This window comes from Corynebacterium antarcticum (assembly GCF_016595285.2).
Taxonomy (GTDB): Bacteria; Actinomycetota; Actinomycetes; order Mycobacteriales; family Mycobacteriaceae; genus Corynebacterium; species Corynebacterium antarcticum.
In genome coordinates this window covers 230,687-287,850 of the sequence record NZ_JAENIP020000002.1, presented here as the reverse complement: position 1 = coordinate 287,850, position 57,164 = coordinate 230,687, and the positions used below count along the sequence as shown (strand labels likewise).

Below are 57,164 nucleotides of genomic sequence, written 5' to 3'. Positions count from 1 at the left end.
GACGCGATCGACTTCTACATCTCCAAGAACGTCAACGTGGTTGTCCCGATGCAGGGCAAGTTCTCCTACTACACCGACTGGGTCGAAGACGTCGACAGCCTGGGTGGAAAGCAGATGTGGGAGACCTTCCTGACCAAGGAGCTTCCCGGACCTCTGGAGGCGGCACTGGGTGCCTCGAACAAGCGCGCGGTCGCCGGAATGTCCATGAGCGCGACCACCTCGCTCCTGTACGCCGAGCACAACCCGGGCTTCTACGATGCGGTCGGTTCCTTCTCCGGTTGCGCCCAGACCTCCGGCGGGTTGGGTCTGACGTCGATCGACATGACCCTCCAGCGCGGTGGATTGACCAAGGAGCAGATGTGGGGCCCGCTCGGCGGCGATCTGTGGAACTACAACGACGCGCTGACCAACGCCGGTGATCTCAGGGGCACCGAGGTCTACGTCTCCAACGCCTCCGGTCTCGTCGGAGCCAGTGACCTCTGGGGCGCGGGCCGCACGTCCGCCGATGTCGCTCTCCTGACTGTCGAGGGCGGTGTGATCGAGGCGGCCACCAACATGTGCACCCACGATCTGAAGACCAAGCTCGACGCCGAAGGCGTCCCGGCGACGTTCAACTTCCGCCCGACCGGCACCCACTCCTGGCCGTACTGGCAGCAGGACCTGCGCGGCTCCTGGGATGTCTTCGCGAAGGCGTTCGGCATCGAGGCGTAGGTAGGGAACAACCGGCTGCCTCCGGGAGACCGGAGCAGCTACCCCGGATCCCATGTCACGGACCCTCTGAGATCCCGCCCTCGGCACGTCGGGGACCCGATCAGGGTAAACCCGCCGTCCGGAGCTGCCCCTTCCGCGATCGTCCCGAGAACTCGGACCGGTCACGGAGAAGCGGGCCAGCCGCCCGGACGGCGGGTTTTCCGTCATTCACCCCCGGTACGATGACGGACATGCCACCGACCCCTCCCACCACGACCGCCGAGAGCTTCGGCGACCCCGTCTCCGCACATCCCGAGCTCGAGCCCGCCTCCGCACCTGACGCCCTCGCCTGGGCGGATGCACGCACGGAGGAGACCCTCGGGCGACTCGACGCCCCCGGTCCCGGAAGGGACCGCGCGGCATTGGAGGCACAGATCCGGGAGTACCTGGACACGGATGACCGCATCACGTTCCCCAGCCGGAGACGATCCGAGGTCTACAACTTCTGGCGTGACACCGACCATCCGCGCGGTCTGTGGCGTCGGGCGCACCTCGACGGTTACCGAAACGGAACACCGGAGTGGGAGGTCCTCCTGGATCTCGACGTGCTCGCCGCGGACGAGAACGAGAACTGGGTGTGGCGGGGCGCCCATGTCCGCTCCCCCGACACCGACAGAGCACTGGTCCGCCTGTCCCGGGGCGGGGCCGACGCCGTGGTGGTCCGTGAATTCGACCTGATGACGGGGGGATTCGTCACCGAGCAACCCTTCACGGTCCCGGAAGCGAAGACGACGGTGAGCTGGATCGACCGGGACACCGTATTCATCGGAACCGACACCGGGGAGGGGTCGCTCACCGACTCCGGATACCCGGCCCGCGTGCTCCGCTGGACCCGGGGCACGCCCCTGTCGGAGGCGGAGGTGTACTTCGCGGGGCACGATTCGGACATCACCACCACGGGATGGGCGGACACCACTCCGGGACACGAGCGCCTGTTCGTCCGCCGGACCCTCGACTTCTACCGGCACCGCACCTTCGTCGAGACCCCGTCCGGGCTGCAGATCATCGAGGTCCCCGAGGACTGTGGGGTCCAGGTACACCGCGGCACACTGTTCGTCCTCCCCCGGACCGGTTTCGGCGGCATTCCCGGCGGCGGCCTGGGGGTAGCGGATCTCGACGCCTTCCTCGGCGGCGATCACGAGCTGGAGTGCGTGTTCGCACCGCGGCCGACGAACGCCCTGGAGAACATCTCCTTCACCCGTGGGTACCTGATCCTCACCATCACGGACACCGTCTCCACCACGCTGTCCGCGGTGCCGCTGGACGATCCGACCACGGCCACGGTCCGGCTCACGGTCCCGGAACCGGCCACCGTCAGCGTGATCGACACCGCGCCACTGGACGACGACCAGATCTGGCTGGCAGCGCGATCCTTCACGGAGCCGGTCGAACTTCTGTGGGGTGACCTCGGCCGCGGTCCGGCGGAGCTGAGCCTGCACACGGTACGCCGCGCCCCGGAGGCGTTCGACGCCGCCGGGCTCGGCACCCGGCAGCACCACGCACTCTCCGCGGACGGAACGCGGATCCCCTACTTCATCACCGGCCGGTTCGGGGGTACGGGCGAACGGCCCACCGGCCACCCACGGCCCTGTCTCGTCTACGCCTACGGCGGTTTCGAGGTGTCACTGCTCCCGGGCTATCTCGGGACCACCGGGATGGGCTGGCTCGACCACGATCGACTGTTCGTGCAGGCGAACCTGCGGGGTGGCGGGGAGTTCGGGCCCGACTGGCACAGCACCGTCACGGGGACGGACCGACTGCGGGTCCACGAGGACCACGAGGCGGTCCTGATCGACCTCGTGGAACGCGGCTACACCACACCGGAGCAGCTGGCGGTGTGGGGCGGATCCAACGGCGGCCTGGTGACCGCGGTGGCCCTGACCCGGTACCCGGAACGGTTCGGTGCGGCGGTGGTCCAGGTGCCGTTGACCGACATGCTGCGCTACCACCGCATGTCCGCCGGCGCGAGCTGGACCGCCGAGTACGGGAATCCCGATGATCCGCGGTTCCGGGGGGTGCTCGAGGAGTACTCCCCGCTGCACAATGTCGTTTCCCGTGAACAACGACCGTATCCGCCCGCGCTGGTCACGACATCAACGCGTGACGACCGCGTGCATCCGGCCCACGCGCGACTGTTCGCGGCGGCCCTCGCGGACGCAGGTCAGCCGGTCGACTACCACGAGAACTCGGAGGGCGGGCACGGCGGCGCGGCGGACAGCGCCCAGCGCGCTCGACTGACGTCGGTGATCCTCGCCTGGTTGGACCGTCAGGTCGGCCACGGACCCACCGGCGCGGTATCATCCGCTCACGATGACTAGCCAACGCCTGCGCAATTCCCCGATCCCGGGGACCCGCGACTCCTACACGGGGGTCGACTTCAATCTGGGGTTCCACATCCGGCATTACCGTCTTGAGCTGGACTACCGGGTCGAACCGAACCGTCTCTCGGGCACCGCGACACTGGACATGGAGAACTACCTGCCACTGAAGCAGCTGACCCTCGATCTGGGCCCGTCGCTGAAGGTGGGGAAGATCACGGCGACGGGATCGGGTGGGGTGCACGTCGGGGTGTCCCGGTGGCGGCACGCACGCGGCAAGCTGCTGCTGACCTTCGACGCGGAGATCCCGGTGGACAGCGAATTCACGCTGTCGGTCACGTACTCGGGCTCACCCAGCCCGGTGCGCAGCCCCTGGGGGACCCTCGGATGGGAGGAGCTCGAGAACGGTTCGCTCGTGGCGTCACAACCCTGTGGTGCGCCGAGCTGGTTCCCGTGCGACGACACCCCGGACGAGAAGGCCCGCTACGACTTTCTCGTGTCCGCCGACAATCCGTACGCGGTGATCTGCAACGGGGAACTCGTGGAGCGCCGCCGATCGGGATCGCGGACATCGTGGCACTACCGCACGGAACACGCGATGGCGACGTACCTGGCCACCGTCCAGGTCGGCCAGTACACAGAGTTCGACGCCGCCGGCTTCGATCCACGGTTGTCGGAACCCACACCGACAGCCTCACCCGCACCCGTACCGGTGTCGGTGTTCCTCCCCGCGGGGACGGCCTCCGCGGCCCGGGTGGAGTTCGCGGATCAGGTGGAGATGCTCCGCCTGTACAGTCGCCTGTTCGGCCCCTATCCGTTCGCCCGCTACAAGGTCGTCGTGACGGAGGATTCCCTGGAGATACCGCTGGAGGCACAGGGGCTGAGCATCTTCGGTTCGAACCACGTCGACGGCCGGAAGACACAGGAGCGGTTGATCGCCCATGAGCTGTCACACCAGTGGTTCGGGAATTCACTGGGGCTGGCCCAGTGGAACGACATCTGGCTGAATGAGGGTTTCGCGTGTTACGCGGAGTGGCTGTGGTTCGAGCACTCGGCCGGGGTGCCCGCCGCGGACTCCGCGCGCAGGCACCACCGGGTTCTGTCCCGGCTGCCGAAGGATGTGCTGCTGGCGGACCCGGGTCCGAAGCTCATGTTCGACGACCGGGTGTACAAACGCGGGGCACTGGTGGTCCACGCCCTGCGGTGCCTGATCGACGATGATGACGTGTTCTTCGCCGCGATCCGCCGCTACACGGCCGCGAACCGGCATTCCGTCGTGGAACCGATCGATCTCCGGACCGTGATGACCGCGGCCTGCGCCGAGGTCGGTGTTCCCGTCGGTGAACTGACCGCACTGTGGAACTCCTGGCTGCACGAGCTGCCGCTCCCGCCGTTCCCGGAGCCGCGGTCCGGGGCCCGGAGCGCCGACTGATGCGCGCGCTGAGCCTGGCAACGGTGTTCGCCGCGGCCAGTGGCTTCATCATCCTGACCATCGCATCCTGGGCGCTGGGGGTACAGAGATTCGGCCAATTCATGGCGTTCTGGAGCCTGTTCTTCGCGCTCGCCGGGGTCGTGGACGGGCTGATGCAGGAGACGACCCGCGCGGTCGCCGGTGCCCGCGCCGCGGACCGGGCGGGCTCAACGGTGACCCCGCGGGGTGCCCGGCCGTTCCGGATCGCCGGAACGGTCGGGGTGGTGGTCGCGGGCGTCCTCGTGCTCGCGGGCCCGTTGTGGTCCCCGAGGCTCCTGGAACAGGATCACGGACTCGCCGTGGCACTGCTGGCGGTCGGCCTGGTGAGCTACACCTACCAGGCGGTGCTCTCCGGGGTGCTCTCGGGATGCGGTCTGTGGGCGCAGTATGCGTGGCTCATGGCGGTGGACTCCGGGACCCGTCTGGTGGTCGTACTGGTGGCCTGGCCACTGGGCTGGGGCCTGCCGGTGTTCCTCCTGGTCACCGTGCTCGGGGCGACGACGTGGCTGCTCATCCTCGGCACCTCCGCCGACGCGCGGGAGGCGCTGCACTCACCGGCCGATGTGGGGGCGGGACGGTTCGTGCGGAACTCGATCTCGGCGATGGTCGCCACGGGTGCCACGGCACTCCTCATCGTGGGATTCCCGACCTTCGTCAAGGCCGTCGCGGGCGGTGAGGTGGAAGCCGGACTGGACACCACCGTCGACGGCATCATGCTCGCGGTCATGCTCACCCGCGCCCCCATCCTCGTGCCCCTGCAACGGTTCCAGTCCGCGCTCATCGTCCACTTCGTCGACCACGCCACCGACCTGCTCGGCGCATTGCGCAGGCCCCTGGCCGCGGTGCTGGGCGTGGGGGTGCTCGGTGCGGCGGCGGCCTGGATGATCGGACCGTGGATCATGGGCGTCTTCTTCAGCGAGGGATTTGTCGTCCCCGGCCCGGTGCTCGCCGCACTCACCTTCGGTGCCGCGTGCACCGGAGTCCTGATGATCACCGGAACCGCGGTGCTCGCGGTCAACCGGCACAACCGCTACGTCGTGGGCTGGGTCACCGGGAGCATGGTCGCCTTCGGGATGTTCCTCGCCCCGTTCCCCCTGGCCATGGACGTGTGTCTGGCACTGGTCATCGGTCCCGCGGCCGGCGCCCTGGTCCACGTCACGGGTCTGCGTCGGGGCCCCGTCCCACTGGTACGCTGACCTCATGCCGACGCTCACCGCACTCGTCACCGTCTACCACGGGAACAACCCCGATCACCTGCGTCAGGCCCTCGAATCGGTGGCCGCCCAGACTCACCCCGCGGACGAGATCCTCATCGTCCGGGACGGCCCCGTTCCCGAGGAGATCGCCGGTGTCGTCTCCGGTTTCCTGGATCGCAATCCGACGGCCCGGCAGCTCGAGCTGCCGGTGAACCGCGGACTCGGTCCGGCGTCCCAGTCCGCCCTGGACGAGATCGGCACCGACTACTTCGCACGACTCGACGCCGATGATCTCGCGGACCCGGAACGCTTCGCCGTACAGCTGTCCTACCTCGTGGAACACCCCGAGATCGATGTCCTGGGTACCGCGATGTCCGAATTCACCGACGACGACCCGGACACGGTCACCGGCGTGCGTACGCTGCCGGAGCACCACGACGCGATCGCGCGCTACGCCCGGATCAACACCCCCGTGAACCATCCGAGCGTGATGCTGCGGACCAGTGCCGTGCGCCGTGCGGGCGGCTACCGCGACGTCCACTTCATGGAGGACTACGACCTGTGGGCCCGGATGCTCACCGGCGGCGCCAGGTTCCACAACCTCCCCGAACCGTTGACCCGGTTCCGGACGGGCGACGACATGTTCGCCCGCCGCACCGGACGCGGCATGTTCGCGTCCGAACGCCGACTGCAGCGCAATCTCGTCGAATACGGGCTCGTGGGGCGGGGCCGCGCCACTTTCAATCTCGCTGTCCGCACGCTCTACCGCGCACTGCCACCGCGGCTGCTGAAGGCCGTCTACCGGCTGATCTTCCACCGCGACGGCTGATCCTCCCCGGCATGACGGGGGCACCCCCGTCCCCGTTCCCTCCCCCGGACACCGCCACCATCCGACCCCCCGCCTGCCGTCGGCTAGCATAATCACCATCATGGAATCTCCCGACACAGCTTCACCGGATCCCGATCGCACCGGTGACGTCCCGGCCCCGGACCACGGGGACACCTGGCTCGTCGTGCCCTGCTACAACGAGGGAACCGTCATCGGGGACGTCATCCGCGCCGCGCGCGAGACATTCCCCAACATCGTCGCCGTCAACGACGGCTCCGCCGACGACTCGGCCGCGGCCATCCACGCCGCGGGGGCGCACCTGGTCAACCATCCCGTGAACCTCGGACAGGGGGCGGCGATCCAGACCGGCGTCGAATACGCCCGGGCGCAGCCCGGAGCCCGCTACTTCGTCACGTTCGACGCCGACGGCCAGCACCAGGTCAAGGACGTTCTCGCCATGCTCGAGCGACTGCGTACCGAGCCACTGGACATCGTCGTGGGCACCCGCTTCGGACGCCCACGCGCCGAGGGGGACCAGGTTCCGCTGCTCAAGCGTCTCGTGCTGCGCACCGTGGTGATGCTGTCACCGCGGGCGAAGCGGATGGGGCTCACCGACGCACACAACGGGCTGCGCGCATTCAACCGCCGCGTCGCGGATGAACTGAACATCCGGATGAACGGCATGAGTCACGCCAGCGAGTTCGTCACCCAGATCGACGAACGCGGCTGGCGGGTAGCCGAACAGCCCGTGGACATCCTCTACACCGAATACTCGATGAGCAAGGGCCAGTCACTGATCAACGGTGTGAATATCCTGGCCGACGGACTACTCGCCAGGAGGCTCCCGTGATCACCGGCCAACTGCTCATCCAGGTTCTCCTTCTGGTCTGCACCACCTTGCTGGTCATGTACTTCCTGTCCAACCGCAGGAAGGCCCGCGCGAAGGCCGGGGTGAAGATCGGGTTCATCCTGTTCATCCTCGCGGCGATCTGGGCGGTCCTGCGCCCAGACGACCTGACGGTCGTGGCCAACTGGGTCGGTGTCGACCGCGGCACGGATCTGCTGCTCTACGCGCTGACCGTGGCCTTCATGTTCACCACCATGAGCGCCTGGGTCCGGTTCCGTGAACAGGATCTGCGGTACGCACGTCTCGCCCGCGCCATCGCCCTGCGCAACGCCGTACGACCCGAGGACGACTACCCGTCCGCGTAGCAGATCTGACGGTTGGTTTTCCCGTCCCTTCGTGGACAATGGGGTACTGACCGATTCACCCACCATGCCCCTCAGAAGGAGCGTTCCCGTGTCCGACGAGACCGCGGATAACACCGCGTCAACCGATCCCTCCGTATCCGGGGCGGGAGAGACCCCGACCACCCGGATCCCGCCGACGATGTGGGTGTTCACCGTTCTCCTCGTCATCATCGCCGGACTCGTCGGATACCTGATCGGCGACCGGACCGCGGACCGCCCCGCGGAATCATCCACCACCGCAGCCGGCGGGGCCACAACCTCCGCCACCGGCGCACCGTCCTACGAGGAGGTGGCCGATTCCGTGACCCCCGGCGCCGACGGCAGCCGTGGCGACGGTCCGAAGGAGACCGAGGGCGGCGGCTACGACGCCATGTACTGGGGCCCGCGGGGACCGCTGCAGAGCCAGGCGGACATGCCCAACATCCACCGCCGCAACGTCTACGATCCGTTCGCCGTCGGTGCGATCGACGCACCGGTCGTCATCTCCGAGTTCTCCGATTTCGAGTGCCCGTTCTGCTCCCTGTTCGCGAACGACACGGAACCCACGATCCTGAGCAGGTACGTCGACACCGGGCTGGTCCGCATGGAGTGGAACGATCTGCCCATCAACGGCCCCAACGCCGAAGCCGCGGCACGGGCCGGTCGGGCCGCCGCGGAGCAGGGCAGGTTCGTCGAGTTCAAGCACGCCCTCTACAGCTCATCGAAGAACATCTCGGGCCACCCGAACTACGGGATCGAGGACTTCGTCCGCTTCGCGGAGGAGGCCGGCGTCCCGGACATGGAGAAGTTCCGCGCCGACGCGACGAGCGACAAGTACGACGAGACGATCGCCAACGCCCGCGCCTACGCCAGCAGCATCGGTGTCAGCGGAACCCCCGGATTCGTCATCGGCGAGACCTTCGTCGGTGGCGCCCAGCCCCTCGAGGTGTTCGAGGAGGTCATCAACACCGAACTGAAGCGGGTCGCCGACGGCGAGGCCGAGGTCACCGAACCGGACACCCGATCCGCCGCCGAACTCACCGAAGCCGGGGCACGGTAGGACGTTGCTCTCCATCGGTGTCGTCGGTGCCTTCCTCGGCGGAGTCCTCTCCATCCTGAGTCCCTGCTCCGCGCTGCTCCTCCCCGCATTCTTCGCCTACGCGTTCACCTCGAAACGCCAGCTCATGGCCCGCACCGCCGTGTTCTTCGCGGGTCTCGCCAGCGTGCTCGTCCCGGTCGGTGCGGGAATCGGCGGGTTCAGTTCACTGTTCACCCAGCACCGGGACACGGTGATTTCCGTGGCCGGCTGGGTCATGGTCGCCTTCGGTGTCTGGTCGCTGCTCGGACTGGGGTTCCGCATCCCCGGGTTGTCCACCATGAACAACCGCATCCGGGGCACCGGGTGGCTGCCCGTGTTCGCGCTCGGCGCGGTCTACGGCTTCGCCGGCTTCTGCGCCGGCCCCCTCCTCGGAGCGGTGCTCGCGACCTCCGCGCTCGGCGGTTCCGCGACCTACGGCGCGCTCGTCATGGCCTGCTACGCCCTCGGGATGACCGTCCCGCTGTTCCTCCTCGCCCTGCTGTGGGACCGGTTCGACCTCGGCCACGCGGGCTGGCTCCGGGGGCGGGAGATCCACGTCGGTCCGGTCCACACCAACACACTCAGCATCGCCGCCGGCGTGCTGTTCATCCTCATCGGATTCACGTTCCTCATGAGCAACGGCACATCGGCACTGCCGACCCTGCTCGACACGGAAACCCAGTTCCGGCTGCAGGGCAGGGTCGCCGAGCTGGCTGCGGGCATCGACAACACCGTCGCCCTGCTCATCGTCCTCTGCATCATCGCCGCAGGTGTCGGTGCACGGCTCCTGCGACGCCGGTAGTCGACCGTCGTCGTAGGTGCCCGAATCAGAACCGGCGCCCCGTCACACTCACGACTCCCAGTACGATCGTCGCGACGACCGCCCCGAATCCGAGCATCAGTGGATAGCTGAACCAGTCGCTGAGTCTGGTCAGCAGAGCCGGGAACGCCATCCCGGTGTACGTGAAGCAGTAGAAGATGCCGGTAAGGGCGCCGAGCTCGTGCGGGGCGGCCATCCGCTGCACCTCCGACAGGCCCGTGTAGACGCACAGTCCGTAGGAGAGCCCCAGGAACACGCACGCCACGAGCATCACCGGCACAGACGGATTGAGCACCACCGCGACGGCACCGACGAAGCCCGCGATGGTCGCCACCATCGCGACGACCGGGCCGCGGGGCCCTCCGGATCCGGCGATTGCGGGCGCCGCCTGCTGGATGGCGAAACCGACACCCAGGGTCAGCAGTGTGATCGCGCCGGAGAACGCCAACGGGTGTGCGACGTGGTCCTGCATGCGGGCCGACAGTGTCGCGTAGGCGGTGAACCCGGAACCGAACACCCAGGGGGCGATGGGCAGGACCACCGCGTAGAACCGGGGATTCTTCAACGAGGGGACCCGCAGGCTGTCCAGCACCGACCGACGCTTCGCGTGGATCGCCGGCTGCCGGGTCTCCGGGATCGTCAGGAGCAGGGGAATCAGGACGAGGGACAGCACGACGTGCACGCCGAACGAGAGCTGACCGGGCCAGGGCAGCCACTGCGCGAGAATCCCGGCGACCGCCGGACCGACGGCGAACCCGGCGGTCAACGCCATCGAGGCCCGTTTCGCCCCCGACGAGGGCCGGGCCTTCGGGTCGAACAACGGCGCGGAAAGTTCCTTCACCCACGAGCCGCCACCGGTCATCGCCATACCGACCGCGAGTCCGGAGAGGAAGCGCCCGATGGTCATCCACCCCGCGGTGTGCTCCGCGAGGGCGATGATCACCGACGCGATCACCGCGAGGACCGGGGCGGGGAGCATCACCGGGCGTCGCCCGTAACGGTCGGTCAGCGGGCCGGTGACCAGCAGCCCCACCCCGACACCGATGGCGTAGGCAACGAGCATGAGATCGACGAACACCGGGGAGAACTCCCCCGCCCGCCGGTACAGCACGAGCAACGGCGTGAATTCGTTCCCGCCCCAGGCGACGGTGAACATGCTGAGCGCCACCGGGAGCCAGGCCCGGCGTTCCCCGGCCGCGTGTCTGAGCGCGTGCCCGGGACGGACGTAGCCGGGCACGTGTGATTCAGAGCTCTCCTCAACCATGGACACATGCTAGACCGTGCCCCGGTTCACCCCACGGAGGGGGGAGCATCGGAGCGCCCCCTTCCCCGCCCGTCAACACGACAGAGCCCCCTCCCGGGCGACCCGGGGAGGGGGCTCTGCAACGTGGAGCCGCCTGCGAGAATCGAACTCGCGACCTTTTCATTACGAGTGAAATGCTCTACCGACTGAGCTAAGGCGGCACGGTAGCGGTACCGGTTGTCCACTCTAGCGCATGAATGTCGCTGACACGAAAGCCCAGCACAAGGGCGTTCTTCAGGACACTCCGCAGGCCCTGCGCAGCCGTCCGACGAGCGCATCCATGGCCACGATTGGCCGTACGCTCTGGCCGAGGGACTCGCGGCAGAGCGTCACGGCGTCGAGACACGCCACCAGAGCTTCGGCGGTGTTGCGCTCCGCGAGGGCGTCGACGATCTCCGCCATGTCCGGATGGATGCGCTGCACCTCCTGCGCTCCGGAGGAGGTGAGCAGGGCGTCCCGGTAGAGTCCCGCCAGGTCCACCAGGGAGAGGTCGAGGGCGTCCCGCAGGTACCGGGTCCGACGCCGTTTCTGCCTTTCCTCCAGTTCCCTGATCTCGGTGCGGGTGCCGCGCAGTGCCTTCACCGTCCCCTTGCCTTTCGCCCCGAGGCCCAAGGCGACGGCGAGCTTCTCGGTCTCCCGCTCGTCGAGGGCGTCGAGGGTTTCCCCGGCCTCCGTCTCGATGGTGCGGATCAGGTTGGTCACCTCCCGGAACGCGAGGTCCCCCTCGTAGACGAGTCGGGCGAGCCCCAGCACCTGCGCGCGCCGTTGCTGGGCCGCGGTACTGCGCACCAGGTTCCGGGCCCGCCCGATGTGCCCCGCGGAGGCCGCTGCGGCGAGTTTCGCGTCCCCCTCGGTGACCCCCAGCTCGTGGACCAGGATCCGCGCGACGTCGGGGATCGCCGGTGTCGGGATGTAGACGTGCCGGCACCGCGAACGCAGTGTGATCGCGATGTCCCGCGGGTCCGTGGACGGGGCGCAGAGGATGATCACCGTCCGTTCCGGCGGTTCCTCGACCGTCTTCAGCAGGGCGTTGGCCGCCGCGTCGCTCAACCTGTCGGCGTCCTCGATGACCACCACCCGCCACGGGGCTGTGGTGGGGCGCTTCGACGCGTCCCGGATCACGTCGCGCATCAGCTTGACGCTGATGCTCAGCTCGTGCGGCACGACGTGGATGACGTCGGCGTGTGTCCCGGCGAGGGCGGTCCGGCATGCGGTGCAGCGCCCGCAGCCGGTGATCCCGGGGTCGTTGCACACGAGCGCCGCGGCGAACGCGAGCGCCGCGACCGAGCGTCCCGAACCGGGCGGTCCGGTGAACAACCACGAGTGGGTCATCCCCGCGCCCGCGGCTCCGGTGGGCGCGGTACCACCGCCCCCTCTCCCCGCGGTCATGGCACGCGCCGCGTCCGCCGCCCCCGTCAGGGTACGACGGACGGCCCCGGACCCGGCGATCCGGTCGAAGACATCCGTTCCGTCGTGCTCCGGCCCGGATGCCGGGTCGTCGGTGGGGGTACGGGGGGCGTTCGGTGTACTCACTCCCCCAGCCTATAAGCAACGTCACGCGCATGTCCGACCGTCCGGGTTAAGGTGATGGGCATGAGTCGTGTCGCACAGATCGTCCGGTGGCTGTGGGGGACCTCGTGGCCACTGTATGCCGCGACGGTGCTCGGCTCGAACGTTCTCGGGGCCGTGGGCGTCATGCTGTTCCTCAAGTTCCTCGTTCCACTGCCCGACGCCCCCGGCGGGCCCCAGGAGGCCGGCTATCTACCGGTCCTCGCCATCGGCTACCTGGTCTTCGCCATCATCGTCGGTGTCGTCGCCACAGCCGTCCTGTTTCTTCCCGTGCTCCGCTGGCAACGGCACCCGGAGACCCATGACCCCAACATGGTGCGCAACCTGGTCATGCGGATCCCGGTCTACCAGTCGGCGCTGGCCGGTACCGTGTGGCTCATCGGGATCGGGATCATCACGACCGTCGCCGGTATCGAGGAGACCCCCCGGCACGCTCTCGTCGTCGGGCTGACGAGTCTCCTGGGCGGTTCCGTCGTCGTGCTGATGACCTACCTCGAGGCCGAACGACTGGTCCGCCCTGTAGCGGTCGTCGCGCTCGCCCGCCGCTTCGAGGACTCCACCCTGGAACCACCGGTGCAGCGGAGACTCCAGCTCACCTGGTTGTCGACGACAGGGGTCCCGGTCGTGGGGATCCTGCTGCTCATCGCGGGCCAGAAGACCGGCTATCTCACCGCCGACCCGGCGGACATCCTGCCCGCGGTCCTCGCCCTCGCCGTGGCGGCCCTGGTCACCGGATTCGCCGCCACCGCCCTGGTCATCATGAGCGTGGTGGACCCCATCAGGGAGCTTCAGGACGCGATCAACCGGGTCCGCCGCGGGGAGACATCCACCCAGGTCGACATCTACGACGGTTCGGAGATCGGCGTCCTCCAGGCCGGGTTCAACGAGATGATGCGTGGACTCCGGGAGCGCCAACGCGTGCGTGAGCTCTTCGGCAGATACGTCGGCACGGAGGTCGCCCACCGGGCGATGGAGGAACGCCCCACCCTGGGTGGTGAGGACCGCAAGGTCGCCGTCCTGTTCGTCGATGTCATCGGGTCAACCGGGTTCGCCGTGGACCACACTCCCGAGGAGGTTGTCGCGGCGCTCAACCAGTTCTTCGAGCATGTGGTCGAGGTGGTGCACCGCCACAAGGGGATCATCAACAAGTTCCAGGGTGATGCCGCACTCGCCGTGTTCGGGGCGCCGCTGCAGCTCGCCGACGCCACCGGCCACGCACTCGCCGCCGCCCGCGAGCTACGCCAGGAGCTCAAGGGGATGGAGCTGTCCTGTGGTATCGGAGTCTCGGCGGGCCATGTCGTCGCCGGGCACATCGGCGGACACGATCGCTTCGAGTACACGGTGATCGGGGATGCGGTGAACCAGGCGGCCCGGCTCACCGAACTCGCGAAGGACACCCCCGGTCAGGTGCTGACCTCGGCCGCGACACTGCGCGACGCGAATGAGGCGGAACGCGCGCGGTGGACGCTCCTCAAGTCGGTGGAACTGCGCGGCCGCCACGAGCTGACCCAGCTGGCCCGCCCCATCCGTCCGACGCTCGCGGAGCGGGCGTAACCCCCCGTCCCGCGGCGATCCGGGCCACGGACATGGCCGGTCACCGCGACGGGGTGATACGCTCACCCGCCCGACCGGAACCCCGGGTCCTCCGGGGCCGTCTCCGGTGTCGGTCGGTCGTCTGTGTCGGCCAGGGGCACGGACGAGGCCCGGGGCACTCGGCGATGGCCTCAGCCTCTCCTGAATACGCCGAACGCGCCGGCCTCCGAGGGGAGGAGCCGGCGCGCGATCAGCTGGGAGGGAGCGGGTGGGACGCGACTACTTCTTCCGCGAACCAGCCTTCACCACGCGTTTCGTGGTCTTCTTCACTGTCTTCTTCGTGGTCTTCTTGGTCGCCTTCTTCCGGGTCTTCTTCGCCGGGGAGGGGTTCGCGGCCTCCTTGGCGCGACGTTCCGAGAGCAGCTCACAGGCCCGGATGTCGGTCATCGTCTCGGGGGTGTCGCCCTTACGGAGGGAGGCGTTGGTCTCGCCGTCGGTGACGTAGGGGCCGAAACGGCCGTCCTTGACCACCATCGGCTTGCCGGACACGTCGTTGTCGCCGAGAACCTTGAGCGGCGGGGCCGCCTGCGCCCGGCCGCGGCGCTTCGGCTCCGCGTAGATCCGGCGTGCCTCGTCGAGGGTGACGGTGAAGATCTGTTCCTCGTTCGCGAGCGAACGGGAGTCGTTCCCCTTCTTGAGGTAGGGGCCGTAGCGGCCGTTCTGCGCCGTGATCAGCTCGCCGTCGGACGGATCCGTGCCGACCTCACGCGGCAGGGACAGCAGCCGCAGGGCATCCTCCAGCGTCACAGTCGCCGGTTCCATGGACGAGAACAGGGATGCGGTACCGGGCTTGAGGGTCTCCTCGATGATCTGGTTGAGCCGCTTCTCCTTCTGGTTCGCCGCGGTCTTGGTCTCCCAGTTCTTCGCCCGCTTACCCTCGGCCGCCCGCTGGGCGTCCTCGGCGGCGCGTTCCTCGGCGATGATCTTCTCCGCGACCTCGAGAGCTCCCTCGCGCTCCGCGTCGGTGACCAGTTCGGTCACGTAGGGGCCGTAGCGCCCCTCCTTGGCGACCACGGTGCGTCCGTTCGCCGGATTGACGCCCAGTTCCCGGCCGCCCTGCGGCGTGGCGAAGAGCTTCTCCGCGGCCTCGAGGTTGAGTTCGTCCGGGGTCATCGCGTCCGGTAGGTTCGCGCGCTGGTGCTCCGGCGTGCCGTCCTCAGCGGTACCCACCTGACGCTCCAGGTAGGGGCCGTAGCGACCGACCCGGACGAAGATCGCGCGCCCCTGATCGTCGTCGAACAGGTGCAGCGAGTTCACGCGCCGGGCGTCGATCTGCTCCAGATTGTCACCGACCAGGGTTTTCAGGCCCCCGAGCCGGGCGACGGTCTCGGCCATCGCGTCGGACGCCGCTGAGTTGCCGAAGTAGAAGCCGTTGAGCCAGTGCGTCCGGTCCTCGGTGCCGGCCGCGATCTCGTCGAGCTCGTCCTCCATGGACGAGGTGAAGTCGTAGTCCACGAGCGAGGAGAACGACGCCTCGAGCAGACCGACGACGGCGAAGGCCACCCAGCTGGGGACCAGGGCACTGCCGCGCGGGTAGACGTATCCGCGGTCCTGGATGGTCTTGATGATCGACGCGTACGTCGACGGACGCCCGATACCGAGGTCCTCCATCTTCTTCACCAGCGACGCCTCGGTGTAGCGGGCGGGCGGATTCGTGGAGTGGCCCTCGGCGGTAACGTCCGCGATGGTCAGGTCGTCGCCCTCGTTCAGCCTCGGGAGCTGCTTCTCGGCGTTGTCCGCCATGTCGCGGCCATCCGCCTGGCGGGACACCTCGACATAGGCCTTGAGGAAGCCGGGGAACGTGATGGTGCGGCCGGTGGCGGCGAACTCGCAGGCCGAGCCGTCGTCGGCGGTTCCGGCGATGGTCACCTTCATCGACGTTCCCCGCGCGTCCGCCATCTGGGAGGCGACGGTGCGCTGCCAGATCAGCTCGTAGAGCTTGAACTCCTCGGCGTCCAGCTGACCGTGCAGCTGACCCGGGGTGGCGAACGTCTCGCCGGCCGGGCGGATGGCCTCGTGCGCCTCCTGCGAGTTCTTGGCCTTCCGGGTGTACTGGCGCGGCGAGTCCGAGACGTAGTCCCGGCCGTAGAGCTCCACGGCCTGCGTGCGGGCGGCCTCGATGCCCGAGGCGGACAGCGTGGTCGAGTCGGTACGCATGTAGGTGATGTGGCCGTTCTCGTACAGACGCTGCGCGATGCGCATCGTACGGTCCGAGGTGTAGTGCAGCTTGCGCCCGGCCTCCTGCTGGAGCGTCGACGTCATGAACGGCGGGTACGGTCGGCGGGTGTAGGGCTTCTCCTCCACCCCGGCCACGGCCATGGTGGACTCGGCGAGTCCGTCGGCGAGCTGTCGGGCACGGGCCTCGTCGATGACCACGACGGAGTCGCTCTTCAGGACACCGCGATCGTTGAAATCGCGCCCGGAGGCGACACGGGAACCGTCTACGCTGGTCAATCTGGCGGAGAACACCCGGGGATTGGTTCGGTCCGCGTTCGGATTGCCGGTGTCGAACTCGGCGGCGATGTCCCAGTAGTTCGCGGAGATGAACGCCATGCGCTCCCGTTCGCGCTCGACGATGACGCGGGTGGCTACGGACTGCACGCGACCCGCGGACAGCCGGGGCATGACCTTCTTCCACAGCACGGGTGAGATCTCGTAGCCGTAGAGGCGGTCGAGGATGCGGCGGGTCTCCTGGGCGTCGACCAGATTGTCGTCCAGCTCTCGGGTGTTCTCCGCGGCGGCGAGGATCGCCGGTTTCGTGATCTCGTTGAATACCATGCGTCGGACCGGAACCTTGGGCTTGAGTACCTCGAGCAGGTGCCAGGCGATCGCCTCACCCTCGCGGTCGGGGTCGGTCGCGAGATAGAGCTCGTCGACCTCCTTCAGCTTGGCCCTGAGGTCCGCGACCTTCTTCTTCTTGTCGGCGCTGACCACGTAGAGCGGGGCGAATCCGTGCTCGACGTCGACGCCGAGCCGCGCCCACGGCTCCTTCTTGTACTTGGCGGGCACATCGGCGGCACCGCGCGGAAGGTCACGGATGTGACCGACGGACGCCTCGACGATGTAGTCGTCGCCGAGATAAGGCGCGATCTTCTTCGCCTTCGTCTGCGACTCGACAATGACCAGTCGTTTCGTACCTGACCGCTTAGCTGGTGCCACTTGGGTTACGTCCCTCTCGCACAGTGGGTGTTCTTCATCTCCGACTACCGTACACAGTTGTATATGTCTCCATTGCACAGCATCACCGGTGCGCTTCCCCGTGCGGGTGTGCCCGACGGTGAGCATTCGTGCCGTACACGCCCGGTTTCCCGGTTCAACCCGGCAACACGGGGGGCACCCCCACCCGGGTTAGCTCAGTCGACGGGCCCGTGATCGGAGGGCCCGGCCCCGACCCGAGCCAACGATCCCCGACCCCTGGCTCGACACCGCCCCCGGCATGGATGCGGACACGGAAACAGCGAAAACCCGGCTCCACCGCATTTCTGCGGGAAAGCCGGGCGATCGTATCAGGTGGTGAGACCTAGATGGCGCGGACCTGCTGGGCCTGCGGGCCCTTGGCGCCTTCGCCGATCTCGAACTCGACCTGCTGGTTCTCCTCGAGGGTACGGAAGCCGTTGCCCTGGATCTCGGAGTAGTGAACGAAGACATCATCGGATCCATCGGCCGGGGCAATGAAACCAAAGCCCTTTTCAGCGTTGAACCACTTCACAGTTCCCTGTGCCATACTTTTAACCTTTTTCTTAACTTTAGGATGCGGTAGAACTTCACCTGACGAAGAGCACCGGGCCGTCACGAAGACCTCCTGACAGGCTGACTTACAGCTCCGAAGAAACTGATGGAACAGCCTGGGTTCCGTGACACTATCCTCTGCGTGTACCGAAGTACCACGCATGAAAATCTGCGACCGAGTACCAGTGTGTCACGTTTGAACGCTGAGCGATAGTCTGGACCCGAAAAAACTTCATCCCTGCTGGTCAGGAACAGAATAGAAGGAGAGAGATGTCGACTGCCGCGTCCTTCGGCGACGAAATCGCGACAATTCTGTCCAGCCGGCTACCCGAATCCACGTGCACATCCTCCACCACTTCCGCGCCACGCGCGGCCAGGTACGGCGTCTGGCCCGACTGGGTGCATCCACCGCTGCTCAGACACCTGTCGGATGTCGACGACATTCGACGCCCGTTCATCCACCAGGAACTGTGTGCCCGGGCCGCCCGGGAGGGCCGCCATGTCGTCATCTCCACCGGAACATCCTCGGGAAAGTCGCTCGGCTACCTCCTCCCGGTGTTGTCCGGTCTGGCAGAGGACGATCAGGCATGCGCCCTCTACATCACCCCGACCAAGGCACTCGGAAGTGACCAGCTCGCGGCCGTCACCCGGATGACGCGGAACGTCGGGGGACTGGGATCCATCCATCCGGCACCCTACGACGGCGACACCCCGGATGAAGTCCGCCGCCACATCAGGGACACCAGCCGGATGGTGTTCACGAATCCGGACATGTGCCACGCCTCCATCCTGGCCAACCACGCCAGGTGGTCACGCGTCCTGCGGAACCTGGCGTACGTCGTCATCGACGAATGCCACTCCTACCGGGGCATCTTCGGGGCGAACGTCGCGCTGGTCCTGCGACGACTCCGCAGGATCTGCGCCCGGTACGGCAGTTCGCCGGTGTTCATCCTCGCATCGGCCACCATCGCGGATCCGGCGGGACACGCGAGCCGGCTGACCGGCCTCCCCGTCGACGCCGTGACCGACGACGGGGCACCGACCGGGGCACGGACGGTCGTGCTCTGGGAACCGGGCTTCATCGATCCCCCGGACGACACCTCAACGACCCCGGTCCGCCGCGCCGCATCCACCGAGGCCGCGCTGATCATGGCCCGCATCGTCGCAGAGGGCGCCAGGACGCTCACGTTCGTCCGCTCCCGCCGGGGCGCGGAAACCGTGGCACTGCGGTGCGCCGAGGAACTGTCCCGAATGGGGCGCCGCGATCTGGCGCAGCGGATCGCGGCGTACCGTGCCGGATACCTCGCCGCCGATCGCCGACGCCTGGAGCAGCAGCTGGACGACGGCACCCTGGTGGGGGTCGCCTCCACCAACGCGCTGGAACTGGGCATCGATGTCGGGGGGCTCGATGCGGTGGTCACCGCCGGATTCCCGGGAACGGTCGCGTCGTTCTGGCAGCAGGCGGGCCGCGCCGGTCGGCGCGGCCAGGGGTCGATCGTGGTTCTCATCGCCCGGGACGATCCCATGGACACCTACCTGGTGCACCATCCGGAGGCGCTCCTCGGCTCCCCCATCGAACGCAGCGTGTTCGACCCCGCGAACCCCTACGTCCTCCGGGGGCACCTGTACTGCGCGGCGGTGGAGTTCCCCCTCACCGACGGGGATCTCGCGCTCTTCGGCCCACGGGAGAACATCCACGGCATCGTCACTGAACTGGCGGACACGGGTCTGCTGCGGAGACGCCCACTGGGCTGGTTCGCAGTGGACCGGCACACCGATGACCGGCCGGATCTGCCGCGACCGCACACCGCTCACGGATCGGTGTCCCTCCGGGGCGGCGCGGGCGGGGACGTCACCATCGTCGATTCCGGGGACGGCAGGCTGCTGGGCACAGTCGATTCCGTCCGTGCGGTCTCCCAGGTGCATCCCGGCGCGGTGTACATCCACCAGGGCGAGTCGTTCGTCGTGGATGATCTCCTCCCGGACGATCACCTGGCGCTCGCCCACGCGGAGATCCCCGACTACACCACCTTCGCCCGGAGTACGACCAGCATCAGGATCGTCGAGGACCCGCGCGACGGGGAACTGCGGAATCCGTCCCCGGGACTGTGGGTCGCGAACATCGGTGTCGAGGTGACCGAGCAGGTGACCGGATACGTCATGCGCATGTCCGACGGGACGGTGCTGGACCAGATCCCTCTCGACTACCCTCCCCAGCAGCTGCGTACCCGCGCCGTGGCCTACACGGTGGATCCGGCAGCCCTGACCGCCATGGGGATCAGCGCCGCGGATCTACCGGGGACGCTCCACGCCGCCGAGCACGCGGCGATCGGGATGCTCCCGCTGATCGCCACGTGCGACCGGTGGGACATCGGGGGTGTGTCCACAGCCCTGCACGCCGACACCGGGCTTCCCACGGTGTTCGTCTACGACGGGCATCCCGGTGGTGCCGGGTTCGCCGACTGCGGTTTCGCCCGTTTCCGGGACTGGATCACCGCCACGTTCGAGGCGGTCCGCGCCTGTTCCTGCGAGGACGGCTGCCCGTCCTGCGTGCAGTCCCCGAAGTGCGGGAACGGCAACTCCCCGCTGGACAAGCACGGCGCCCTCACTCTGCTCGGGGCGATGGTGACGATGCTCACCGGAGACTGACCTCACAGGGGGCCAGCCCGCGCCCTAACCGTGCCGACCCCCACCGAGACCTCCACGATGACGTCCGCACCGTCGATCAGGCAGTTGCGGAGCTCTCCCCCGGAGTTCCGGGCGGCCGTCCGGGAAGCCTCGGCGCAGGCGTCATCCCCGAACCACAGGGCGGTTGCCGCGGCGGTGACCGCCAGATCGGCGGACACCTGCGCCCGGTGCCGGTCCAGCACATCGCCCGCACTTTCGAGGAGCACGAGAGTGAGCACCACGAAGGCGGCGATCGCGACCGCCGCGGAGAGCGTGGCCGAACCTCTCTCACGGCATCCCACGGGGATACTCCACGGGATAGAACGCCCGGGCCGTCGCATCGCCGAGCGGGGAGGGAACCGTGACACTGGCCGTCACCACTCCCGCGGTCTCGGTGACGGTGATCCGTACGCCGCGTCCAGGTTCCAGTTCCCGACCGAGGGCGTGTCCGCGGGCCGCGGCACCCGCGAGGTCGATTGCTGCGACGTGCGCGGCGAGCGTGGCGACACCCGCCGCGATGAGGACGCACACCACGATCAGCGCACTGATGGAGATGGCGGCCTCGATCGTGACCGATCCGCGGTCGGCGCCGGACGCCGACGCCCGTGTCGTCGTCATGCCGAGGGGCCGCTGTTCAGGGCATCGACGATGATTCCGCGGATCGCTTCGACGACGTCGCTGCCCGTTATGACGGTGTACAGCACGGCCGCCAGGGCCGCAGCCGCGATACTTCCCATGGCGTATTCGATGGTGCTCATCCCAAGGTCGTTGGCCAAAGGACGGATGGATCCGCGACCTTCCACCACTTCGGTGGATGCCGGGGAATCCGGGCACGGAGGTCCGTCCGGATCTGGCCGGGTGGGTGGGGTCGTGGAACTGATGGTGTTCTCCATGGTGATTCTCTTTTCCTGTCGTTGGTGGGTTGATGGTGGGTCATGCGAACAACCGGCTCCCGAGACTCAGCACCATCGGTGCAAGCCCGAGGAGCATGAACGCCGGCAGAAAGCAGAGCGTCAGCGGCAGGGCGACGAGCACTCCGGCGCGTTCGGCGGCTCCCACCGCGCGGTCCTCGGCATCCTCGCGTAGCCGGGCTGCGATGCGTTCACAGCCCGCGGCCATCGCCGCGCCGGAGTGTCCGGAGTGGCGCGCGGTGCGGGCCAGCTCGTCGAGTCCCCGGTGCTGAGCGAGGCCCCGCCAGACATCGGGGAGCGGGGCCCCGACCGCGAGCAGCGCCCTGGCTCTGCGCCAGTCGTCCACGGTCGCCGGACCGGCGGCATCCGCGACTGCGGTGATGGTTGTCCCGATGGCCAACCCCGCTGTGGTGCAGGCTGCGAAGAGCTCTATGTCCGCGGCGATGTCGAGCGGGGACGCCTCGATCGGACGGTCCCGCGGCTGCTTCGGACGGTGTCCGGGTTTCGGGTGGATGCGTCCGGACGGATCGGGGTTGGAGCAGAGCGTCGCACCGGCGAGCAGGAGCAGAGTCACGGTCGTCCAGATGATCGAGGCCGTCATGTCGCTTCTCCCCCGGCACGGAGCACGATGATCCTCGAGACGATGGTTCCCGTGCAGGTAAGAACGACTCCCCCGAGCAGGATCAGGCCCCCGACACCGCCTCCGGTGAGGAGGGCGAGCGGTTGCGCCCCCATCAGGGTCCCCATCACCGTCCCGACCGGAGGGAGGAACGTGAGGATGACGGCGCTCGCCTGGGGCCCCTGCAGGGCGGCCCTCGTGCGGTCTCGGTGCCGGATCCGGGCATCGACCCGGTGCTGGGCGTGTTCGAGGACCGTAGCGAGAGGAATACCGTGTCGCTCGGACAGGTGCCACAGTCGACCTGCGGCAGCGAGATCGGGGACATCGTCGGCTTCCGCGAGCACCAGCCCCGCTCCCGGCCCGTCCGCGGCACGCCGGGCGGCGGTCTCCATCAGTCCGATGACCCTGGCGGGGGCGGTTCCGTCCTCCTTCTGGATCTCGACGGCTGATCGTACGGCGTCCGGCATTCCCGCCCCGGAGTACAGGTCGGCGACGATGCGACCGAGCATGTCCGCCGTGGCGTCCGCCGTACGCACGGTGCACCGTCGACGCCGGGTATCCCGGATCCACCATGCCGCTGTCGCCGTCACGACGATCCCGGAGAGCAGGACGGACATTGGAACGAGTAAGACCAGCGGAATCCCGGAAATCAGGGGTGCGATCCGGGGAATGGGGAGGTTCCCCCTCCCGGTCGACGGGGAGAGGATCCGGCTGCACGGGGACTGAGGCATGATCAGGCAGGCCACGGCGAGGAGGATGAGCGGGATCATGTGGTCACCGACTCCCGGAATGCGGGGAAACCGTCGAGCTCCCCTGATCCGGAGTCCCAGACGGGTGTGACCTTCACCGGGTTCCCCTCCAGGATCCCGATCTGGTGGACGCACCGCCCGCCGTCCGGTGACCGGCGCACCGACACCACGACCCGGACCGCCGCGGTGAGCTGGGAGTGAAGGGCGGTGCGGTCCAGTCCGCCGAGCGCCCCGAGCGCCTCGAACCGGGCAGGAAGCTCGGTCAGGCTGTTGGCGTGCACCGTACCCGCACCACCGTCGTGGCCGGTGTTCAGCGCGGTGAGGAGATCGACGACCTCGGCGCCACGGATCTCACCGACGACGATCCGGTCGGGCCGCATCCGCAGAGCCTGCCTGAGCAGCACCGACATGGTGATCTCGCCGACCCCTTCGGCATTCGCCTGCCGGGCGACGAGACTGACCACGTGAGGGTGTGTCGGATGCAGTTCCGCGGTGTCCTCGATGCACACGATGCGCTCGCGGTGCGACACCTCGGCGAGCAGCGCAGCCAGCAGCGTGGTCTTCCCGGAGCCCGTGCCACCGACCACCAGCAGTGAACGGCGTGACCGGACGACACCCCGCAGGAGATCGGCGATCTCCGCGGTCACCGCTCCGCGCGCCACGAGTGCGTCGAGGCCCAACGACGCCTGACGCAACACCCGGAGACTGATGCAGGTGCCTTTCTCCGCAGGCGGGGAGAGCAGCGCGTGGACCCGGACCGCGGTACCGTCGGCGCGCCGCATCCGACCGTCGGCGAACGGGTGCGCGTCGTCCAGGCGTCGACCGCAGAGCGCCGCGAGCCGGGTGGCGAGGCTCCGGACCTCAGCGTCGGAGGTGAACGTGTCCTCCGCTCGTCGCAGGCCGTATCCGGTGTCGAACCAGACGTCCCCCGGACCGTTGACGACGACATCGGTCACACCCTCGATGGCCAGGAGGGGTTCGAGCGGTCCGGCGCCCGTGGACTCGTGCCGGAGCCGCCGGAGCACCTCGAGCACCTGAAGGTCACTGATCACACCGGCCTCTTCCCGGATGATCCGGGCGGTATCGGTCTCTTCCCCGCCATCGACCGCGCGGTCCGGGCGTTCCGCCAGTCGACGCCGGACCCGTTCCACCAGGTCTGTCATGGGAGCTCCCGCAGTTCTGCGGTGACCGCTCGGGCGACGGACGCGAGAACCCGGGGTGTCCGCCCCGGAAGTCCGTGCAACTCACACGCCTTCGGCAGGCCGGCCACCCGGCCGAGTTCCGCGATGCAGTCCGTCGACGTGATCCGTTCCATGTCGTCGACATCCATCCCGGACCAGCCACGGTGCCGGAGAATCGTGCGGCAGGGTGTCCGGTGTGCGGCGAGATCAGCCGTCAACGACGCGGCGGCGGCCACAGCCCGTACCTCGGCGGGGACCACGAGTATCACGAGATCGCAGAGGCTCGATGCCCACCGGGCACCGAGCGCTCCCGCGGGCAGATCGACGACGGCGGTTCCGGCACCGGAACGGATGCACTCCAGGACTCCGGACACCCGTTCGGGGCCGAGGGCGAACGAATCTCCCAACCGGCTGCGTGCGGTCGAGAGAACCGCGATTCCGTCCGGTGTGCGGGGCAGGGCCCTCCTCAGATCGGCGAGTTCGACGTGCCCGCGGTCGAGGGCGACGTCGGGCCATCGCACGCCGGGCGCATCCTCGAGGCAGAGCAGCAGATCCAGTCCCCCGGATCTGTCGACCGCGTCGACGAGGATCAGCGCGTCATCGGCGAGCTCCCGCGCCACCGCCGCCGCGAGTGTGCTCGCTCCGGACCCGCCGACGGCACCGAGGACGCCGAGGACCCGGCCACCGGAGGAGATCTCGTCCTCCCGACCGAGCGCGGCGAGGAGCTCAGGTGACTGAGCCGGGAGGAGCAGCGCGGATTCCGCGTGACACGTCATCGCCGCCCGCCAGTCGACCGGGCCCGGATCCGGGGCGACGAGATAGAGGTGCGGATGCCGCATCCCGTCGCGGAAGTGAACGGATCCCCCGGCGTCGACGAGGACCGCGCGGGCCCGCGGTGCGTGCCTCGCTATCTCCTTCGGATCGACCGTGTCGATCACCGTTCGACCCGTGACGGTGGCGACGTGGACGGCCTCCGGGTGGAGGACGGGGTCGGACACCACCACGAGGATGGGACTGTCGGTTGCGCTCATGCGGGTGAGTCTCACCCATCGGCCCCCGACCGGGATCCGGTGGGCCGGACCACTGTGCACAACCTCCGACCTCGGACCGGAATTCAACAGCTCCCCGACCGGAGCCGGTCGTGTGGGGAGGGCACGTGGAGAGATGTGGAGACATGGGGACGGCCCGCGTATCGGGGGGGTGTTACGCGGGCCGTCGTAACCCGGCCTCGGGGGGGTGTGGCCGGGGCGGGCCGCACGGTATATCGGGGCCCAGCACAGGCAAGTATGACACAGACATTCACCGTGTTCAACACGGTCGGATGCAGGGCCGAAGGCATGTAACCGACCCGACTGACCGGACGATAGACACCACAGAGGACGCGGCACCGGGCCGCGCAGTACCGGGCCGCGGAAGGAGAATCACATTTACCCCCTCAATTCACACCAGCCCCAGCAGCCACATCCCAGCTGTGGTTCTTTGGCGCGTGATGCAGCTAGACTGGTCCCCGTGCCTGAGCAGAGTCCGACCCCGAACGCCGCCGCGTCCCCGGTGGCGGCCTTCTTCGATCTGGACAAAACGGTCATCGCCACATCCTCCGCCTACGCGTACGGCCGCGAGTTCATGAACAACGGCCTGATCACGCCGGCGGAGGCCCTCAGGATGACCCTGGCCCAGTCCACGTACATGGTCGCCGGGCACTCCTCCGAGCAGATGGACTCCACCCGTGACCATCTCGCGGCGATGGTCGCCGGGTGGGACGTCGAACAGGTCCGGTCCATCGTCGAGGACACCCTCCATTCGGTGGTCACGCCGGCCATCTACGCCGAGGCCCGGGAACTCATCGGGCACCACAGATCCCTCGGGCACGACGTCATCATCATCTCCGCTTCCGCGGCGGAGCTCGTCGAACCCATCGCCCGCGAGCTGGGGGTGCAGAAGATCGTCACCACCCGGCTGGGCACGAAGAACGGCAAGTTCACCGGCGAGGTCCTCTTCTACTGCAAGGGCGACGCGAAGCGTCGGGCCCTCCAGGAACTCGCCCGCGAGCACGCCTACGATCTCGACCGGAGTTTCGCCTACTCGGATTCCGTGACGGACGTCCCGATGCTGGAGTCGGTGGGGAACGCCGTCGCGGTCAACCCGGACAGGCCGCTGAAGAAGATCGCGCTGCAGCGCGGCTGGGAGATCCGCAGCTTCAAGAACCCGGAGCCCCTCTTCCAGATGCCGAGCACCCGTGACGTGGGGATCGGGACCGGCATCGCAGCCGGAATCGCAGCGGTCACGGTGGGCGGGTTCTGGCTCGCACGCCGCGCCCGCGCCTGAAACGGCGGTCTGATTCCACCAATCCGTGGCGCCTCCACTCGTACACGGATTCACAACGCCGCGGCGATCCCCTCCGCCTCCTCCGCCCCCGCGACGAACGAGCGCATGTGCAGGACGAGGAATCGACCCACCCCCTCCGGCCCGGTACCGAATGATTCTCCGGCTGCCCGGTATTCCGCCCGGTACCGGTTGAGCCACGGCTCGGGTACCGCGAGCCCACGCGGATCGAAACCTCCCGCCACCGCGGCGAGCCGGGAGGCCGCCCTCGCGATGACCCCGGTACGCTCACCGAACGCCGACGTCGACAGCAGCTGGCCGTGGACGATTCCCGGCAGGAGATCCGGATCAGCTCCGGAGGTCACCGTGGCCGCCAGAACCATGAGTTCACCGACCGCACGCTCGGGACGGCCGTTTCCCCCGGCCAGCACATCCATCCGTGCCAGCACCTGCAGCGGTGACCTCAGGAAAACGCGCGCCGTGTCCTGGACGAATTCGGGGGCGAGCACACTGTAGACGTCGATGTTCCGCGCGACGACCGCAGATTCCTCCCCCGCCCCGCCGGGAACGGCGCCGTCGATCAGTGCACCGGCCCGGGCACCACGGAGCACTCCCTCGGCTCCCGTTATCTCCGGACGACGGAGGTTGACGGGCCGACGGTGGACGGCGGCGAGCGCATTCCGGGCCTGCGTCATCGACTCCACGACTCCGGGGATCCGGCGGAGCGGGGCGAGCGGGTCTGGTCTTGCGGTCACCGTACAAGGGTAGCCGCCGCGCACCTCCCGTCGCCTCGGAGCGATGCTCCAGGTGTGCCCGGTACTCACCCTCGGTTGAGGCGCCAGGGTACGGAGTTCGCACAAAATCCGTGTTCGTGGCACGATTGGCGGTAACTGAACTGACAGTGCCAGCAGCGTCCACCCCCGTGCACCCGGTCGGCACCGTCGCACATCCCATATTTCACCCACGTGGAGGACTACCTACCGTGAGCAAATCTGACGGCCTTTTCACAGACGGAAACGACGCATTCACCTCCAAGGTGAGCAGCATCCCTCTGTCCGACGTCGATACCCGCGCAGCCGGGCAGGGTTCCATCGGCGACCTGGTCTCTGATGCCACCGCGCAGATGTCCACCCTGATCCGCGGCGAGATCGAACTCGCCAAGACGGAACTCGCGCAGGAGGCGAAGAAGGGTGCGGTCGGCGGCGGAATGTTCGCGGTCGCCGGAGTCATCGCACTCTACAGCTCGTTCTTCTTTTTCTTCTTCCTCGCCGAGGTGCTCCATGTCTGGCTCGACCGCTGGGCCGCCTACCTCATCGTCTTCCTCCTCATGGTTGTTCTCGCGGCCGTGATCGCCTTCATCGGCTACAAGAAGATGAAGAAGATCGGAGCCCCGAAACAGACGATCGACTCGGTGCAGAAGCTCAAGACACTCGTTCCCGGCCAGGCCGAGAAGAAGCTCGAGGCCTCCTCACGTCAAGGCCTGCTCACCTAGGAAAAGACCCCGACCAACCCGACCTCCGCGTGCGTGACGGTCGAACTCTCCCGCCCCGATGCACCCGCCGGGGCGGGCTCGTTTTTCCACCCGCACCGCCAGTCGCCGATCGCCGACGGAAAGGACGTGAATCGCTTGTTCCGGAAGAAGGGGAAGCCGAATCCACCGTCCGTCGTCGCACTCGACGGCCCATGGAATCACGGACGGGTCTACGCCCGCGGCATGCGCTTCCACGTGGCGACACTCGGTGATCCCGCCGCCCCACTGATAATTCTGTTGCACGGCGCCTTCGGCGGCTGGTTCGAGTGGCGCGAGGTCATGCAGCCACTCGCCGACGCCGGCTACCGGGTCGCGGCCGTCGACATGCGCGGGTACGGCATGTCCGATAAGCCACCCCGCGAATACGAACTCCGCTACGCCGTCGGGGACATCTCCGACGTCATCGACTCGCTCAGCGACTCCGGCGCGATCGTCGTCGGTTCCGGGACGGGCGGTGCCGTCGCCTGGACACTGGCCGCCAACTACCCCCAGTGCGTCAACGCCCTCGTCTCGGTCTCGGCGTCGCACCCCACCGAGATGAACCGGGTCATCGCGGCCAGGTTCTGGCAGCACACGGTACCATTGACCAGGGGAATCACCGTACGTCTCCCTACCCGACTGGCTCCCGATCCCGTGGATCTGGCCCGGCTCGATCTCGCGGCGGACACCGCCGTGTCCTTCCACCGCACGCGGCGCTTCGCCGACTACCTCGAGCTACGGACCCAGGCGGCACGCATCGACAACACGGGGCCCGCGATGATGCGCAACGCCCGCCTCGAGATGGCGCAGCTTCCCCCGAAATGGGTGTCGTCCAGGGTTGAGGCACCTGTGCTGTGGATCAGCACGTCCAACGGGACGTGGCGGGCGCTCGCGACCCGGAACTCGCGCCGGGCCGTCGGGGACTGGACGCAGGTCACTGTCCCCGGGACGAAGAACCTCCCCCACATCGAGGACCCCGCCGGTTTCACCCGCGTCGTCCTCGACTTCCTGAGCGATCTGGACGACGCGCGGTAGCGGACTCCGCATCGCTCCGGTGCACCACCGGATGCGGAACGGATCGACGGTACCCGCGGCAGGCATGATCCGCCCGGTCAGCGGACCACGCATTCCCGGGTGTCCACCGGCTCAGTCAGCCGGGTGATGTCGCCGATCCTGCCGCGGACCTCATCGGCGGTGAGGGTGTAGCCGACGTCGGTGGTCTCCGTGGCAGCACCGAACACGACGCCCAGCACCTCCCCGTTGTTGTTGACCATGGGCCCGCCGGAGTTGCCCTGGCGGATCGTGCCGCGGACGGTGTAGGCCTCACGTTCGACGCGTCCGGTGGCGTAGATGTCCGGACCGTTGATGGTGAGACGCTCGCGGATCCGGGCGGGCGCCGCCTCGAAGGGACCGGACTCGGGATATCCCATGACGATCGCCTCATCTCCACTGACAGCGGGTTCATTCGCCCACTGGAGCGGGGGAAGATCGAGGTTGTCGGCGCGCAGCACAGCGATGTCCTCACCCGGATCGTAGAAGACGACGCGGGCCTCCTTGACGCCGAGGGCGGTGTCGAGGAGCACCGCATCGGTTCCGGCGACGACGTGGGCGTTGGTGATGACGAGGTCGGGGGCGGCGACGAAACCGGAGCCCATGAGTCGGCGGCGGCACTGGTGGGCGTCGCCCAGGACATGGATGACACTGGGTTGCAGGTCCGCCACGAGCGCCGGGTCTCCGACCTCGGGGGCAGGGGCGTCGACGTGCTTCACACGGCCCTCGAACGGGGAGATCATCGGTGGTAGCCCCGTGTCGTTGAGCATCGCGGAGATCTTGTCCGGCAGGGTGTCCAGGGCATCCGGGGTGGAACGGTCGACGAGGTTCAGGACGACCGAGTTCCGCAGGCCCCGGGCGATGGGGCCGGTGATCCCGGTGGCCAGGGTGCTGGCTACGAGCCAGGTCACGATGAGCGTGGCGATTACCTGGAAGACCGCACCGATGATCGAGTCGATGACCAGGGTGTGCCGGAAGCGGGCGGATTCGCGGAGGGCCGACCCGGTGACACCACCGACGAGGTTGCCGAGGGCGACAAGCACGAGCACCGTACCGAGGGCGTACAGGTAGCGGAGCGCGGTGGAGTCGGTGTAACCCATCACGACGGGGGCGAGGGCCGCACCGCAGATGAGACCGGCGAACACGCCGACGGTGGAGAGCACCGACGCGAACGCTCCCTGACGCCATCCGCCCCAGAGCGAGACGATCACGAGGGTGACGAGGACGCCGTCAACGACAAGCTGCGGGGACTCTGTCACTTCGCGGATTCTTCCTTGGTCGGTTCCCCGTAGGGGGTCGGTCGGCGGGTGGTGCTGTGCTGCTGGAACGGCTGGCTGCTACACCAACCTCTCATTATTGCGCGAGCGGGCCAGTGCGTCGTGGAGGTTGTGCACCGTGTCGCGGTCCCAGGGATTGTCCCAGCCCGCCTGGTGGAGTGCGGCGTTGAGCAGACCCGCGGTGAATCCCCAGACCAGGAATCCGTCGACGGTGAACGCCGGTCCGCGCCAGTTCTTCCAGCCGACCGTGAGCCGATTCACCGGATCGGTGAGGTGCATGAGCGGTACCTCGAACACCTCGTCCGCCTCGTCGGGGCTGACCACTCCGACGGGTGTGCGGGTGTGCCAGTGGGCGACGATGGGGTGGACGGGGTACCCGGAGGCGCGGATGTGGACATCGTCGAGCTGGGCCAGCGGAGTCGTGCTGGTGCGGTCGAGCCCGGTTTCCTCCCAGGCCTCGCGGAGGGCGCAGTCCACGGCGTTGACGTCACCGGGATCGACACGACCGCCGGGGAAGGCTATCTGACCGGAGTGGGAACGCATCGTCGGCGACCGGTGGGTCAGGAGCACCGCTGCGTCGTTGGGTAGTTCAGCCGAGGTCTCGGCACCGGAGAAGAGCATGAGGACGGCGGCACGGCGGTTGTGGTCGCCCCCGGAACGGGAGCTCTCCGGCAGCCCGCGATGGAGTTCACCGGATGTGACACTGTCCACCAGCCTGCGCATCCAGACGGGCGCGGCGTGAGGCATCAGGTCGGTGTTGGCGCCGGGCCGGTCGGGGACGGTGGGCGCCCGACGGTCCCGCGCCCCGCTGTCGGCGGTGGTGCGATCGCTCAAGAGAGTGCCTCTTTCACTGCATCATCGATTTCCCCGACGCTCGTGAACGTCCGGGGAAAGGTGCCGCGGACGGAACCGTCGGCGTCGGTGACCACGGTCACCGGTACGACTCCGGGCAGTCCGAGGGTGCCGGCGAAGGCGCCGTGCGGGTCAGTGTAACTGGGCAGCCCGATCCCCCACTCATCCAGCCTCGCGACGCCCGCGGCGGTGGCTGTGTCAGCGTGGACCCCGACGACGGTGTAGTCGGGGTGCTGTTCCGCGAAGGTCTCGAACAGCGGCATCTCCTCCCGACAGGGGGCGCACCACCAGGCCCAGACGACGGCGACCGTCGGCCGGGCCCCGGCGGGAGCTGGACCGGTGTCACCGAGGCAGTCGAGTTCGACCCCGGCGACCGTCGGCCCGGGGCAGGCCGGCCTTCCGGCGAGTGCGTCGGGGTCGACGGTCGCCGGTGCGGCCGTGGAGCCGTTCCCTTCCCCGGGGCCGGGTACGCCCGGGTCCGAGCCGTTGACGGCACGGAGCATGACCGGAACCGCGAGCACCACGAGAACGGTGAGAATGACCCCGGCCACCATCCCCCACACCGTGTGGCGGCTCATTCGCCGACTCCCGCGAGGTCCAGCAGGTGGTCACGGTCCTCACTGGTGATCAGGCGCGCGGCGGCATCGGGTTCGGTCGGCCCCGCAGCACCGAAGGAGGGACAGTCCGCGGCGAGGAAGCAGGCGCCGCACGCGGGTTTGCGGGAATGGCAGACGCGGCGACCGTGCCAGATCATCCTGTGGGAGAACATCGTCCATTCGCGGCGCTCGATGAGTTCGGCGAGGTCACCCTCGACCTTCACCGGATCCTCGTTGGCGGTCATCATCATCCTGCGAGCCAGGCGACCGAGATGGGTGTCGACCGTGATTCCGGGTACCCCGAAGGCGTCACCGAGCACCACATTCGCGGTTTTCCTCCCCACCCCGGGGAGTTTCACGAGTTCCTCGAGTGTGTCGGGAACCTCGCCGTCGTGGTTGTCGACGAGCGCCTGCCCCAGCCCCATGAGGCTGCGGGTCTTGGCACGGAAGAATCCGGTGGGCCGGATGATCTCCTCGATCCTTTCCGGCTCCGCGTTGGCGTAGTCGATCGCCGTCGGATAAGCGGCGAACAGGGCCGGGGTCACCTGATTGACACGGACATCGGTGGTCTGCGCGCTGAGGACGGTGGCGACGAGGAGCTCGAGCGGCGACGAGAACTCCAGGTCACAGCGGGCTTCGGGGTATCCGACGGCGAGTGTCCGGTTGATTCTCCGGGCCCGACGTTTCCGGCCGAGGTCCGTCTCCCGTCCGGACGCGGCGGGGTGCGCACCGACCCGTGGGCGGGAGGGGTTGGTGAGGGTTGTGGGCGGTGCGGACATGGGCCCCACTGTAGTCGGCGCCGGCGGAGACGCCGGAACTGTGGCGTACCGGTGTCGCGTTTCCACCGTGGTGCGAATCCTGCTCCACGGAACACCGAAGGGGACTAGACTTCGGAGGCATGACCGAAATCGCAGCTCTCTTCGTCCCGGTGATTGTCGCGGTGTTCGCGATGCAGATGGAACGGTTCGAGACCTACTGCACGCGGTGCACCACACAGCCGTCCACGGTGGACACCGTGAACTAGAACACCACCGTGTCCGCCACACCCCGGTAGGCGGGTGGCGACACCGGTTTTTCATGCTTCTGCTGCACAGGGGTACGGGTGTCATCAACACACGAACGCAGATGAGACCACCCCCGAGGGAACCCCGCGAACCCCAAAACGGTCACAATGAGGATGCGTTCGTGACACATAACATAGTAGAGTGTTGGGGAACAACGTTATTTATTGACCGCACAAGTTTTTCCGTCACGGGATGCCCCTGCGGGGGCGGAGTAAGTGAGCTGGAGAATCTGCGGACCAGCCTGTCCCCTACATGCGGACCTGCTTCATCTGATTAGGAGAAACGAGTGGAAGCCGTACAGGAGATTCTGTCCCGCGCAGGAATCTTTCAGGGCGTCGATCCCGTCGCCGTCAACAACCTCATCCAGGAACTCGAGACCGTGCGCTATCCGCGCGGTACGACGATCTTCGACGAGGGTGAGCCCGGAGACCGGCTCTACATCATCACCTCCGGCAAGGTGAAGCTCGCCCGGCATGCCGCCGACGGACGTGAGAACCTCCTCACCGTCATGGGCCCGTCGGACATGTTCGGCGAACTCTCCATCTTCGACCCCGGCCCGCGGACCTCATCCGCGGTGTGCGTCACGGAGGTCCAGGCCGCGACGATGAACTCCGAGATGCTCCACAAGTGGATCAACGACCACCCGGAGATCTCCGAACAACTCCTCCGCGTCCTCGCCCGCCGCCTCCGCCGGACCAACGCCTCGCTCGCCGACCTCATCTTCACCGACGTCCCCGGACGCGTGGCCAAGACGCTGCTGCAGCTGGCGAACCGCTTCGGGACCCAGGAAGGCGGCGCCCTGCGGGTCAACCACGACCTCACCCAAGAGGAGATCGCCCAGCTCGTCGGCGCATCCCGCGAAACCGTGAACAAGGCACTCGCCACCTTCGCCCACCGCGGCTGGATCCGTCTCGAGGGCAAGAGCGTCCTGATCTGCGACACCGAACACCTCGCCAAACGCGCACGCTGACACCAACACCCCAGAACCCGCCCCCAGCACCAGCCGAGGGCGGGTTTTTCCTGCCCCGGCTCCGCCCTGCCCGGCACTCACGCACTCACCGGCATCCGTACAACCAGCGCAACGGATTGGAGCGGCGGTACCCGATCTCCACGCGGAAGAGAGTTTTCCCGACATGTTCTCGACTATTCACAGAAGTTTCATTTAGGAACATATCTATTTCCATCGGTCCTGGATAGTGTCCAAAAGGTCAGCACATCCGGCTGCGCGACAACCCGTACAGCACCACGTTCGCGGACTCCTCCCCACGACCTTAGGAATGGCCCGCCTTGCGTCCCCACACGTCCAGAAGAACCCTCCTCGCAGCTATTCTGTGCGCTGCCCTGACCACCTCATTCACACCCCACGCCGCTGCGGATCCCCACCCCTTCGGTGAGGTGCATGCCACCGATCACGATACGACCGACACAGGCGCCGAGCCGTCCGCCCTCGGTTCGGTAGCAGCGCCCGTGGGTGCACCGAGCTTCGCGTTGCTCCATGCTCCATCCCAGCAGCGGTTTTCACCGGCGTCTTAGAGCTCATCGCGGCTCTCGGAGCCGTCCTCGCCTTGATTATCTCCCGCGTCTTCAACTCCGGCAGCAGCAGTGGTCACGGCTCCAGTCCGGCCACCACTCGACCCACCACCACAGAGTCCCCCAGCACCACCAAGTCAACGACCACGGCCTCCACTACAACCACCCCGATCACTTCCACCGCGCCTGGCACCACCACAACCGCCGAACCGACGAGCACGACAACCGGCCCACCCACCAGCACCACCACAACTCCCGAGCCGACAACCAGTACCACCGCACCTAGCACCACCACGAGCCCTCAGCCGACGACCACGACGACACAACCGCCGGTGGAAACCGGCAACGTCATTCCCGATGACGGTCTCCGGGTTGCGATAAACCAGGCGATGGGGCGCACCGAGAACCCACTGGTCGATGTAACCCTGCGTGACATCAACGTGCATCCGATCCGAGATCTCACGGTCAACACCTGGTCATTCGTGGGCGAAGAGTATTACCTCGTCGAAAGCCTGCGTGGCCTCGAGCACCTGACGAGCCTGAGAACGCTCGACGTCTATGAGCCGTGGCCCGTGAATCTCCCCGATCGGTCGAACCTTCCCCATCTGGAGAGCCTGCATCTGACGAGCTACAACGGGGAGCACCTCCCGGAACCCACCGGCTCCTTCCCCGCTCTGCACTCGATCATCATCGAGGACGGTGGGCTCGTCGACCTCCCTGCGGCGATGTTCTCCCCGATCGGCAAGGATCCGGGCTCCAGCGTCTCCACACAGTTGACGATCGAGAATGCCGGGCATTTCACCACGCTGCCGGACAATCCCGGGCAGCGCCCGGTCTTCCGCGCCATCACTATCTCGGGAACCGCCACCACAGAGCTGCCGGAAAGCCTCGGCGGTGTGACATCGGTCGAGTCGATCACGTTGAAGAAGAACCCCCGGTTGTCCCGCATTCCCGAGGGACTCGCAACCCTGTCCAACCTCACACGGGTGGACATTTCCTGGTCGCCGGAGCTCTCGTCACTGCCTTCCTCGTTGTTCGAGGTCCAGACCCTGGACACCCTCAATGTGGTCCGCACCGGTCTCACAGGACTTCCCTCGACCCTCGGGGATGTGTCCTCGTTGAGACTCGTCGACGTCTCCCACAACGCGATCGTGACGCTCCCCGATTCCATCGGTCGGCTGGACAAGCTGGAGAGTTTCGTCGCCTCGGCCAACCGAATCCCGGCCCTTCCCTCGAGCATCACGGCACTACCGTCGCTGTACTACCTGGATCTGAGTGAAAACCAGCTGACCACCCTGCCGTCCGGTTTGGGTGCGGCGGTGGGGCTCCGTTTCCTTCTCCTCTCCCACAACCAGCTGAACGATGGACTGCCCGAGGACATCAGCCAGATCCGGCTCCTCGAGGCGATCAACCTGGGGAACAACAATCTCACCCGGACACCCGCTTTCCTCAACCACCGGCTCGGACAGGGCAGGGAGAACGACGACTCCCTGGTGAACGTCCACCTCAACGCCAACCCGATCGCGACAGTTCCGGAGTCGGTGCTCACGTCCCACGCGACCATCGATCTGGAGGGCACGAACGTGTCCCCGGAAGATCCCGTCGTCCAGCGGGCCAACGAGGATGGTTCCGACGTCGCATTCACCTTCTCCTGAGGAGCTGTAGCCACTTGATCAGGGAATGAACCGACCGGAGGAACCCCTCGCCCGGTCGTCTCCACGACGAAGTCCCACCCCCGACCACGGGGATGGGACTTCTCCGTTCGTTCAACCGCGGTGGAGACCGCTCCTACTCGCCGTTGTTCTCCAGGTAGCGGAGGGTGACGCGGGTGGATTGCTCGGCCGCGCCCCGGAGGACGGGATCGACGTCGGTGTAGATTTCGTCGACCAGGGTCTTCAGGGGGATGTCCTTGCCGAGGCGGGCACGGACCTCACGCACCTGCTCGAGGCGCTGCTCGCGGCGGTCGATGTACTTACGTGCCATCTGTGCGGTGTCGGGCAGGTCAGGGCCATGGGCGGGCAGCAGGTGGATGCCGGCGCCATCCTTCTCCAGCATGTGGAGGGTGTCGAGGTAGAGGCCGAGGTCACCGTCGGTCTCCGAGATCATGGTGGTGTGCCGTCCGGCGATCGTGTCACCTGTGACAATGCCCTCCAGGGTGGATTCATGGGGGACGCCACTCCAGATGAAGAAGCAGGCGGAATCCGAGGTGTGTCCCGGGGTGTGGCGGACCTCGATCTGCGGGGTCACGCCCTCGAGGGAGATGATCTCCCGGTCCTCCAGCGGTTCGCCGTCGCGGCAGTAGGTCTTGTCAAAGGCCCGGACGGGTGCGCTGGTGAGCTGGCGGAACCGCCCGGTGGAGTCGGCGTGGTCGTGGTGACGGTGGGTGATCAGGATGAGTGCGACCTCACTGGCCTTGCTGTTGAGGACGTTGAGATGGCCCTCATCTTCCGGCCCCGGATCGATGACGATGCTCCGTGGATCGCCTTCCGCCCGGATCACCCAGGAGTTGGTTCCCTCCAGGGAGGCGTAGGACGGATTCGGGCTGAGGACAACTGCAGCTGACGGCGTTACCGGACGCAGCTGGCTGTAGGCGGGGTGCTCCATGCCCACTAGCTTAACCGCCAGCAGCGTCCGCGCACGGTGTTACTCCTTGATTTCCACCACAATCTCCACCTCGACGGGTGAGCCGAGGGGAAGTTCGTACACGCCGACTGCGGATCGGGCGTGCCGTCCGGCCTCCCCGAAGATCTCGCCGAGGGTGTCGGAGGCTCCGTTTAGGACCGCGGCCTGGGCGTTGAAACCTTCGGCGGATGCGACGAATCCGGTGACCTTGAGGACACGGGAGACGTTGTCGATGCCGACGAGGGAGTCGACCGCGGCGAGTGCGTTGAGCGCACAGGTGCGGGCCAGTTGCGCGGCGGTGTCGACGCTGACGTCCGCGCCGACCTTGCCGGTCGCGGCGAGTGCCCCGTCGACGAGCGGCAGCTGGCCGGAGGTCCACACCTGATCACCGACCCGGATGGCCGGCTGGTAGGACCCTGCGGGGGCGGCGACGGCGGGCAGTGTGATCCCGAGTTCGCGGAGACGTTGCGAGTTTCCCATGTCAGTCCTTCGGGCGCTTCATGTAGGCGACGACGTTCTCGGGGTTCGGACCCGGAACGACGGTGACCAGTTCCCATCCGTCCTCACCCCAGGTGTCGAGGATCTGCTTGGTGGCGTGTGTGAGCAGTGGCACGGTGGCGTATTCCCAGGTGGCGTTAGTCATGCCTCACACTTTATGCGAGTCCGGGCGACCCGGCAGCAACGAGTGCCCGGGAACGGAGCGTGCGCTCGTCGATCGGCGGAGCGTGTCCGAGCCGGAGCGGGGCAACGGACGGGTCTGCACCACGCTGAGCCGGTACGGTGCCGTTCCCCGTGGAAACCGGGCGGGCGCCGGTTCCCGACGGTCCTTCGACCACGTTGATCAGCGACGGTACGTGAGGGGTGGTTCCGCTCTCCGCGAGAGGTATCTGTGTGTCGTGGCGGCGAGCTCGATCGGGCTCGCGACGCATCCCGCACCGCGTCACGGTCGCTACCGGCCGGGCCCCGGTCACGGGCGCTCCCCCTCGGTCCTCCCCGTCCCGGGGACGGGACCGCCAACCGTTGATCGTCGGAGGCTAGATGCCGACCAGTTCACCGCCGGAGGCGAGGTACTCGGCCCAGTTGCTGATGTGGGGGTTCTTGCGCAGCAGCGCCCGGCGCTGCCGTTCGGTGAGACCACCCCACACGCCGAATTCGACCCGGTTGTCCAGGGCGTCGGCGCGGCATTCGGTGAGCACCGGGCAACGGCGGCAGATGGCCGCGGCCTTGCGCTGGGCGGCACCGCGGACGAAGAGCGCGTCCGGGTCACCTTCGCGGCACTTGGCCCGGGTAACCCACTCACCGCGGCCCGGAGGGGTTCCGACGGTGGAGGTGCTGCGTGAGTTGCGGGCAAAGTAGGGGTTCGTACGTGGATCCTGGATAAGTGATGCGGTCATCGCTGATCTCTCCTACTGCATGCCTTCATTGACCCATGTAAGTGTATTCACACCATGCACCATATGTCGAATGCGTCACACCTGTGGGTGGAGCCGACTGTTTCCGGGGCGTGGATTTGTTACGTAAGGTAAAGGGGTGTCTCTCGTAAAATCCCTGTCCAAGACCGCCGGCGCCATCGTCGCCGTCGGAGTCCTCGGCGCGGCTGTCGTCGCCCCGGTGGCCGGAATCTCCGGGCTCGCCGTCGCACGGACGCAGGAAGCGATGGAATCCAACCTCGCCGACCTCACCGACGGTGAGGCGCCCGGGGTGACCACGATCCTGGACGCCCACGGCAACCCAATGGCCTGGTTGTACAAGCAGCGCAGGTTCGAGGTCACCGGCGACCAGATCGCCCCCGCCATGAAGCAGGCAATCGTCAGCGTGGAGGACCGGCGCTTCTACGAGCACGACGGCGTCGACTGGCAGGGCACGATCCGCGCCATGGCGACGAACATCTTCTCCGGCTCGGTGCAGCAGGGTGCGTCCACCCTCGACCAGCAGTACGTGAAGAACTATCTCCTCCTGGTCGACGCGGAGGACGAGGCGGAACAGGCCGCGGCCACCGAGACCAGCTACGCCCGCAAGCTCCGTGAGATGCGGATGGCGTCGGATCTGGAGCAGTTGCTGACCAAGGACGAGATCCTCACCCGCTACCTGAACATCGTGCCGTTCGGGAACGGGGCCTACGGCATCGAGGCCGCCGCCCGGACCTACTTCGGAATTCCAGCGATCGAGCTGAATGTGGCACAGGCCGCGATGCTCGCCGGGATCGTCCAGTCCTCCTCCGTGCTCAACCCATACACCAATGAGGCAGGGGTCACACTGCGCCGGAACACCGTGCTGGACACGATGGTCGCCACCGGGTCGATCACCCCGGAGGAGGCCGCGGCCGTCAAGCAGCAGCCTCTCGGCGTTCTCCCGGCACCCGATGAGCTGCACCGCGGCTGCATCGCCGCGGGCAACCGTGGCTTCTTCTGCGACCACGTCCTGCGCTACCTGGACGACAAGGGCGTCAGTTTCGACCGCCTCGAGACCGGCGCGTACACGGTGGAGACGACCCTGGATCCGGTCATCCAGGACATCGCACACGATTCGGTCACGGCGCAGGTCGATCCCATGGCTCCGGGTGTCGCCGGGGTCATGGACGTCATCGAGCCGGGCAGGGAGGATCGCCCCATCAGAGCGATGGTGTCCTCACGCAACTACGGCCTGAATCTCGAGGCGGGCGAGACGGTTCTGCCCCAGACCTCGACGCGAGTCGGCAGCGGCGCCGGCTCCGTCTTCAAGATCTTCACCGCTGCCGCGGCCCTCGAGAAGGGCATGGGCGTGGACACCATGCTCGACGTGCCAACCCGGTACGAGGCGAAGAACCTCGGCACCGGCGGGGCGAGGGACTGCCCCCCGAACACGTACTGTGTCGAGAACGCCGGCGTCTACAGGCCGAAGATGACGCTCAAGGATGCACTCGCACACTCACCCAACACGACTTTCGTCAAGCTCATCGAGACCATCGGGGTGAAACCGACCGTCGACATGGCGGTGAAGCTCGGGCTCCGGGACTACGCCGAGCCGGGGAGCTTCGACGGGGAGTCCTCGATCGCGGATTACATGAAGGACCACAATCTCGGTTCCTTCACGCTCGGCCCGACGGCGGTCAACCCCCTGGAACTCACGAATGTCGCGGCGACGGTCGCCTCCGGTGGCGTCTGGTGCGAGCCGAACCCGATCGTGCGGGTCACCGACCGCCACGGCCACCCCGTGCCCCTGGACCAGCCTGACTGCGAGCGGGTCCTGGACGAGGGTGTCGCCTACGCCCTCGAGAACGGCCTGTCTCAGGACGTCGTGTCCGGCACGGCGGCGGACGCGGCGCGGGCCGCGGGCTGGTCCGCCCCCACGGCCGCGAAGACGGGAACGACGGAGTCCCACCAGTCCGCCGCGTTCATGGGCTTCAACAGCGGGTTCGCCGCGGCCCCGTACATCTACAACGACGGCACCACGGTGTCCCCCCTGTGCACCAGCCCGCTCCGGCAGTGCCCCGAGGGAAACCTCTACGGCGGCATGGAGGCGGCGCGCACCTGGTTCGGTGCGGCCAACAGGATTCCGGCCGCCACCGGCGGCAAGCTCGGACCGTTCGACGACCGCTTCAAGCAGGGCACCGCAGTCGCGAACCTGCCGCAGGTGTCGGGCATGAGCGAGGATGACGCCCGCAACAAGATCAAGGAAGCGGGCTACACGGTGCGCAGCCAGTACGTGTCAGGGAACGGGATTCCGCTCGGACGTGCGGTGAGCGTGGTCCCCGCGAAACAGCCACTGTTGAAGGGCGAGGAGGTCATCCTCCAGCTGTCCGACGGTTCCAGCCCGGCCCCCGTGCCGTCGGTTCCGGATCAGAGGACGACCTCGGATCGGGCGCGGCGGCAGGCCCCGGACCCGGTGGACACCGTCGAGGACCTGCAGAACGCGCTCAACGACATTCTGCGCGAGAACGGTTTCTGATCCCCGCGACGGTCAGCCGCGCTGCAGTCGCTCCCTGACCGCGGTGGAGATCCGCTTGCCGTCGGCGCGGCCCGCGGCAGCGGCCTGGGCGGCTTTCATGACCTGACCCATCTGCTTCATCGTCACCGGAGCCCCGGTTTCCGCCGAGACCTCGGCCACCGCCCCGTCGAGGACGGCGGCCAGATCGGCGTCATCGAGCTGGGCAGGCTGGTAGCGCGCCAGAATGTCCGCCTCGGTCTCCTCGGCGGCGGCGAGCTCCCCTCGTCCCGCCTCCCGGTAGATCTCCGCCGACTCGCGGCGTTTCTTTATCTCGCGGGCGATCAGCCGGAGGACATCCCCGTCCCCCACCTCGTGCTTGGCGCCGCTGACGGCCTCGGTCTGGATGGCGGCGAGAAGACTGCGCAACGTGCGCTTGGTGTCCTCGTCGCGGGCCTTCATGGCTGCGGTCAGATCCGCACGGACGGCATCAGTCAACGTACTCATGCCGTCCACGATACGCTGGACAGGTGCGATTGAACATGAATCTGATCCGCCGGGCCACCCTGACCGCCACCGGTACCGCCCTCGCCGGGGGCGCCGCTCTCACGGCGTGGGGGAACCGGGAGCTCGAGAACTTCCGGCTCCACGAGGTCACCATCCCGCTGCTTCCGTCGGGAACACTGCGCGGCGAGAGCACCGACTTCCGGATCCTGCATCTCAGCGATCTGCACATGCTGCCCGGGCAGGACGCGAAATGCGAGTGGGTTTCCTCCCTCATCGACACCGACCCGGATCTCGTGGTCAACACCGGGGACAATCTCGGGGACGCGAAAACCGTTCCCGACGTCCTCCGGGCCCTCGGCCCACTGTTGAGCCGCCCGGGGCTCTTCGTCTTCGGCAGCAACGACTACTGGGCACCCCGTCCGGTCAATCCCCTCGGTTACCTCGTCGGGCGGAAACGGCCGGTCAGCGACGTAGAACTACCGTGGCGCGACCTGCGTGCCGCTTTCGTCGAGCGCGGCTGGCACGACGCCACACACGCCCGGCGCGAGTTCAAGGCGGGCCACGTACGGGTCGCCGCGGCGGGGGTCGACGATCCGCACCATGACCTGGACGACTACGCCACCATCGCCGGCCCACCGCACAGGGACTGCGATCTCGCGATCGCGCTCTCACACGCCCCGGAGCCCCGGATCCTGCAGCGGTTCGCCGACGACGGTTATCAGCTGGCCCTGTGCGGACACACACACGGCGGGCAGATCTGCCTGCCCGGTGGGCGTGCGCTGGTCACCAACTGCGGCATCAACGCACGCAGGGCCAGCGGACTCAGCCGCACCGGGCCGATGCACGTCCACGTCTCGGAGGGACTCGGCACCTCCCGCTACGCGCCGGTACGCCTGTTCTGCCCGCCCGCGGCGACACTCCTGCGGATCACGGAACTACCCTCCCGATGACTATCAAACACCGTTCCAGCTGCGGTTTTGCCCGGTACAGTCCCGTAGGCTAGAGTATTCCGGGTAGCAGGCGATGCCTGCACACCGGGATATGGCGCAGCTTGGTAGCGTGCCTCGTTCGGGACGAGGAGGTCGCAGGTTCAAATCCTGTTATCCCGACCATCACCCGGTGCGGTGGACCCAATTGAGTCCGCCGCACCGGGTTTTCTTCGTCCCCGGACTTTTCCACCCGGACTACCGTTCCGGGGGAACGTCGGTCACCGCGGGGATCGTCGCGGTGGGGTCATCCGAGGGCCGGTGCCCGGCGACCATTGATGCACTGCCGTCCCGGTCCCCGACCGGATCCCCCGGAACCGGTCCGGGGGGACAGTCCACGGTCGGGGCGAAGCGCCCGACGAGGACCCCCAGCACGACCAGGGAACCGAGTACGGCGACGGCCGTCCACAGGACCGGGCCGCTTCCACCGGTGCCGAACCCGGCCAGTGCCCCGGCCGGGTACGCCGCGGGCATCACCGCCGTGAGGAACCGCCAGAAGGCCGTCGGTTCCTCCCCCACGGAAACACCGGAGAAAACGTGGCCGAGCACACCGACCTGGGCGATCAGCCCCAGAACCAGAGCGATTCGTCCGGCGGTCCCGCCGAGGAGACCGATCACCGCACGTCCGGACACTGCGGCGGCGACGGCGGTCAACGCAACCACGAGGATCGCCCCGGTGAGCGCGACGGAGCCCGCGGGCCTGGCGACGGTGGCCACGAACACCGCACCGACAGCCGCGATTCCGGCGACCGCGAGACCCGGTGCGCCGAACGTCCGCGAGCGGGCGCCCCCCGGTTCAGCGGAGGGTCGGCTGAGCAGCCACAGGGAGGTCCCCGCGAGCCAGACGAGAAGCGCCGCGAACAGGGCGCCCATCGGTCCGACCCCGACGCCGGTGTCCAGCTGCGCGGATGCCTGTTCCACGACTCCCGGAGCAGCACCGGCGGCTCCCCTTGCCGGCAGGCCCGCCTGGATAGCGTCGATCTTCTTCTCGTTGGCCTCCGCCATCGAGCGGACGCGTTCGGCACCGTCACGGATCTCGTCGACTCCGCTCTGCAGCGCCTGTGTGCCCTCATTCAGTTCGCGGAGACCGCTGGTCAGGGAGCGGGAACCGGCGGCGGCGCTGTAGACGCCGTCGTGGAAGGGTTGCCCCGGTGTGGAGAGCTGGTTCGCGACCTCACGGGAACCGTCCCGTAGCTCATTGAGTTGGCCGAGCATCTCGGGGGCGATGCGGAAGTTGACCACCTCGACACGGAGATTGACCAGTTCCATCCGTAGCTTCGGCGCCTCCGGGTGGTCTGATTTCGCGAGGGTGGCGTCGACGTCATCGAGGATCCTGAGCAGCTCGTCCCGGGCTCCCGGCAGAGCCTCGATCTGTTCCACCGCCCGAGAGACTCCGTCGGCGACCCGGGTGGCGCCGTCCCCCAGCTGGCCGGTACCGGCCTGGAGTTGGATCAGCCCATCGGTGAGCTGCTGCGAACCGTTGACCGCGTCCGTGGCTCCCTCGGAGAGCCTCCGGCTCCCGTCGGCGAGCTCCCCGGCACCATCACTGAGTTCGCCGGTACCGGCGACGAGAAACCCCGCCTGGGTTTCGGCCTCGCCCGCGGCGCGCCGTGCCGCAACGAGATCACCACCACCCCGGACCTCCCGGCGCGCCTCACCGGGCGCGGCGGTGTCGTCCCCCTCATTTCCCACCGACGTGGACATGAGATCCGTCCCACTGACGACCGTGCAGACCGCACCCACCATCACCGGCAGGAACAGCAGCAGGGCCAGCAGGACGCGGGTGACGGTTACTCCGGTTCGGCTCATACCGTGAAATCTAGCGTCGATGCCGGGGAAGGTGATGAGCCACACCGAATGAACCACCGGGAGGTGGGCGAATCAGGGGGCTCTGAGGACCGGAAGATTCGGACCGCGTCCGCCTGCGGCGGTCCACCAGCCGCGTCGGGTGGTCGTGACCGGCTGGTATCGTCTACAAGGGTATGTCTGACCCCAGCATGATACGAATCTCCCCTCGACACTCATCAAGGAACGCAGGTGTGATGCCCAAGTGACGCTGTTCATCGTCCTCGCGTTGGCGGCGCTCGCCCTCGGGCTCGCCCCCTTCACGGTCCGTCTGTTCGACCGTCGTGCCGGCTGGCCCCTGGCGGTGATCTTCCTGATCGCCGCAGGCCTCCTGGCGCGACACATCCCCAGACTGATGGACGGGGAGGTGATCACCTACCGGCACGTCTGGGCACGGGACTTCATCGCCCCCGGGCAGGACGCCGGCTTCGCTCTCCGGGGCGACCCGTTGAGCGTGTTCTTCGCACTGCTCGCCCTCGTCATCGGCGCGATCGTCTTCATCTATTCGGCGTCCTACCTGCACAACAAGCAGTCCAACGGCAGTTTCTACGTCATCATGTCCGCGTTCATGCTCGCGGTCCTGCTGCTGGTCCTCTCCGACGACATCGTGCTGATGTTCATCGCGTGGGAACTCGTGTCCATCGGGTCGTTCCTGCTCATCGCGCGGGCCGGCTCAGCTGGTGAGGCGGGGTCGGTCCGCACCCTGGTCCTGACGTTCACCGGTGGTCTGACGCTCCTCGCGGCTCTGACCATCGCCGCGACCCAGGCCGGCACCACCGACCTCACCGACATCCTCGCCTCCGACTTCTGGACCGGAGATCCACGGTTGGGAACGGCGGTGGGTGTGCTGATCGCCATCTCCGCATTCACGAAGTCCGCGCAGTTCCCCTTCCACTTCTGGCTCCCGGAGGCGATGGCCGCCGCGACACCGGTGTCCGCGTTCCTCCACGCCGCCGCCGTGGTCAAGGCCGGCATCTACCTGCTGCTGCGCTTCTCCACCGTGATGCACGACAACCATGTGTGGAACCTCCTGCTCATCACCGTCGGCATGTTCACCGCGGTGATGGCGTCCCTGTTCGCGATCCAGAAGACCGACCTGAAGCGCCTGACGGCGTACTCGACGGTGTCCCACCTGGGCTGGATCGTCGCGACCATCGGCATCGGCACGCCCTTCGCGCTGGCCGCCGCCGTCCTCCACACACTGACCCACGCCCTGTTCAAGTCCTCACTGTTCATGCTCATCGGGGTCGTGGACCACGAGGCGGGTTCCCGCGACGTACGCCGCCTCGGTCCGCTGTGGAACCGGATGCCGTTCACCTTCACCGGCGTGCTCGTCGGTTCCCTGTCCATGGCGGCCGTCCCACCACTGATGGGCTTCATCTCCAAGGAGAGCATGCTGGAGGCGTTCACCGAGGCACCCCTGGACACCGCCGGTGTGTGGCTGCTGCTCGGGGCCGCCGGCGTGGGCGCGGTCTTCACGTTCACCTACTCGGCCCGACTGGTGTTCGGCGCCTTCGTCGACGGCCCGCGCGACATGTCGGAGATCCACGAGGCCCCGGTCCAGCTGTGGCTGCCCGCCGCACTGCCCGGCCTGGCCTCGCTGCCGCTGGCGTTCGTCGCCGCAACCCTCGACGAACCGCTCGACGCCGTCGTGGGATCGGTCACCACCGCCCCGCACCTGCACCTCGGGCTCTGGCACGGCCTGACCGTTCCGCTCGGGATCTCCGTCCTGGTGCTGGTCGTCGGTGTGCTCGGCATACTCGCGCGCAGGCGGATCCTCCCGTCCTTCGACGGGCGTGCCCTGCTACCGTTCACGGGCAACATCGCGCTGCGCCGTTTCGTCGAGCTGTGCGGGCGATGGGGCCGTACCGCCGGCCGGATGGCGGACTCCTACTCCCCTGCCCGCCACCTGCTGTACCCGCTGCTGGTGCTGATCGGTTTCGCGGCGATCGTGCTGTTCATGCCCGGCATCGACGGAGTCACCCCCGGGGCCCGGGTCGAGGGCATCGACGATCCGATCGACCTCATCCCGCTGCTCATCGTCGTGGTGTCGGTCTTCGGTCTCACCCGGGCACGCACCCGACTGGCGGGCGCGGTCCTGCTCGGCACCACGGGCGTGGGCGTCACCCTGCAGATCCTGGCGCTCGGCGCCCCGGACGTGGCACTGACGCAGTTCCTCGTGGAGACCCTCGTCGTCGTCATCATCATGATGGTGATCCGGCAGCAGCCGGAGGAGTTCCACAAGACCTCCGGACGCCGACGCACCTCCTCCGCGATCCTCGGTATCGCGACCGGTACCGCGGCATTCGCCGCCGTCATGGGCCTGCTGGGCCGGCACGAGCGCCCGGACATCGCCCTGTACTACCTCAGCAACGGCCCGGAGATCACCGGTGGGGACAACGTGGTCAACACGATCCTCGTCGAGTTCCGCGCCTTCGATACCCTGGGTGAGCTCTCTGTCCTGGGTATGGCCGGTGTCGTCATCGCCGCGGTCGTCGGTTCCGTTCCGAGGCACCCGTTCCAGCGTGGCACCCGCCCGCTGTTCCTCCCGGAATCGATCCGCAACGCACTCCCCCTGGAGCAGCTGCGGAGGTACCTCCTGCCGGTGCTCGGGATCCTGTCCTTCCTCATCTTCATGCGCGGACACAACTCCCCCGGCGGCGGCTTCATCGCCGCCCTGGTCGCGGGTGGGGCGATCATGGTCGTCTACCTCGCGTACGGCACCGACAAGCCCGTCGTCCGCCCGAACACCCCGTTCCTGCTCACCGGTACCGGCGTGCTGACCGCGGTCGGGTCCGGATTCCTCGGTTTCTTCGAGGGGTCCTTCCTCTACCCGCTGCACGGCCACATCGGCCCGGAGCATGTCAGCACCTCGATGATCTTCGACGTCGGCGTGTTCCTCGCGGTCCTCGGCATGCTCACCCTCGCGATCAACGCACTCGGCGGGTACCTGCGGCCCGGTGCCGACAGGAGACTCCTGCCGTTCCACCGGGGCGGTGAGCACCCGCTGCCGGACATTCCCGATGTGCAACCTGACCCGAAACTCGACGATCCACGCCAACCAGAGACGACGCCGGTCAGCGCGGGGAACACCGGTGAGGCCACCGGGGAGCAGAAGGGAGAGAAGCAGTGATCATCGCACTGACCATCGCGTTCCTGCTCGGCGGCGGTGTCTACCTGATCATGCAGCGGGGCATGGTGCGCATCGTGTTCGGCATGGGTCTGGTGAGCCATGCCGCGAACCTGATCATCCTCGCGACCGGCATCGGCGCCTGGCGCGGCGAACCGTTCGGTGGGCGCACCCCTCTCGATGAGGCGGCCGACCCCCTGCCGCAGGCGTTCGTCCTGACCGCCATCGTCATCACCATGGCGACCACCGCCTTCATGCTGGCGCTCGCCGCACTGGGCCGGTCCGATGACACCCGCTCCGCGGAGGACCCCGACGAGGAGTCCCCGCTGGAGACCCGTGGCCGGACAGCTGCCCCGGTCCGCCCCGGTTCCCATCGTGCGGCCCGGGTCGCCGACCGGCTGGCCAAGGAGGAGAAGTAGACAGTGAACAACGATCTTTCCTGGGTTCTCCCCCTCTTCGTCGCCGTGCCTCTGGCGGCCGCCGCAGTCGCGGTGATCGTGCCGTGGCGCGTCGTCCGTGACTTCCTCATGGTCCTTGTCCCCGGGGCCGGGATCATCGCGGGTGGGTGGCTGTTCGCCCGCACCGAGGTAACCGGCACCGTGGCGCACTCGGTCGGACTCTACGACGGTGGTGTCGCGATTCCGTTCGCCGCGGATCCGTTCGCCGCGGTGATGATCCTGACCACGTGCATCGTGGCGCTCGCCTCCAATCTGTTCGCCCTCGTCGCCGGTGAGACCCGGGCCCGGTTCTACTCCGGGCTCGCGCTGATGCTCACCGCCGGCGTCAACGGTGCTCTGCTCACCGCCGACCTGTTCAACCTCTTCGTGTTCATCGAGGTCATGCTCCTGCCGTCCTACGGTCTGATCGCCATGACCGGAACCTGGTCTCGCCTCGCGGGTGGCCGGATGTTCGTCCTGGTGAACCTGACCACCTCCACGGTCCTGCTCATCGGAGTGGCTCTCGTCTACGGCGTGGCGGGCACCGTGAACATGGCGGCACTCGCCGGCGCGGCGGCGGGCAACGGCCCCCTCACCGTGGCGATGGGTGTCGTCGTGATCGCGCTGTGCGTTAAAGCCGGTGTCTTCCCGGTGCACACCTGGCTGCCACGGACCTATCCGGGAACCTCCCCGGCGGTGATGGGCCTGTTCTCGGGTCTGCACACGAAGGTCGCGGTGTACGCGCTGTTCCGCATCTACACCGTCATCTTCGCCCTGGATGAACGCTGGTCCTGGCTCATCGCCGTCGTCTGCATGATCTCCATGCTGGTGGGTGGCTTCGCGGGTCTCACCGAGCACACCATGCGCCGCGTCATCGCCTACCAGATGGTCAACGGTATGCCGTTCATCCTGGTCGTGCTGGCGTTCGCGACGCTCGACCCGGTCCGCGCTCTCGCGGCCGGCATCCTCTACGCCCTGCACCACATGATCACGGTCGGTTCGCTGGTGCTCACGGTGGGTGCCGTGGAGGAGACCTACGGCACGGGCATGCTGACCCGCCTGTCCGGTCTGATGCGCCGCGAACCGCTCGTGTCCGCGGTGTTCGTCATGGGCGCATTCTCGGTCGTCGGATTCCCCCCGTTCTCCGGCGTGTGGGGCAAGCTCTACGTCACCCTCGCCGTCGCCCGGGAGGGTGACCTGAAGGCGTGGCTGGTCATCGCCGTGATCATCATCGCGAGCTTCGGTGCCCTGCTGTCCATGCTGCGGCTGTGGCGTGCGGTGTTCTGGGGCAAGGACATGAAGGAGGAGTTCCCGGCGACGCTGCTGGTCTCCGGATCGAAACTGGTCCCCGGCGCAGCCCTCGCCGTACTCAGCGTCGCGATGTTCTTCGGGGCCGGGGTCCTCACATCCGTGACCACGACCGCCGCGGAGGGGCTGCTCGACATCGACGGCTACCGGCAGGCCGTCCTCGGCGACTTCTCGACCGCGGTGGGAGTCGTCGACACCGGAGACGTTCCCCTGCCGAGCACTGACGTCCCAGAGGAGGTCCGCTGATGTTCCACGTGATCCGGTTCGGGGTCTGGCTGATCGGTCAGGTGTTCGCGGGAGCGCTCACCGTCACCCGCGACGTGGTGCGCCGGCACTCACACATGCACCCCATCGTGGTGGCCTACCCACTGCGGGTGACCAAGGATTGGCAGATCGCCGCCCTGTCGACCTGCATCACCATGACCCCGGGAACCCTGTCCGTCGGGCTGCGTCCTGACGCCGACGGGGACGGTCCCGAGATCCTCCTCGTGCAGGCCGTCTACGGGGCGGAGCCGGCCGAGGTGTTCGCCGGCCTGGCGGACATGGAGGAACGGATGGTGCCCTCCGTCAGGGGCATCGACCACGGTGCGCCCGGTCAGGGCGCCGGAGAGGAGAACCGATGAGTGTACTGACCATCATCGCCGTGGTGTGCATCGTGATGATGTCCCTGGCACTGATGTCCAGCCTGGCACTGCTGCTGAAGGACGGCGGGGACGCGACCCGGGCGGTACTCGCGGACAAGGTCTTCTACACGATGATCGCGATCTTCGTGACGTGGACGATCATCAACCCGACGTCGATCTCCTACGAGATCCCGCTGCTCGCCGGCCTCCTCGGCCTGCTGACCACCGTGTCCTTCGCCCGCATTCTGTCGAAGGGACGACGATAATGACCTTCACCGAGATCATCATCAGCCTGGTCCTCCTGTTCGCCGCGTCGATGACGCTGGTCACCGCCGCCGCGCTGTGGCGTGCCCCGGACGCCTTGACGCGGGCGAATCTCCTGGGCCCGACCATCGGTGTCGCGCTGCCGCTGATCATCTCCGCACACCTGCTGCACGACTGGTCGACGAACGGTTTCGTCGCCACGGATCTGCTGCGAGCCTGTGTCGCGATCACCGGACTGCTCGTCATCGCCAGCGTGTCCACGTTCTACATGGGACGTTCCATCTTCGCCGTGGAGGACCCGGAGGTGATCACCGTCGAGGCACTGCGCACGGGTGACCACGGAAAGCGGGGGACGGATCCCGCCGGAACTGACGGGGGTTCCCCGGATCCATCGGCCTAGGACGACGAAAGAAGGCTCCCCCACCAGGGTTTTCCGGTGGGGGAATCTCGCGTTGTTCCGGTGGTTGCGGTCAGATCGTGGACAGCTCCGCGGCACCGAACGCCGAGCTGAAGCGCTCGCACCAGATGACCACGCTGTTCGCCGTACCCAGATCGAGATCGGCCGGGATGGCGTAGTTCTGGTTGCCGTGCGTGGCCTTGAGTGCCCCGAGGGTCACGTATCCCGCATCTCCCAGAGCAGAGTAGTCACCGGAGGCCGGGGTGAGGACGACCCTGAGGTCCGGACCGTCGAGACTCGCCAGATCCTCCAGTCGCAGGACACGGGAGCCGTCCGGGAGCTCCGCGATGAGAGCGGTACCGGAGGTGTCGTGATCCACGGAAATGAACTGTCCCCGCTTCACCTCGACCGGTTGAGCGGGTTCCACCGTGTCCGCGTCGGTCGGATCCATGTCTTTCCCGGTGGTGGCCGTCTCGTCCTGGGAGGCGGTGGCGACGGTTTCTCCGGGTGCCGGGAACGCCTCATCGACACTGGATGAGGTGAAGGCACGCCACGGCTGGGTGAGTGCCAGGGCGACGCCTATGGCGATCACGAGAATCAGGGCGACCAGGGCGATGTAGACTGGTTTTCTGTCGGAACTATTTTTCAGGGGCATATCCACTGCAACCATAGATGACGCATCCGCATTCCCGGATGCGCAGGTTTTCTTTCCCCACCACGGGGAACGGCCCCGCGACCGGGGTCGTGGGGCCGTCTCCGATACGCCAAAACTAGCTGGAGGCGTCGGAACGCAACTCACGCACGCGGTTGCCGAGCCATCCGTCGACATTGGTCCAGTACTCGTAGACCTGCTTCTCCACCTCACCGGTGATGCCGTCCATCGTGCGGGCGATGTTGCCCGCGAGACGCTCACGGGCGGCGTCGTCCATGACCTCGCGGACGAGGGTGCCGGCCTGGATGAAGTCGTCGTCCTCGGGATGCCGGACGTAGGCGCCACGGGTGAAGTCGGTGCCGTGGGTGCTGTCCCACAGGCCGAGGTCACCTGCGGTTCCGACGGTGACACCCGAACCGGAGGTCTCCCCACCGTCGTCCAGATACCCTGCCTGCCGCTCCGTCTGGTTCGGGCTGTAGACGGGCTGCTCCGGAGCGTCGAACTCGTAGGTCATCGCGCCGTCCTTGGAGTAGCTGTTGACCGGGCAGACGGGCCGGTTGACCGGCAGCTGCTCACTGTTCGCACCGACGCGGTAACGGTGGGCGTCCGCGTAGGCGAAGCCGCGGGCGATGAGCATCTTGTCCGGGGAGAACCCGATGCCGCGGACCAGGTTGGAGGGGGCGAATGCGGCCTGCTCGATCTGGGCGAAGAAGTTGCGCGGGTTGCGGTTGAGCGTGAAGTGGCCGACGTGGATGAGCGGGTAGTCCTTCTGGGACCAGGTCTTGGTGAGGTCGAAGGGGTTGAAGCGGTAGCTCTCCGCCTCATCGACCGGCATGATCTGCACCTTGACGTCCCAGGTCGGGTAGTCGCCGTTCTCGATCGCGTTGTAGAGGTCCTCGCGGGAGGAGTCCGGATTGGCGGCGACGGTCTCCGCGGCCTCTGCGTCGGTGAGGGTCTCCCATCCCTGCCGGGTCTTGAAGTGGTACTTCACCCAGAAGCGCTCACCGGCCTCGTTGACCCACTGGTAGGTGTGGGACCCGAATCCGTCCATGTGGCGGAAGTCCTTCGGGATACCGCGGTCACCCATCAGGTAGGTGACCTGGTGGGCGGATTCCGGGGTGCGGGTCCAGAAGTCCCACCGCATGTTCCAGTCCTGCAGTCCGCTGCCGGGCATGCGCTTCTGGGAGTGGATGAAGTCGGGGAACTTGATGCCGTCGCGGATGAAGAAGACGGGGGTGTTGTTTCCGACGAGGTCGTAGTTGCCCTCGGTGGTGTAGAACTTCAGCGAGAATCCGCGAACGTCACGCAGTGCGTCGGCGGAACCCTGCTCGCCCGCGACCGTCGAGAAACGGGCCAGCATCGGGGTGACGGTACCGGGCTGGAAGAGGGCGGCGCAGGTGTACTTCGAGACATCCTCGGTGACGGTGAGCTCACCGAAAGCGCCGGATCCCTTGGCGTGGACGACGCGCTCCGGGACGCGCTCACGGTTGAAGTGGGCGAGCTTCTCCACGAGGTGGAAGTCGCGCAGGTCGATGCTCCCCTGTCGTCCCTGGGTCACGGAGTGGTTCTCACTGGGCACGGGGGCTCCGGCGAGACTCGTCGTGGAACCGTGGGCGACCGGGCACTGTCCGGCGGACACGATGTCGTCGACGGTCGGCTCGGGGGTGTTGCCGTTCTGGTTGGTCATGCGGGTGTGTCTCCTCGACTGGGCTGGGCTGAGGGATAGGTCAAGCAACCCTTAGGTTTACCTATCGGTCGCTTCTGACTCAAAGTCTATGCCATTTAATTACGGTGCGCCAGAGATATGACCAAATACCAACTTTCGGAGGATGCACGCTTCCGCCACACTCGATCGGGGCGCCCGGAGACATGGAGACGCACCTGTGCGCTGGTATATTCCGGGATGTGAAGTCATCAGGTGAGAGCGATCGGGCGCAGCGGGACGCGCAGGTCACCGAGCTGGCTCTCAGGGCCGGCCGCGGCGACCGCACCGCCCTGGCCGAGTTCGTCTCCGCCACCCAGGGCGACGTCTGGCGCCTGCTCGCACACCTCGGCGGCCCCGACATCGCCGACGATCTCACCCAGGAGACCTATCTCCGTGTCATGGGCGCACTCCCCCGGTTCGCCGCGCGGTCCTCGGCCCGTACCTGGATCCTCTCTCTGGCGCGTCGCGTCTGGGTGGACAACATCCGCCACGACATGGCCCGCCCCCGGAAGTCCGCGGTCGAGTACCAGGACGCGGCCGCGGGGGCGGCGAGCTCTGATTCATGGACCGAGTGGGTCGACGCGCGCATGCTGATCGACGCCCTCCCCGAGGACCGCCGCGAGGCTCTGATCCTCACCCAGGTGCTCGGCTACACCTACGAGGAGGCCGCGAAGATCGCCGGCGTCCGTACGGGCACGATCCGTTCCCGGGTCGCTCGGGCGCGCGCGGACATAGCCGCTGCGGTGCTGGATGACGATGATTCGGCCACGGTCACCGAGCACGTGAACTGACCGTCACCACCGGCGTACCGATGCTGCGACCGCCGATGGAGCGACCGCGCGAGTACGTCCGATGGGATGTGCCCGCGCGGTCGATTGACCGGTGAGTCCGCGGGGGACTCACCCACCTATTCTCCGGAGGTCCGCCTGCGGCGGAGCAGGAAGAAACCGAGGACCATCGACAGGATACCGATCAGGGAGATCGCCAGAACGTCCGCTCCGGTGTTCGGGAGATAACTCGCGATACCTTTCGACGGGCCCGTCTCATCCACCGGGCCACCGGGTACCGTGCCCGAGGTGGGCCCGTCGGAGGAGGAGTCGGCACCCCCGGAAGACGATCCTCCGGGAACGGGGATCGGTACGGGGATGGGGATGATCCCATCGGACGAACTTCCTGACGATCCCGGAATCGGCTCGTGGGGCTTGTTCTTCGGTGTGATGGTGACCTCGTAGGCCCAGGAACTGCCCTCCGCATCCGCGACCGGAAGCGTGATGAGGAACGGTGCCGAGATCCGGAATTCCTTCGACGGATCGGCGGGTGGCGTCTCCCGTACCCGATAGAGCCCCTGGGGGAGATCGCTGAATACGGCGTTCCCGTCGGTGTCCGTCACAGCGGAGAAACGGTCGAGAATCTCCGCGGACTCTGTGTCTTCGACACTGAGCGTCCTGAAGCTGTCCCACACCAGCGGGTCTCCCAGTGAGTAGCCGCCGAGGCGTTCCAGGGTGAAGGTGGCTCCGGCGACTCCGCCCGGTGGGAGCTCTCCGGGGGGAACATCGTTGAACGGGTTGGGAGCCGCCTTGTGGATGGTCAGCTGGACGGAGCGTCCGGCCTGGATGCCGTCAACCGACAGTCCCGCGTCGTTGCCGGTGACGACCTCCGCGTGTGCCGAGGGGACCATTGCCGCCGAGAGTGTCGCAGCCAGGAGGACGGCGGCGGTGCGTGTTTTCATCGTCGATGCAGATTTCACTGTTTCACCGGTTCTTTGTCGTCATTACGTGAAGCGGCGTGCCTACCGCGGGTCGTGGCCCTCGAGCCGAACAATGCCCTCCAGAGCCAGACGAAGAGGAAGATCAGCGCGAGCGCTGCTGCGGCGATGGCCGCGATCATCCACCACTGCCACACGATGCCTCCGGTCTCCCGGAAGGCTTCCTGCTCCTCGGCCGGATCAAGGGGGACCCGTGTCCCGCGGACCAGGAGGCGGTGCGAGTTGATCCCGTAGGGGGTGCAGGTGACCAGGGTGACGAGATCCCGGCCCGGGACCGCGCGCAGATCGTCGACCTCCTCCGGCAGAACGACCTTGATCTGGTCCACCTGGTATTTCATACGCTCACCGAAGGTATTCAGGTAGAAGGCGTCCCCTTCCTTCAGCCTGGTGAGGTTGTCGAAGAGGGTGGCGTTGGTCAATCCGGTGTGGCCGGTGAGAACCGCGTGGGTCCCCTCTCCGCCGACGGGCAGGGCGGAACCGAAGAGGTGCCCCACGCCCTTCTCGAGGGTCCGGTCGTCGGAACCGTGATAGACCGGAAGATTGATCTCGGCTTTGGGGACGACGATCTGCGCCATCGCGAAATCTGTGTTCAACTGATCCAGATATTCCTGGTACGCAGCGTTGTCTTCGCTCACTCGGGCGAGCCAGGGATCCAGGATCGGTCCGTTGATGTGCTCGTTGTTGTACTGGCGGGCACGCTCAACCTGTTCGCTGAGTTTCTCGGGGCTCTGCTCCTGGATGACCTCCGAGTAGCGTCTCGCGACGTCCGCCTGGCGGTAGTTGTTCCATTGTGTGGACACGACCGGGTAGATCAGGATGGCCACACCCGCGATGACCAGGAGAATCGGGAGCAGGATCGCGGAAAGTTTCCTCCCGGGCTTGTCCACGGAGTTCTCTCCGGCCGAGACTTCGGTAAGTACTTCTTGCGCCATCAACTACTCCAGATCAGTGAACCAACTAAAAGTGGTGGGGATCAGAGGCTCCCCACGAGCCTTCTCCCGTGGGTACGGCGAGGTAGCCGTACCCACGGGCCCTCGGTTTCACCGGGACCGGCGGAACCGAGGGTTCAGTGACGCAGGGTCACTGGGACTTGCGGGATGCGCGCTTCGCGGCGAACGCACCGAGCCCGAGGATCGAGGCACCGAGTGCCATCAGCAGGCCCACACCGGCGCCACCGGTGGAGGGCAGCTTCGAGGACGTGGACTTGAGGTTGGTGATGTTCACGTCGACGGCGGTTGCGTCCTGCCCGATGGTCCTGACGTCCACGACGACCGGCTCAACGAGCAGTTCGTAACCCTTGGGTGCCTTGACCTCTTCAAGGCAGTAATTGAAGTCATCGCCTTCACCGGGGACGATGACGGACTTTATTGTGGCCACTCCGGCATCGGTGGTCCAACTGTCTTCGCCACCGACGGTGAGTGCCTCAGACACGTAGTGGTCCTTGTCCGTGCAACGGTAGATCTTGAATTCCGCACCGGAGAGGTTCTCGCTGGAACCCTCGCCGGTCTTGTTGATCTTGATGTTCGCCCAGCGGCTCTCAACCGCGGGGCTTTCACCGGATGTGGTGCCCGTGGGCTTCTCCGGGGTTTCGGTGGGGACCTTGCCAGCGGGGTCCTCCGAGGCATTACCAGACGTCTTTTTCTTCAGCTCGTAATTGGCCTTACCGACGTTAGCTGCTTTACCGTCTCGCCCTGCTTCGATCTTCTGAACCTCGACGGGGAGAACGGCACTTACGATGGCGTTATCGTCAGCATCCCGAAGTTTGACGAGGCCCCCGTTGGTGAAGTTGATCGCGACGTCCTCGTTCCCGCCCTCTCTGTCATTCGATTTTGTAACGACGTAATCGTCACCCTCCGTCAGAGTCTGATCGCCGATCTTGACGATGACCTTGTTGTCTTTTTCGTTCTTGAGGCGAAGCTCATCGGGGAGGGAATCCTCGAAATTGAAGAAGGTCAGGTAGGAGCGCTCCTTGTCGAACGGGGGGCGATTCGTCTTCAGGGTGTACTCGAGGACGTCACCAGCGTTGGCGTCCTCGCCACCGGAGATTTCCTTGGTCACGGTCATCTTGGTGTTCTTGGGGTAGGCGACGACATCGTAGTTCCATCCGGTGCCCTCCGGGTCGGTCATCGGCAGGAATACGATGAAATCGTTGCCCTTGACGACACCCTGGGGTGCGCTGGTTTCCTTGACGAGGTACGCGCCGGGGGTGATGGCGTCCTCATCCGTGGAGAACGTCACGGAACCACTACCATCGCTGGTGGTCTTGGTGTGGACAGGGCCGACCAACAACTCTTGTTTCTCATCCGGGGAGGTCAGCGCGTCCGGAGTCAGCGCGGCAGCGGCCTGGAAGCCCTCCTTGGTGGTGATATCCTTGTTGATCTTCTGAATGGAGAACGTCACGCCTCCGAGCGCCGTACCGTTGACCTTGGGATCTTCCTTACCGTTGGGGTCGTTGGTGGTGTTGGCGTTGAGCCGCTTGTTGATTGTCAGGCTGACCTTGTGGTTTGCGTCGATTCCGCTGCTGTAGGCGCCGGTGCTGGCCTCGGGGACCGAGACGTTCGTCTCGGGCTCGGGCTCGTCTGCGAATGCGGCGGGGGCGCCGATGGATGCGGTGGCGAAAGCCAGCGCGATGACGGTGGCCTGGGTCGCAGCGCGGAGCGTGCGGGTGTTGTTCTTCATGATATTGCCTTTCTGTGCCCCTGCGGGGCCTGCCCAAGTGGGCTGGGTTTGTGCGATCGTTTCGCTCGTGTCTTGCTGGACCGGTCTTGTACCACCGGGCCGGATGAATCTACCTGAACTCGAATGC

General features: G+C 67.2%; 54 protein-coding genes and 2 tRNA genes (1 of these 56 cut by a window edge). 27 read left to right on the top strand and 29 right to left on the bottom strand.

The window, feature by feature from the left end; all coding sequences use genetic code 11:
• The 9 genes from JIM95_RS05455 to JIM95_RS05415 all read left to right on the top strand — a co-directional run.
• Positions 1-711: the 3' portion of an alpha/beta hydrolase-fold protein gene (locus tag JIM95_RS05455; RefSeq protein WP_200257904.1), read on the top strand. It extends 396 nt beyond the left edge of the window; only the last 711 of its 1,107 coding nucleotides appear in the window; the start codon falls outside the window, past its left edge; its stop codon occupies positions 709-711.
• 230 nt (positions 712-941) lie between these two features.
• Positions 942-3,068 carry a prolyl oligopeptidase family serine peptidase gene (locus tag JIM95_RS05450; protein ID WP_200257906.1) on the top strand — a complete coding sequence of 709 codons (2,127 nt, stop codon included), beginning with the start codon at positions 942-944 and terminating at the stop codon, positions 3,066-3,068.
• Positions 3,061-4,500: a M1 family metallopeptidase gene (locus JIM95_RS05445; RefSeq protein WP_200257908.1), complete on the top strand. Its 1,440-nt coding sequence runs from the start codon at positions 3,061-3,063 to the stop codon at positions 4,498-4,500. Before JIM95_RS05450 ends, JIM95_RS05445 begins: the two co-directional genes overlap by 8 nt.
• A complete protein-coding gene (locus tag JIM95_RS05440) occupies positions 4,500-5,735 on the top strand; it encodes a polysaccharide biosynthesis protein (protein WP_200257910.1) in 1,236 nt (411 codons plus the stop codon). Before JIM95_RS05445 ends, JIM95_RS05440 begins: the two co-directional genes overlap by 1 nt.
• 4 nt (positions 5,736-5,739) lie before the next feature.
• Positions 5,740-6,564 (top strand): glycosyltransferase, encoded by an 825-nt coding sequence (locus JIM95_RS05435; protein WP_200257912.1) that lies wholly within the window; start codon positions 5,740-5,742, stop codon positions 6,562-6,564.
• 100 nt (positions 6,565-6,664) lie between these two features.
• A complete protein-coding gene (locus tag JIM95_RS05430; RefSeq protein WP_200257914.1) occupies positions 6,665-7,414 on the top strand; it encodes a glycosyltransferase family 2 protein in 750 nt (249 codons plus the stop codon).
• On the top strand, positions 7,414-7,776 hold the full coding sequence (locus tag JIM95_RS05425; protein ID WP_200258619.1) for a DUF2304 family protein: 363 nt from the start codon (positions 7,414-7,416) through the stop codon (positions 7,774-7,776). Before JIM95_RS05430 ends, JIM95_RS05425 begins: the two co-directional genes overlap by 1 nt.
• Before the next feature lie 178 nt (positions 7,777-7,954).
• Positions 7,955-8,854, top strand: a complete 900-nt coding sequence (locus JIM95_RS05420; protein ID WP_200258621.1) for a DsbA family protein — start codon at positions 7,955-7,957, stop codon at positions 8,852-8,854.
• 4 nt (positions 8,855-8,858) lie between these two features.
• Complete coding sequence (locus tag JIM95_RS05415) at positions 8,859-9,674, top strand: cytochrome c biogenesis CcdA family protein (RefSeq protein WP_200257916.1); 816 nt, start codon at positions 8,859-8,861, stop codon at positions 9,672-9,674.
• A 25-nt stretch (positions 9,675-9,699) separates the two neighbouring features.
• On the opposite strand, the gene JIM95_RS05410 is transcribed toward JIM95_RS05415, so the two are convergent.
• The 3 genes from JIM95_RS05410 to JIM95_RS05400 form a co-directional block, all read right to left on the bottom strand.
• Positions 9,700-10,956, bottom strand: a complete 1,257-nt coding sequence (locus tag JIM95_RS05410; protein ID WP_200257917.1) for an MFS transporter — start codon at positions 10,954-10,956, stop codon at positions 9,700-9,702.
• 124 nt (positions 10,957-11,080) lie between these two features.
• Positions 11,081-11,156 (bottom strand) — tRNA-Thr (locus tag JIM95_RS05405).
• A gap of 73 nt (positions 11,157-11,229) precedes the next feature.
• A complete protein-coding gene (locus tag JIM95_RS05400; RefSeq protein ID WP_200257919.1) occupies positions 11,230-12,528 on the bottom strand; it encodes a DNA polymerase III subunit delta' in 1,299 nt (432 codons plus the stop codon).
• 60 nt (positions 12,529-12,588) lie between these two features.
• Between JIM95_RS05400 and JIM95_RS05395 the strand changes: the two genes are divergently transcribed.
• Entirely contained in the window at positions 12,589-14,118 is a 1,530-nt protein-coding gene (locus JIM95_RS05395; protein ID WP_200257921.1) for an adenylate/guanylate cyclase domain-containing protein, read from the top strand.
• 258 nt (positions 14,119-14,376) lie between these two features.
• On the opposite strand, the gene topA is transcribed toward JIM95_RS05395, so the two are convergent.
• Positions 14,377-17,316: a type I DNA topoisomerase gene (topA, locus tag JIM95_RS05390; RefSeq protein WP_248113156.1), complete on the bottom strand. Its 2,940-nt coding sequence runs from the start codon at positions 17,314-17,316 to the stop codon at positions 14,377-14,379.
• A 361-nt stretch (positions 17,317-17,677) separates the two neighbouring features.
• Positions 17,678-17,881 carry a cold-shock protein gene (locus JIM95_RS05385; protein ID WP_200257926.1) on the bottom strand — a complete coding sequence of 68 codons (204 nt, stop codon included), beginning with the start codon at positions 17,879-17,881 and terminating at the stop codon, positions 17,678-17,680.
• 275 nt (positions 17,882-18,156) lie between these two features.
• Between JIM95_RS05385 and JIM95_RS05380 the strand changes: the two genes are divergently transcribed.
• A complete protein-coding gene (locus JIM95_RS05380; RefSeq protein WP_200257928.1) occupies positions 18,157-20,535 on the top strand; it encodes a DEAD/DEAH box helicase in 2,379 nt (792 codons plus the stop codon).
• Between the two features lie 2 nt (positions 20,536-20,537).
• Here the strand turns inward: JIM95_RS05380 and JIM95_RS05375 are convergent, their stop codons facing one another.
• The 7 genes from JIM95_RS05375 to ssd all read right to left on the bottom strand — a co-directional run bounded on the left by JIM95_RS05375 (position 20,538) and on the right by ssd (position 25,044).
• The gene (locus tag JIM95_RS05375; RefSeq protein WP_248113152.1) at positions 20,538-20,855 is read right to left on the bottom strand and encodes an Rv3654c family TadE-like protein; all 318 of its coding nucleotides are present in this window, start codon (positions 20,853-20,855) and stop codon (positions 20,538-20,540) included.
• On the bottom strand, positions 20,842-21,171 hold the full coding sequence (locus JIM95_RS05370; protein ID WP_200257931.1) for a hypothetical protein: 330 nt from the start codon (positions 21,169-21,171) through the stop codon (positions 20,842-20,844). Before JIM95_RS05370 ends, JIM95_RS05375 begins: the two co-directional genes overlap by 14 nt.
• Complete coding sequence (locus tag JIM95_RS05365) at positions 21,168-21,359, bottom strand: DUF4244 domain-containing protein (RefSeq protein ID WP_410170757.1); 192 nt, start codon at positions 21,357-21,359, stop codon at positions 21,168-21,170. Before JIM95_RS05365 ends, JIM95_RS05370 begins: the two co-directional genes overlap by 4 nt.
• 127 nt (positions 21,360-21,486) lie before the next feature.
• A complete protein-coding gene (locus JIM95_RS05360; protein ID WP_200257933.1) occupies positions 21,487-22,065 on the bottom strand; it encodes a type II secretion system F family protein in 579 nt (192 codons plus the stop codon).
• Positions 22,062-22,853, bottom strand: coding sequence for a type II secretion system F family protein (locus JIM95_RS05355; protein ID WP_200257934.1), 792 nt, complete (start codon positions 22,851-22,853; stop codon positions 22,062-22,064). The genes JIM95_RS05360 and JIM95_RS05355 overlap by 4 nt, the downstream gene beginning before the upstream one ends.
• On the bottom strand, positions 22,850-23,995 hold the full coding sequence (locus tag JIM95_RS05350; RefSeq protein ID WP_200257938.1) for a TadA family conjugal transfer-associated ATPase: 1,146 nt from the start codon (positions 23,993-23,995) through the stop codon (positions 22,850-22,852). Before JIM95_RS05350 ends, JIM95_RS05355 begins: the two co-directional genes overlap by 4 nt.
• Positions 23,992-25,044: a septum site-determining protein Ssd gene (gene ssd / locus JIM95_RS05345; RefSeq protein WP_200257939.1), complete on the bottom strand. Its 1,053-nt coding sequence runs from the start codon at positions 25,042-25,044 to the stop codon at positions 23,992-23,994. The genes JIM95_RS05350 and ssd overlap by 4 nt, the downstream gene beginning before the upstream one ends.
• Before the next feature lie 469 nt (positions 25,045-25,513).
• On the opposite strand from ssd, the gene JIM95_RS05340 reads away from it, so the two are divergent.
• Positions 25,514-26,338: an HAD family hydrolase gene (locus JIM95_RS05340; RefSeq protein WP_200258623.1), complete on the top strand. Its 825-nt coding sequence runs from the start codon at positions 25,514-25,516 to the stop codon at positions 26,336-26,338.
• A gap of 50 nt (positions 26,339-26,388) precedes the next feature.
• Here JIM95_RS05340 and JIM95_RS05335 read toward each other — a convergent pair whose 3' ends face one another.
• Positions 26,389-27,090, bottom strand: a complete 702-nt coding sequence (locus JIM95_RS05335; protein ID WP_248113149.1) for a hypothetical protein — start codon at positions 27,088-27,090, stop codon at positions 26,389-26,391.
• Positions 27,091-27,317: 227 nt separating this feature from the next.
• On the opposite strand from JIM95_RS05335, the gene JIM95_RS05330 reads away from it, so the two are divergent.
• Complete coding sequence (locus JIM95_RS05330; RefSeq protein ID WP_200257940.1) at positions 27,318-27,827, top strand: phage holin family protein; 510 nt, start codon at positions 27,318-27,320, stop codon at positions 27,825-27,827.
• A gap of 126 nt (positions 27,828-27,953) precedes the next feature.
• The gene (locus JIM95_RS05325) at positions 27,954-28,880 is read left to right on the top strand and encodes an alpha/beta fold hydrolase (RefSeq protein ID WP_248702943.1); all 927 of its coding nucleotides are present in this window, start codon (positions 27,954-27,956) and stop codon (positions 28,878-28,880) included.
• Between the two features lie 77 nt (positions 28,881-28,957).
• Here JIM95_RS05325 and JIM95_RS05320 read toward each other — a convergent pair whose 3' ends face one another.
• From JIM95_RS05320 to nth, 4 genes are all read right to left on the bottom strand, one after another.
• On the bottom strand, positions 28,958-30,154 hold the full coding sequence (locus JIM95_RS05320; protein WP_410170751.1) for a MarP family serine protease: 1,197 nt from the start codon (positions 30,152-30,154) through the stop codon (positions 28,958-28,960).
• Between the two features lie 78 nt (positions 30,155-30,232).
• Complete coding sequence (locus JIM95_RS05315) at positions 30,233-30,919, bottom strand: NUDIX hydrolase (protein WP_200258651.1); 687 nt, start codon at positions 30,917-30,919, stop codon at positions 30,233-30,235.
• Positions 30,920-31,002: 83 nt separating this feature from the next.
• Entirely contained in the window at positions 31,003-31,602 is a 600-nt protein-coding gene (locus tag JIM95_RS05310; protein WP_234034576.1) for a TlpA family protein disulfide reductase, read from the bottom strand.
• Entirely contained in the window at positions 31,599-32,399 is an 801-nt protein-coding gene (gene nth, locus JIM95_RS05305) for an endonuclease III (protein ID WP_200257942.1), read from the bottom strand. The genes JIM95_RS05310 and nth overlap by 4 nt, the downstream gene beginning before the upstream one ends.
• Positions 32,400-32,518: 119 nt before the next feature.
• Here nth and JIM95_RS11360 point away from each other — a divergent pair, with 119 nt between their 5' ends.
• Entirely contained in the window at positions 32,519-32,644 is a 126-nt protein-coding gene (locus JIM95_RS11360) for a hypothetical protein (protein WP_267164781.1), read from the top strand.
• A 326-nt stretch (positions 32,645-32,970) separates the two neighbouring features.
• Complete coding sequence (gene glxR / locus JIM95_RS05300; protein WP_198735063.1) at positions 32,971-33,654, top strand: CRP-like cAMP-activated global transcriptional regulator GlxR; 684 nt, start codon at positions 32,971-32,973, stop codon at positions 33,652-33,654.
• Between the two features lie 636 nt (positions 33,655-34,290).
• Here the strand turns inward: glxR and JIM95_RS05295 are convergent.
• A complete protein-coding gene (locus JIM95_RS05295) occupies positions 34,291-34,491 on the bottom strand; it encodes a hypothetical protein (protein WP_248113145.1) in 201 nt (66 codons plus the stop codon).
• Between the two features lie 55 nt (positions 34,492-34,546).
• Here JIM95_RS05295 and JIM95_RS05290 point away from each other — a divergent pair, with 55 nt between their 5' ends.
• Entirely contained in the window at positions 34,547-35,869 is a 1,323-nt protein-coding gene (locus JIM95_RS05290; protein ID WP_200257944.1) for a leucine-rich repeat domain-containing protein, read from the top strand.
• Between the two features lie 133 nt (positions 35,870-36,002).
• Here JIM95_RS05290 and JIM95_RS05285 read toward each other — a convergent pair whose 3' ends face one another.
• The 4 genes from JIM95_RS05285 to JIM95_RS05270 form a co-directional block, all read right to left on the bottom strand.
• A complete protein-coding gene (locus tag JIM95_RS05285) occupies positions 36,003-36,818 on the bottom strand; it encodes an MBL fold metallo-hydrolase (protein ID WP_200257945.1) in 816 nt (271 codons plus the stop codon).
• A 39-nt stretch (positions 36,819-36,857) separates the two neighbouring features.
• On the bottom strand, positions 36,858-37,316 hold the full coding sequence (locus JIM95_RS05280; RefSeq protein ID WP_200257948.1) for a RidA family protein: 459 nt from the start codon (positions 37,314-37,316) through the stop codon (positions 36,858-36,860).
• A gap of 1 nt (position 37,317) precedes the next feature.
• On the bottom strand, positions 37,318-37,479 hold the full coding sequence (locus JIM95_RS05275; protein WP_200257949.1) for a Sp36 family protein: 162 nt from the start codon (positions 37,477-37,479) through the stop codon (positions 37,318-37,320).
• 391 nt (positions 37,480-37,870) lie between these two features.
• Complete coding sequence (locus JIM95_RS05270) at positions 37,871-38,230, bottom strand: WhiB family transcriptional regulator (protein ID WP_200257950.1); 360 nt, start codon at positions 38,228-38,230, stop codon at positions 37,871-37,873.
• Positions 38,231-38,366: 136 nt separating this feature from the next.
• Here JIM95_RS05270 and JIM95_RS05265 point away from each other — a divergent pair, with 136 nt between their 5' ends.
• Positions 38,367-40,763 carry a transglycosylase domain-containing protein gene (locus JIM95_RS05265; RefSeq protein ID WP_200257953.1) on the top strand — a complete coding sequence of 799 codons (2,397 nt, stop codon included), beginning with the start codon at positions 38,367-38,369 and terminating at the stop codon, positions 40,761-40,763.
• 12 nt (positions 40,764-40,775) lie between these two features.
• Here the strand turns inward: JIM95_RS05265 and JIM95_RS05260 are convergent, their stop codons facing one another.
• Positions 40,776-41,246, bottom strand: a complete 471-nt coding sequence (locus tag JIM95_RS05260) for a GatB/YqeY domain-containing protein (protein WP_200257955.1) — start codon at positions 41,244-41,246, stop codon at positions 40,776-40,778.
• A 35-nt stretch (positions 41,247-41,281) separates the two neighbouring features.
• Between JIM95_RS05260 and JIM95_RS05255 the strand changes: the two genes are divergently transcribed.
• Positions 41,282-42,196 (top strand): metallophosphoesterase, encoded by a 915-nt coding sequence (locus tag JIM95_RS05255; RefSeq protein ID WP_200257957.1) that lies wholly within the window; start codon positions 41,282-41,284, stop codon positions 42,194-42,196.
• An 85-nt stretch (positions 42,197-42,281) separates the two neighbouring features.
• Positions 42,282-42,358 (top strand) — tRNA-Pro (locus tag JIM95_RS05250).
• A 72-nt stretch (positions 42,359-42,430) separates the two neighbouring features.
• Here JIM95_RS05250 and JIM95_RS05245 read toward each other — a convergent pair.
• Positions 42,431-44,041 (bottom strand): YhgE/Pip domain-containing protein, encoded by a 1,611-nt coding sequence (locus JIM95_RS05245; RefSeq protein ID WP_200257959.1) that lies wholly within the window; start codon positions 44,039-44,041, stop codon positions 42,431-42,433.
• A 241-nt stretch (positions 44,042-44,282) separates the two neighbouring features.
• Here JIM95_RS05245 and JIM95_RS05240 point away from each other — a divergent pair, with 241 nt between their 5' ends.
• Genes JIM95_RS05240 through JIM95_RS05215 form a run of 6 tightly spaced genes read left to right on the top strand, consistent with a single transcriptional unit; the run spans position 44,283 to position 50,239 of the window.
• Positions 44,283-47,210: a DUF4040 family protein gene (locus JIM95_RS05240; protein WP_200257960.1), complete on the top strand. Its 2,928-nt coding sequence runs from the start codon at positions 44,283-44,285 to the stop codon at positions 47,208-47,210.
• Entirely contained in the window at positions 47,207-47,626 is a 420-nt protein-coding gene (locus JIM95_RS05235; protein WP_200257961.1) for a cation:proton antiporter subunit C, read from the top strand. Before JIM95_RS05240 ends, JIM95_RS05235 begins: the two co-directional genes overlap by 4 nt.
• 3 nt (positions 47,627-47,629) lie before the next feature.
• Complete coding sequence (locus tag JIM95_RS05230; RefSeq protein ID WP_200257962.1) at positions 47,630-49,198, top strand: proton-conducting transporter transmembrane domain-containing protein; 1,569 nt, start codon at positions 47,630-47,632, stop codon at positions 49,196-49,198.
• Positions 49,198-49,575: a monovalent cation/H+ antiporter subunit E gene (locus JIM95_RS05225; RefSeq protein ID WP_200257963.1), complete on the top strand. Its 378-nt coding sequence runs from the start codon at positions 49,198-49,200 to the stop codon at positions 49,573-49,575. The genes JIM95_RS05230 and JIM95_RS05225 overlap by 1 nt, the downstream gene beginning before the upstream one ends.
• The gene (locus tag JIM95_RS05220) at positions 49,572-49,841 is read left to right on the top strand and encodes a cation:proton antiporter (protein WP_200257964.1); all 270 of its coding nucleotides are present in this window, start codon (positions 49,572-49,574) and stop codon (positions 49,839-49,841) included. The genes JIM95_RS05225 and JIM95_RS05220 overlap by 4 nt, the downstream gene beginning before the upstream one ends.
• Entirely contained in the window at positions 49,841-50,239 is a 399-nt protein-coding gene (locus JIM95_RS05215; protein ID WP_200257966.1) for a Na+/H+ antiporter subunit G, read from the top strand. The genes JIM95_RS05220 and JIM95_RS05215 overlap by 1 nt, the downstream gene beginning before the upstream one ends.
• 70 nt (positions 50,240-50,309) lie before the next feature.
• Here JIM95_RS05215 and JIM95_RS05210 read toward each other — a convergent pair whose 3' ends face one another.
• The gene (locus JIM95_RS05210) at positions 50,310-50,891 is read right to left on the bottom strand and encodes a DM13 domain-containing protein (protein ID WP_200257968.1); all 582 of its coding nucleotides are present in this window, start codon (positions 50,889-50,891) and stop codon (positions 50,310-50,312) included.
• Positions 50,892-51,006: 115 nt separating this feature from the next.
• A complete protein-coding gene (locus tag JIM95_RS05205) occupies positions 51,007-52,575 on the bottom strand; it encodes a catalase (RefSeq protein WP_200257970.1) in 1,569 nt (522 codons plus the stop codon).
• A gap of 218 nt (positions 52,576-52,793) precedes the next feature.
• Here JIM95_RS05205 and JIM95_RS05200 point away from each other — a divergent pair, with 218 nt between their 5' ends.
• Positions 52,794-53,384, top strand: coding sequence for an RNA polymerase sigma factor (locus JIM95_RS05200; RefSeq protein ID WP_198738908.1), 591 nt, complete (start codon positions 52,794-52,796; stop codon positions 53,382-53,384).
• Positions 53,385-53,500: 116 nt separating this feature from the next.
• On the opposite strand, the gene JIM95_RS05195 is transcribed toward JIM95_RS05200, so the two are convergent.
• From JIM95_RS05195 to JIM95_RS05185, 3 genes are all read right to left on the bottom strand, one after another.
• Complete coding sequence (locus JIM95_RS05195; RefSeq protein ID WP_200257973.1) at positions 53,501-54,322, bottom strand: pilin N-terminal domain-containing protein; 822 nt, start codon at positions 54,320-54,322, stop codon at positions 53,501-53,503.
• A gap of 14 nt (positions 54,323-54,336) precedes the next feature.
• Positions 54,337-55,290, bottom strand: coding sequence for a class C sortase (locus JIM95_RS05190; protein ID WP_200257974.1), 954 nt, complete (start codon positions 55,288-55,290; stop codon positions 54,337-54,339).
• Between the two features lie 148 nt (positions 55,291-55,438).
• On the bottom strand, positions 55,439-57,037 hold the full coding sequence (locus tag JIM95_RS05185; RefSeq protein ID WP_200257975.1) for a SpaH/EbpB family LPXTG-anchored major pilin: 1,599 nt from the start codon (positions 57,035-57,037) through the stop codon (positions 55,439-55,441).
• Positions 57,038-57,164 lie beyond the last annotated feature (127 nt).

Bases quoted from the DNA above. Each gene is read 5' to 3' on its own strand.
- JIM95_RS05245 (WP_200257959.1), bottom strand. From the start codon at position 44,041: ATGAGCCGAACCGGAGTAACCGTCACCCGCGTCCTGCTGGCCCTGCTG.
- JIM95_RS05380 (WP_200257928.1), top strand. From the start codon at position 18,157: ATGTCGACTGCCGCGTCCTTCGGCGACGAAATCGCGACAATTCTGTCC.
- JIM95_RS05350 (WP_200257938.1), bottom strand. From the start codon at position 23,995: ATGACAGACCTGGTGGAACGGGTCCGGCGTCGACTGGCGGAACGCCCG.
- JIM95_RS05195 (WP_200257973.1), bottom strand. From the start codon at position 54,322: ATGAAAACACGCACCGCCGCCGTCCTCCTGGCTGCGACACTCTCGGCG.
- JIM95_RS05285 (WP_200257945.1), bottom strand. From the start codon at position 36,818: ATGGAGCACCCCGCCTACAGCCAGCTGCGTCCGGTAACGCCGTCAGCT.
- ssd (WP_200257939.1), bottom strand. From the start codon at position 25,044: ATGAGCGCAACCGACAGTCCCATCCTCGTGGTGGTGTCCGACCCCGTC.
- JIM95_RS05435 (WP_200257912.1), top strand. From the start codon at position 5,740: ATGCCGACGCTCACCGCACTCGTCACCGTCTACCACGGGAACAACCCC.
- JIM95_RS05215 (WP_200257966.1), top strand. From the start codon at position 49,841: ATGACCTTCACCGAGATCATCATCAGCCTGGTCCTCCTGTTCGCCGCG.
- nth (WP_200257942.1), bottom strand. From the start codon at position 32,399: ATGTCCGCACCGCCCACAACCCTCACCAACCCCTCCCGCCCACGGGTC.
- JIM95_RS05205 (WP_200257970.1), bottom strand. From the start codon at position 52,575: ATGACCAACCAGAACGGCAACACCCCCGAGCCGACCGTCGACGACATC.
- JIM95_RS05360 (WP_200257933.1), bottom strand. From the start codon at position 22,065: ATGACGGCCTCGATCATCTGGACGACCGTGACTCTGCTCCTGCTCGCC.
- JIM95_RS05270 (WP_200257950.1), bottom strand. From the start codon at position 38,230: ATGACCGCATCACTTATCCAGGATCCACGTACGAACCCCTACTTTGCC.
- JIM95_RS05420 (WP_200258621.1), top strand. From the start codon at position 7,955: ATGTGGGTGTTCACCGTTCTCCTCGTCATCATCGCCGGACTCGTCGGA.
- JIM95_RS05260 (WP_200257955.1), bottom strand. From the start codon at position 41,246: ATGAGTACGTTGACTGATGCCGTCCGTGCGGATCTGACCGCAGCCATG.
- JIM95_RS05410 (WP_200257917.1), bottom strand. From the start codon at position 10,956: ATGGTTGAGGAGAGCTCTGAATCACACGTGCCCGGCTACGTCCGTCCC.
- JIM95_RS05280 (WP_200257948.1), bottom strand. From the start codon at position 37,316: ATGGGAAACTCGCAACGTCTCCGCGAACTCGGGATCACACTGCCCGCC.
- JIM95_RS05210 (WP_200257968.1), bottom strand. From the start codon at position 50,891: ATGCCCCTGAAAAATAGTTCCGACAGAAAACCAGTCTACATCGCCCTG.
- JIM95_RS05445 (WP_200257908.1), top strand. From the start codon at position 3,061: ATGACTAGCCAACGCCTGCGCAATTCCCCGATCCCGGGGACCCGCGAC.
- JIM95_RS05310 (WP_234034576.1), bottom strand. From the start codon at position 31,602: ATGAGCCGCCACACGGTGTGGGGGATGGTGGCCGGGGTCATTCTCACC.
- JIM95_RS05440 (WP_200257910.1), top strand. From the start codon at position 4,500: ATGCGCGCGCTGAGCCTGGCAACGGTGTTCGCCGCGGCCAGTGGCTTC.
- JIM95_RS05190 (WP_200257974.1), bottom strand. From the start codon at position 55,290: ATGGCGCAAGAAGTACTTACCGAAGTCTCGGCCGGAGAGAACTCCGTG.
- JIM95_RS05370 (WP_200257931.1), bottom strand. From the start codon at position 21,171: ATGACGACGACACGGGCGTCGGCGTCCGGCGCCGACCGCGGATCGGTC.
- JIM95_RS05225 (WP_200257963.1), top strand. From the start codon at position 49,198: ATGTTCCACGTGATCCGGTTCGGGGTCTGGCTGATCGGTCAGGTGTTC.
- JIM95_RS05185 (WP_200257975.1), bottom strand. From the start codon at position 57,037: ATGAAGAACAACACCCGCACGCTCCGCGCTGCGACCCAGGCCACCGTC.
- JIM95_RS05450 (WP_200257906.1), top strand. From the start codon at position 942: ATGCCACCGACCCCTCCCACCACGACCGCCGAGAGCTTCGGCGACCCC.
- JIM95_RS05315 (WP_200258651.1), bottom strand. From the start codon at position 30,919: ATGCCTCACGCCGCGCCCGTCTGGATGCGCAGGCTGGTGGACAGTGTC.
- JIM95_RS05275 (WP_200257949.1), bottom strand. From the start codon at position 37,479: ATGACTAACGCCACCTGGGAATACGCCACCGTGCCACTGCTCACACAC.
- JIM95_RS05355 (WP_200257934.1), bottom strand. From the start codon at position 22,853: ATGATCCCGCTCATCCTCCTCGCCGTGGCCTGCCTGATCATGCCTCAG.
- JIM95_RS05385 (WP_200257926.1), bottom strand. From the start codon at position 17,881: ATGGCACAGGGAACTGTGAAGTGGTTCAACGCTGAAAAGGGCTTTGGT.
- JIM95_RS05430 (WP_200257914.1), top strand. From the start codon at position 6,665: ATGGAATCTCCCGACACAGCTTCACCGGATCCCGATCGCACCGGTGAC.
- JIM95_RS11360 (WP_267164781.1), top strand. From the start codon at position 32,519: ATGACCGAAATCGCAGCTCTCTTCGTCCCGGTGATTGTCGCGGTGTTC.
- JIM95_RS05220 (WP_200257964.1), top strand. From the start codon at position 49,572: ATGAGTGTACTGACCATCATCGCCGTGGTGTGCATCGTGATGATGTCC.
- JIM95_RS05395 (WP_200257921.1), top strand. From the start codon at position 12,589: ATGAGTCGTGTCGCACAGATCGTCCGGTGGCTGTGGGGGACCTCGTGG.
- JIM95_RS05255 (WP_200257957.1), top strand. From the start codon at position 41,282: ATGAATCTGATCCGCCGGGCCACCCTGACCGCCACCGGTACCGCCCTC.